This is a genomic window from Rhizobium sp. R635 (assembly GCF_002211285.1).
GTDB lineage: Bacteria > Pseudomonadota > Alphaproteobacteria > Rhizobiales > Rhizobiaceae > Rhizobium.
Window position 1 is genome coordinate 55,571 of sequence record NZ_LOKX01000001.1, and the last position, 56,233, is coordinate 111,803.

Annotated in this window: 50 protein-coding genes and 2 tRNA genes (2 of these 52 cut by a window edge); 36 read left to right on the forward strand and 16 right to left on the reverse strand. The window is 61.3% G+C overall.

Going from position 1 to position 56,233, the window contains the following annotated elements; genetic code table 11:
• Window positions 1-1,263 carry the 3' portion of an FAD-dependent oxidoreductase gene (locus ATY78_RS00260; protein WP_088680361.1) on the forward strand. Its footprint begins 951 nt before the window's first position, so 1,263 of the gene's 2,214 nt are visible here — the last part of the coding sequence; the start codon falls outside the window, past its left edge; its stop codon occupies window positions 1,261-1,263.
• Window positions 1,264-1,475: 212 nt separating this feature from the next.
• On the opposite strand, the gene ATY78_RS00265 is transcribed toward ATY78_RS00260, so the two are convergent.
• Window positions 1,476-1,976 carry a MarR family winged helix-turn-helix transcriptional regulator gene (locus ATY78_RS00265; RefSeq protein ID WP_088680362.1) on the reverse strand — a complete coding sequence of 167 codons (501 nt, stop codon included), beginning with the start codon at window positions 1,974-1,976 and terminating at the stop codon, window positions 1,476-1,478.
• A 58-nt stretch (window positions 1,977-2,034) separates the two neighbouring features.
• Here ATY78_RS00265 and ATY78_RS00270 point away from each other — a divergent pair, with 58 nt between their 5' ends.
• On the forward strand, window positions 2,035-2,439 hold the full coding sequence (locus tag ATY78_RS00270; protein ID WP_088680363.1) for a GFA family protein: 405 nt from the start codon (window positions 2,035-2,037) through the stop codon (window positions 2,437-2,439).
• A 257-nt stretch (window positions 2,440-2,696) separates the two neighbouring features.
• Here ATY78_RS00270 and ATY78_RS00275 read toward each other — a convergent pair whose 3' ends face one another.
• On the reverse strand, window positions 2,697-3,899 hold the full coding sequence (locus ATY78_RS00275; RefSeq protein WP_088680364.1) for an MFS transporter: 1,203 nt from the start codon (window positions 3,897-3,899) through the stop codon (window positions 2,697-2,699).
• A gap of 136 nt (window positions 3,900-4,035) precedes the next feature.
• Here ATY78_RS00275 and ATY78_RS00280 point away from each other — a divergent pair, with 136 nt between their 5' ends.
• Window positions 4,036-4,593 (forward strand): TetR/AcrR family transcriptional regulator, encoded by a 558-nt coding sequence (locus tag ATY78_RS00280; protein ID WP_088680365.1) that lies wholly within the window; start codon window positions 4,036-4,038, stop codon window positions 4,591-4,593.
• A gap of 9 nt (window positions 4,594-4,602) precedes the next feature.
• Here ATY78_RS00280 and ATY78_RS00285 read toward each other — a convergent pair whose 3' ends face one another.
• Window positions 4,603-8,106 (reverse strand): hybrid sensor histidine kinase/response regulator, encoded by a 3,504-nt coding sequence (locus tag ATY78_RS00285; RefSeq protein WP_088680366.1) that lies wholly within the window; start codon window positions 8,104-8,106, stop codon window positions 4,603-4,605.
• Window positions 8,107-8,325: 219 nt separating this feature from the next.
• On the opposite strand from ATY78_RS00285, the gene mscL reads away from it, so the two are divergent.
• The 6 genes from mscL to ATY78_RS00315 all read left to right on the forward strand — a co-directional run bounded on the left by mscL (window position 8,326) and on the right by ATY78_RS00315 (window position 15,688).
• On the forward strand, window positions 8,326-8,763 hold the full coding sequence (mscL, locus tag ATY78_RS00290; RefSeq protein ID WP_088680367.1) for a large conductance mechanosensitive channel protein MscL: 438 nt from the start codon (window positions 8,326-8,328) through the stop codon (window positions 8,761-8,763).
• A gap of 122 nt (window positions 8,764-8,885) precedes the next feature.
• Entirely contained in the window at window positions 8,886-10,052 is a 1,167-nt protein-coding gene (locus tag ATY78_RS00295; RefSeq protein WP_088680368.1) for a pyridoxal phosphate-dependent aminotransferase, read from the forward strand.
• A gap of 196 nt (window positions 10,053-10,248) precedes the next feature.
• Complete coding sequence (galE, locus tag ATY78_RS00300; protein WP_088680808.1) at window positions 10,249-11,283, forward strand: UDP-glucose 4-epimerase GalE; 1,035 nt, start codon at window positions 10,249-10,251, stop codon at window positions 11,281-11,283.
• 61 nt (window positions 11,284-11,344) lie between these two features.
• Entirely contained in the window at window positions 11,345-13,306 is a 1,962-nt protein-coding gene (locus ATY78_RS00305; protein ID WP_088680369.1) for an EAL domain-containing protein, read from the forward strand.
• 128 nt (window positions 13,307-13,434) lie between these two features.
• Complete coding sequence (locus tag ATY78_RS00310) at window positions 13,435-14,487, forward strand: enoyl-CoA hydratase/isomerase family protein (RefSeq protein ID WP_088680370.1); 1,053 nt, start codon at window positions 13,435-13,437, stop codon at window positions 14,485-14,487.
• Between the two features lie 244 nt (window positions 14,488-14,731).
• Window positions 14,732-15,688 (forward strand): MBL fold metallo-hydrolase, encoded by a 957-nt coding sequence (locus ATY78_RS00315; protein WP_088680371.1) that lies wholly within the window; start codon window positions 14,732-14,734, stop codon window positions 15,686-15,688.
• 61 nt (window positions 15,689-15,749) lie between these two features.
• Here the strand turns inward: ATY78_RS00315 and ATY78_RS00320 are convergent, their stop codons facing one another.
• Window positions 15,750-17,810 carry an ATP-dependent helicase gene (locus ATY78_RS00320; RefSeq protein ID WP_088680372.1) on the reverse strand — a complete coding sequence of 687 codons (2,061 nt, stop codon included), beginning with the start codon at window positions 17,808-17,810 and terminating at the stop codon, window positions 15,750-15,752.
• A gap of 97 nt (window positions 17,811-17,907) precedes the next feature.
• Window positions 17,908-18,189, reverse strand: coding sequence for a hypothetical protein (locus tag ATY78_RS00325; RefSeq protein WP_088680809.1), 282 nt, complete (start codon window positions 18,187-18,189; stop codon window positions 17,908-17,910).
• 162 nt (window positions 18,190-18,351) lie between these two features.
• On the opposite strand from ATY78_RS00325, the gene ATY78_RS00330 reads away from it, so the two are divergent.
• A complete protein-coding gene (locus tag ATY78_RS00330) occupies window positions 18,352-18,618 on the forward strand; it encodes a hypothetical protein (protein WP_088680810.1) in 267 nt (88 codons plus the stop codon).
• 225 nt (window positions 18,619-18,843) lie between these two features.
• Here the strand turns inward: ATY78_RS00330 and ATY78_RS00335 are convergent, their stop codons facing one another.
• Window positions 18,844-19,086, reverse strand: coding sequence for a DUF982 domain-containing protein (locus tag ATY78_RS00335; RefSeq protein ID WP_088680373.1), 243 nt, complete (start codon window positions 19,084-19,086; stop codon window positions 18,844-18,846).
• A gap of 310 nt (window positions 19,087-19,396) precedes the next feature.
• Between ATY78_RS00335 and ATY78_RS00340 the strand changes: the two genes are divergently transcribed.
• A complete protein-coding gene (locus tag ATY78_RS00340) occupies window positions 19,397-20,296 on the forward strand; it encodes a hypothetical protein (RefSeq protein ID WP_088680374.1) in 900 nt (299 codons plus the stop codon).
• A 147-nt stretch (window positions 20,297-20,443) separates the two neighbouring features.
• Here ATY78_RS00340 and ATY78_RS00345 read toward each other — a convergent pair.
• Window positions 20,444-20,518: transfer RNA gene (locus ATY78_RS00345), tRNA-Thr, on the reverse strand.
• A gap of 154 nt (window positions 20,519-20,672) precedes the next feature.
• Between ATY78_RS00345 and ATY78_RS00350 the strand changes: the two genes are divergently transcribed.
• From ATY78_RS00350 to ATY78_RS00395, 10 genes are all read left to right on the forward strand, one after another.
• A complete protein-coding gene (locus tag ATY78_RS00350; RefSeq protein ID WP_088680375.1) occupies window positions 20,673-20,867 on the forward strand; it encodes a hypothetical protein in 195 nt (64 codons plus the stop codon).
• Between the two features lie 106 nt (window positions 20,868-20,973).
• The gene (murA, locus tag ATY78_RS00355) at window positions 20,974-22,266 is read left to right on the forward strand and encodes a UDP-N-acetylglucosamine 1-carboxyvinyltransferase (protein WP_088680376.1); all 1,293 of its coding nucleotides are present in this window, start codon (window positions 20,974-20,976) and stop codon (window positions 22,264-22,266) included.
• 204 nt (window positions 22,267-22,470) lie between these two features.
• A complete protein-coding gene (locus ATY78_RS00360; RefSeq protein ID WP_088680377.1) occupies window positions 22,471-22,902 on the forward strand; it encodes a DUF2948 family protein in 432 nt (143 codons plus the stop codon).
• 57 nt (window positions 22,903-22,959) lie between these two features.
• Complete coding sequence (hisD, locus tag ATY78_RS00365) at window positions 22,960-24,258, forward strand: histidinol dehydrogenase (RefSeq protein WP_088680378.1); 1,299 nt, start codon at window positions 22,960-22,962, stop codon at window positions 24,256-24,258.
• Between the two features lie 4 nt (window positions 24,259-24,262).
• On the forward strand, window positions 24,263-24,736 hold the full coding sequence (locus tag ATY78_RS00370; protein ID WP_088680379.1) for a UPF0262 family protein: 474 nt from the start codon (window positions 24,263-24,265) through the stop codon (window positions 24,734-24,736).
• Window positions 24,733-25,218 (forward strand): low molecular weight phosphatase family protein, encoded by a 486-nt coding sequence (locus ATY78_RS00375; protein ID WP_190237359.1) that lies wholly within the window; start codon window positions 24,733-24,735, stop codon window positions 25,216-25,218. The genes ATY78_RS00370 and ATY78_RS00375 overlap by 4 nt, the downstream gene beginning before the upstream one ends.
• A 123-nt stretch (window positions 25,219-25,341) precedes the next feature.
• Window positions 25,342-25,560, forward strand: coding sequence for a translation initiation factor IF-1 (infA, locus tag ATY78_RS00380; protein WP_003545338.1), 219 nt, complete (start codon window positions 25,342-25,344; stop codon window positions 25,558-25,560).
• Between the two features lie 55 nt (window positions 25,561-25,615).
• Window positions 25,616-26,236 (forward strand): Maf-like protein, encoded by a 621-nt coding sequence (locus ATY78_RS00385; RefSeq protein ID WP_064693731.1) that lies wholly within the window; start codon window positions 25,616-25,618, stop codon window positions 26,234-26,236.
• 32 nt (window positions 26,237-26,268) lie between these two features.
• A complete protein-coding gene (gene yacG, locus ATY78_RS00390) occupies window positions 26,269-26,481 on the forward strand; it encodes a DNA gyrase inhibitor YacG (RefSeq protein ID WP_088680381.1) in 213 nt (70 codons plus the stop codon).
• Window positions 26,482-26,660: 179 nt separating this feature from the next.
• A tRNA-Phe gene (locus ATY78_RS00395) sits at window positions 26,661-26,736 on the forward strand.
• Between the two features lie 40 nt (window positions 26,737-26,776).
• On the opposite strand, the gene ATY78_RS00400 is transcribed toward ATY78_RS00395, so the two are convergent.
• On the reverse strand, window positions 26,777-27,820 hold the full coding sequence (locus tag ATY78_RS00400; protein WP_088680382.1) for a saccharopine dehydrogenase NADP-binding domain-containing protein: 1,044 nt from the start codon (window positions 27,818-27,820) through the stop codon (window positions 26,777-26,779).
• Between the two features lie 104 nt (window positions 27,821-27,924).
• Here ATY78_RS00400 and ATY78_RS00405 point away from each other — a divergent pair, with 104 nt between their 5' ends.
• The 3 genes from ATY78_RS00405 (at window position 27,925) to ATY78_RS00415 (ending at window position 32,137) form a co-directional block, all read left to right on the forward strand.
• The gene (locus tag ATY78_RS00405; protein ID WP_088680811.1) at window positions 27,925-28,521 is read left to right on the forward strand and encodes a TetR/AcrR family transcriptional regulator; all 597 of its coding nucleotides are present in this window, start codon (window positions 27,925-27,927) and stop codon (window positions 28,519-28,521) included.
• A gap of 144 nt (window positions 28,522-28,665) precedes the next feature.
• Window positions 28,666-29,688: a class I SAM-dependent methyltransferase gene (locus ATY78_RS00410; protein ID WP_088680383.1), complete on the forward strand. Its 1,023-nt coding sequence runs from the start codon at window positions 28,666-28,668 to the stop codon at window positions 29,686-29,688.
• 331 nt (window positions 29,689-30,019) lie between these two features.
• Window positions 30,020-32,137: a carboxy terminal-processing peptidase gene (locus ATY78_RS00415; RefSeq protein WP_088680384.1), complete on the forward strand. Its 2,118-nt coding sequence runs from the start codon at window positions 30,020-30,022 to the stop codon at window positions 32,135-32,137.
• A 150-nt stretch (window positions 32,138-32,287) separates the two neighbouring features.
• Here ATY78_RS00415 and ATY78_RS00420 read toward each other — a convergent pair whose 3' ends face one another.
• The 4 genes from ATY78_RS00420 to ATY78_RS00435 all read right to left on the reverse strand — a co-directional run bounded on the left by ATY78_RS00420 (window position 32,288) and on the right by ATY78_RS00435 (window position 35,154).
• Window positions 32,288-32,632: a hypothetical protein gene (locus tag ATY78_RS00420; RefSeq protein WP_245313453.1), complete on the reverse strand. Its 345-nt coding sequence runs from the start codon at window positions 32,630-32,632 to the stop codon at window positions 32,288-32,290.
• A 43-nt stretch (window positions 32,633-32,675) separates the two neighbouring features.
• Window positions 32,676-33,308, reverse strand: a complete 633-nt coding sequence (locus tag ATY78_RS00425; RefSeq protein ID WP_088680385.1) for a helix-turn-helix domain-containing protein — start codon at window positions 33,306-33,308, stop codon at window positions 32,676-32,678.
• A gap of 78 nt (window positions 33,309-33,386) precedes the next feature.
• Window positions 33,387-34,058, reverse strand: coding sequence for a response regulator (locus tag ATY78_RS00430; protein WP_088680386.1), 672 nt, complete (start codon window positions 34,056-34,058; stop codon window positions 33,387-33,389).
• Window positions 34,024-35,154 (reverse strand): ATP-binding protein, encoded by a 1,131-nt coding sequence (locus ATY78_RS00435; protein ID WP_245313454.1) that lies wholly within the window; start codon window positions 35,152-35,154, stop codon window positions 34,024-34,026. Before ATY78_RS00435 ends, ATY78_RS00430 begins: the two co-directional genes overlap by 35 nt.
• Window positions 35,155-35,509: 355 nt before the next feature.
• Between ATY78_RS00435 and ATY78_RS00440 the strand changes: the two genes are divergently transcribed.
• From ATY78_RS00440 to arcC, 5 genes are all read left to right on the forward strand, one after another.
• On the forward strand, window positions 35,510-35,860 hold the full coding sequence (locus tag ATY78_RS00440) for a hypothetical protein (protein ID WP_088680387.1): 351 nt from the start codon (window positions 35,510-35,512) through the stop codon (window positions 35,858-35,860).
• A 48-nt stretch (window positions 35,861-35,908) separates the two neighbouring features.
• Window positions 35,909-36,241 carry a hypothetical protein gene (locus ATY78_RS29035; RefSeq protein WP_348626675.1) on the forward strand — a complete coding sequence of 111 codons (333 nt, stop codon included), beginning with the start codon at window positions 35,909-35,911 and terminating at the stop codon, window positions 36,239-36,241.
• Between the two features lie 147 nt (window positions 36,242-36,388).
• A complete protein-coding gene (gene arcA, locus ATY78_RS00450) occupies window positions 36,389-37,618 on the forward strand; it encodes an arginine deiminase (protein ID WP_088680388.1) in 1,230 nt (409 codons plus the stop codon).
• 37 nt (window positions 37,619-37,655) lie between these two features.
• Window positions 37,656-38,660: an ornithine carbamoyltransferase gene (locus ATY78_RS00455; RefSeq protein WP_088680389.1), complete on the forward strand. Its 1,005-nt coding sequence runs from the start codon at window positions 37,656-37,658 to the stop codon at window positions 38,658-38,660.
• Window position 38,661: 1 nt separating this feature from the next.
• On the forward strand, window positions 38,662-39,597 hold the full coding sequence (arcC, locus tag ATY78_RS00460) for a carbamate kinase (protein WP_088680390.1): 936 nt from the start codon (window positions 38,662-38,664) through the stop codon (window positions 39,595-39,597).
• A gap of 14 nt (window positions 39,598-39,611) precedes the next feature.
• Here the strand turns inward: arcC and ATY78_RS00465 are convergent, their stop codons facing one another.
• Window positions 39,612-40,967, reverse strand: coding sequence for an amino acid permease (locus tag ATY78_RS00465; protein WP_088680391.1), 1,356 nt, complete (start codon window positions 40,965-40,967; stop codon window positions 39,612-39,614).
• 194 nt (window positions 40,968-41,161) lie between these two features.
• Here ATY78_RS00465 and ATY78_RS00470 point away from each other — a divergent pair, with 194 nt between their 5' ends.
• The 6 genes from ATY78_RS00470 to ATY78_RS00495 all read left to right on the forward strand — a co-directional run bounded on the left by ATY78_RS00470 (window position 41,162) and on the right by ATY78_RS00495 (window position 50,665).
• Complete coding sequence (locus ATY78_RS00470) at window positions 41,162-42,088, forward strand: cation transporter (protein ID WP_088680392.1); 927 nt, start codon at window positions 41,162-41,164, stop codon at window positions 42,086-42,088.
• 160 nt (window positions 42,089-42,248) lie between these two features.
• A complete protein-coding gene (locus ATY78_RS00475) occupies window positions 42,249-44,510 on the forward strand; it encodes an arginine/lysine/ornithine decarboxylase (protein ID WP_088680393.1) in 2,262 nt (753 codons plus the stop codon).
• Entirely contained in the window at window positions 44,507-46,870 is a 2,364-nt protein-coding gene (gene speC, locus ATY78_RS00480) for an ornithine decarboxylase (RefSeq protein WP_088680394.1), read from the forward strand. Before ATY78_RS00475 ends, speC begins: the two co-directional genes overlap by 4 nt.
• 126 nt (window positions 46,871-46,996) lie before the next feature.
• The gene (potE, locus tag ATY78_RS00485; RefSeq protein ID WP_088680395.1) at window positions 46,997-48,355 is read left to right on the forward strand and encodes a putrescine-ornithine antiporter; all 1,359 of its coding nucleotides are present in this window, start codon (window positions 46,997-46,999) and stop codon (window positions 48,353-48,355) included.
• A 17-nt stretch (window positions 48,356-48,372) separates the two neighbouring features.
• Complete coding sequence (locus ATY78_RS00490) at window positions 48,373-49,299, forward strand: amino acid ABC transporter substrate-binding protein (RefSeq protein WP_088680396.1); 927 nt, start codon at window positions 48,373-48,375, stop codon at window positions 49,297-49,299.
• A 220-nt stretch (window positions 49,300-49,519) separates the two neighbouring features.
• Window positions 49,520-50,665 carry a right-handed parallel beta-helix repeat-containing protein gene (locus ATY78_RS00495; protein ID WP_088680815.1) on the forward strand — a complete coding sequence of 382 codons (1,146 nt, stop codon included), beginning with the start codon at window positions 49,520-49,522 and terminating at the stop codon, window positions 50,663-50,665.
• 63 nt (window positions 50,666-50,728) lie between these two features.
• On the opposite strand, the gene ATY78_RS00500 is transcribed toward ATY78_RS00495, so the two are convergent.
• Entirely contained in the window at window positions 50,729-52,063 is a 1,335-nt protein-coding gene (locus ATY78_RS00500) for an O-antigen ligase family protein (protein ID WP_088680397.1), read from the reverse strand.
• A 518-nt stretch (window positions 52,064-52,581) separates the two neighbouring features.
• On the opposite strand from ATY78_RS00500, the gene ATY78_RS00505 reads away from it, so the two are divergent.
• Window positions 52,582-53,385: a Ku protein gene (locus ATY78_RS00505; protein ID WP_088680398.1), complete on the forward strand. Its 804-nt coding sequence runs from the start codon at window positions 52,582-52,584 to the stop codon at window positions 53,383-53,385.
• Window positions 53,386-53,390: 5 nt separating this feature from the next.
• Here the strand turns inward: ATY78_RS00505 and ligD are convergent, their stop codons facing one another.
• Both ligD and ATY78_RS00515 read right to left on the reverse strand, forming a co-directional pair.
• Window positions 53,391-55,901, reverse strand: a complete 2,511-nt coding sequence (gene ligD / locus ATY78_RS00510; RefSeq protein ID WP_088680399.1) for a DNA ligase D — start codon at window positions 55,899-55,901, stop codon at window positions 53,391-53,393.
• A gap of 1 nt (window position 55,902) precedes the next feature.
• Window positions 55,903-56,233, reverse strand: partial view of a Ku protein gene (locus tag ATY78_RS00515; protein WP_088680400.1) — the end only. It continues 509 nt past the right edge of the window; the window shows 331 of its 840 coding nt (coding positions 510-840); its start codon lies off the right edge, out of view — the gene reads right to left on this strand; its stop codon occupies window positions 55,903-55,905.

Here is a 56,233-nt window from a genome sequence, read left to right on the forward strand (position 1 = left end):
CGCCCAGCCGGCATTCCCAAGACTGAACTAAAGCATGTCGGCGTCGTCGGCGCCGGTTTCATGGGCGCCTCGATCGCCTATGTCACGGCCGCCGCCGGTCTGGCGGTGACGCTGATCGACCGCGATATGGAGGCTGCCGCCAAGGGCAAGGCCGTCTGCGAAGGTCTCGTCAAGGATTCTGTCGGTAAGGGACGTCTGACGCAGGACGAGGCAGCCGCCCTTCTCTCCCGCATCACGCCTTCGGCCGAATATGCCGATCTCGCCACTGCCGATCTCGTCATCGAGGCGGTGTTCGAGGATCGCGAGGTGAAGAAGGCTGTCATCGAGGCGGTCGAAGCGGTGCTGCCCGAAGGCGCGATCTTCGCCTCCAACACCTCGACCCTGCCGATCACGGGCCTCGCGAAGAATTCGAAGCGCCCCGCCGATTTCATCGGCATCCACTTCTTCTCGCCCGTCGAGAAGATGATGCTGACCGAGGTCATCCTCGGAGCGGAAACCGGCGACAGGGCGCTGGCCGTCGCGCTCGATTATGTCGCGACGATCAAGAAGACGCCGATCGTCGTCAACGACACCCGCGGCTTCTTCGTCAACCGCTGCGTGCTGCGCTACATGTCGGAAAGCTACGACATGCTGATCGAGGGCGTGCCGCCCGTCATGATCGAGAATGCCGCCAAGATGGCGGGCATGCCTGTGGGGCCTTTGGCTTTGAACGACGAGGTGGCGATCGACCTCTCGCTCAAGATCCTCAAGGCGACGGTCGCCGATCTCGGCGAGAAGGCCGTCGATCCCAGGCACATGGACCTCATCTCCCGCATGGTCGAAAAGGAAGGCCGCTTCGGCCGCAAGAATTCCAAGGGCTTCTACGATTACCCGCCGAAGCCTGCGAAGAAATCCCTCTGGCCTGACCTGAAGACCCTCTACCCGCAGAAGAAGGCCGATGAGGTCGACGTCGGCGTCCTCAAGCAGCGCTTCCTCGTCACCATCGCGCTGGAAGCCGCCCGCACCGTCGAGGAAGGCATCGTCACCGATCCGCGCGAAGCCGACGTCGGCTCGATCCTCGGCTTCGGCTTTGCGCCCTACACCGGCGGGGCGCTGAGCTATATCGACGGGATGGGCGTGAAGGTTTTCGTAGATCTGGCGGAAAAGTTAGCGGAAGCTTACGGAGAGCATTTCAGGCCGACGCCGCTGTTGAAGGATATGGCTGCCAAGGGCGAGACGTTCTATGGGCGGTTCGATCCCTATACGGAGGCGAAGGCGGCGTAAGCTGCTTTTGCGGTCTTGATCTGAAGGTGGCCTGTTTTAGAAACGGGCTATCTCTAGCGTCGTGCCGTATGGCACCCCCCTCTGTCCTGCCGGCCCCGGGTCGAGCCACGGGTCTCGACCCGGGGCCGGCAGGACAGAGGGGGGTACCTCACGGCACAGCGGTCAAGAGATCACTTCCCGCGGCGAGCACAATCGGAAACATCGCCAGCAATTCAGCCGCGAGCCTCCTCTCCGGCCTCCAACATCCCCATCACCCGCGCCATCACCGCCTGCGCAGCATCAAGTTCCGCCGCCGTAAACGCAGCACCCAGCTCGTTCGCCCATCCCGCCTGCGCCATCTCGATCACCCCAAGCCGCTCCGCCCCTTCCGCCGTCAGCAGCACCAGCTTGGCGCGCTGGTGCTGCGGGTTGTTGGCATAGGCGATCAGTCCTTCGCCCTCCAGCACGTCGGCGAGCCGCTGCACGCCCTGGCGGGCGAGACCGAGGGCGCGGGCGATCTGGGCTACCGACATGTCGCCGCGCCTTGCCGCAGCCAGCACCTGCCAGCGCGCGCTCGTTTGGCCAGCCGGCTTTGCCAGCCGGTCGCCGGCGGCCGTCAGGTGGCCGGCGAGGCGAAGTGCGGTGATCGCGAAGGCGGAAAAGGCGTCACCTTCCATTGTCCGCTCCGGTCGATTTCGTTTGACAACATGTTGTCTATTTTGTATCTCATCCATAGTGACAATATATTGTCATATCCAGGCACACGACGCAACGTCGAAGGAGGAGAGCGCCATGAAGAGGACCTATCGGGGAAGCTGCCATTGCGGCAATGTTCGCTACGAAGTGGACATCGATCTCGAAGAAGGCACCGGCCGCTGCAATTGTTCGATCTGCGCCAAGCGGCGTTATTGGGGCGCCAACGTCAAGCCCGCGGATTTTCGGCTGATGTGCGACGAGGCTGTGATGGCCGATTATCAGTTCAACACCAGAAGCGGTCATCATCGCTTCTGCCGCACCTGCGGCGTACCCGCCTATGGTGACGGTTATGTCGAGGCGATCGGCGGCGCTTATGTCTCGATCAACATCGGCTGCCTCGACGACATCACGCCCGAGGAACTGGCGGCGCTGCCGGTGCGCTACTACGACGGCAGGCATGATGCCTGGTGGAACGAGCCTGAGGTGGTGAGTTATCTCTGAAGCAATTCCACCAAATTACTTAGCGGTTTGTGTCCGGATTGCCAGACGGAAACGCATCATTGTCGGATCGTCCTCCTGCCGCTCGTCCTCCATCCATAACGCAGAAGGAGAGCGGCCGTGAAAGATGAAGCGAATGCCAGGCAAGAGGATGAGGCGACCATCGCCATGCTGATGATGCGGGCCAAGGCGCTGTGCCCTTCGCCATGGATGGCAGCGGCCGCGCACCGCTCGATCTCCAGCCCTGAACTCCTTGGATGTCAGGCAGCATTCTCCGCCGCCTTGCGCCGGCCGGTGCGGATGCTGATCAGGCCGATACCCAGCAACAGCAGGATCGCCGTCGCATAAATATCCGTCGTCACCTGGTAACCGGCGGATTTCGCTAGGAACCCGGCAAGGATCGCCGGCAGGCTGAAGGCGAGGTAGCTCTGCACGTAGAAGGCCGACAGCAGCCCGGCCCGTTCGTCCGCCTTGGCGAGCGGCATGATGGTGCCGATCGAGCCGAGGAAATTGGTGCCGAAACCGGCGCCGGTAAAGATCGTGCCGATCAGCAGCAGCGGCACATTGGCAAGATGCTCGCCGGCAACGACCGTCAGGATGCCGAGCGTTTTCGCCGAGGCGCCGAAGGCGAGATTGGCCGAGGCCGACTTGCCGCGCCTGGCATAGACGGTGATCGCCCCGCTCACCATCAGGGCTGTCACGACGGCCCCGCCCGTCAGCGGCGCGGTGCTGCCGGTCGTGCCGGCGACCAATGAGGGGACCAGCGAAAGATAGAAGCCGGCGAGCGTCCAGTTGGCGATGTTGATCGGTGTTATCAGCGAGAGCGGCCGTTTCGCCTGCGGCGGAACGGAAACCCGCGGCACCAGCGAGCCGAGCGCACCCGGCCGGGTGCCGCCGGTCTCGCGCGTCAGCCAGATCGCCGCCGCCTGCAGCGCGAAGGCGGCGAGTAGCAGCGCGTAGACGAGATGCATCGGGAAGGGGCCGTATTGGATCAGCGCGCTGGTGCCGACCGCGCCCACCGCCATGCCGCAGAGCGGCGCGATCGAATTGACGATCTGCCCCTTCGCCCGGTCGACATCGACGAGCGCTGCGCCAAGCGATGCTCCGGCGATCCCGGTTGCAACACCCTGCACGATCCGCGCCGCGATCAGCCAGCCGGGACCGCTCGCCACCACGAAGAGGCCCATGGCGACGATTTCGAGCACGAGGGCGGTAAAGATCACCGGCTTGCGGCCGAGGTGATCCGAGATCGAGCCGGCGATCAGCAGCGCCGCCAGCAACGCGAAGGCATAGACGGCGAAGATGACGGTGATCAGTACAGGCGAGACGGAGAAGTTCTCCTGATAGATCCGGTAGAGCGGCGTCGGCGCCGCCGAGGCGCCGAAGAAGGTAGCAAGCGTCAGCGCATGGAAACCGATCGAGGGGCGCGGCGCATTCTCTGTGGATTTGGCTGCGGCGAACATATATAAGCCCCTTAAAGCTAAGCCGTTGCGTTAGCTCCATGTAGGGCGGGTGGATCGTAAAGGCAAATTATTTGCGTTTATGCTCCTGTCAAAGATTTTGAATCATCGAAGTCAGGACGAAGGTCGGATTGCAGGCATGGCAGTGAAAGAAAATCTCCGTCCGGGCGGACGAAGCGCCCGGGTTCAGGCGTCGGTGCACAAGGCGGCGCGCGATCTCCTGGCCGAGATGAGCCGCGCCGAGGTGACGATCCCATTGATTGCCGCCAAGGCGGGGGTAACGCCGTCGACCATTTATCGCCGCTGGGGTGACCTGCAGGAGCTTCTGGCCGACGTCGCCGTCGAGCGGTTGCGGCCGGACATGCAGCCGATCGATGCGGGCAGCGGCAAGGCCGACCTCGAAGCCTGGGCGGAGCAATATGCCGAGGAAATGTCCTCGGGGCCGGGCCGTGAGATGATCCGCGACGTGCTGGCGGCGCAGACGGGCGAAAATGCCTGCAAATGCTGCGAATATACGCGTCAGCAGATCGTCGTCATCGCCGAGAGAGCGAATGTTCGCCGCGAGACCTTCCCTGATATCGATCTCGTCATGGATCAGGTGGTAGCACCGATCATGTACCGGATCCTGTTCGGCGACGTGCCCGATTCCGCGCGCGTGCGCGATCTCGTCTCGCGCGTCATCAGCGCGACCGGCTGAGCTCGGCGTCTATTCCGCAGCGGCTCGTTTGAGGCCGGAAATCTGGGTAATAAAGGCGCGCAGAGCCGCCGGCCGCACCGGCTTGTGTTGAACGGCGATGCCGTGTCGCTCCGCCTCGCTGCGTACCTCCGGCGTGCGGTCGGCCGTAACCAGCAAAGCGGGAATATCGGCGCCGAATTGCTGGCGCAGATGCAGGATCGCGGCAATGCCGGTGCCGTCGCCGAGATGATAATCGGCGATGACGAGATCCGGCGGGCCGCTACGGCCGTCGACGGCCATCGCTTCGGCAAGGCAATCCAGCGCTTCCACCTCACAGCCCCAGCCGTTGATCAAAAGCCGCATGCCTTCGAGGATCTTCGGCTCGTTATCGATGCAGAGGATGCGCAGCCCCTTGAGCGGCTGTCCCGGCCGATCGGCAGGGGCGATTGCCGCGGCAGTCTCGGCCGGACGCGAGATGTCGAGAGGCATGGTGATGCGAAATTCAGTGCCCTTGCCATGGGTCGATTGCAGGTCGACCGGATGGTTGAGAACGCGGGCGATGCGGTCGACGATCGAAAGCCCGAGTCCGAGGCCGGAGGCGGTCTTGGCGCCTTCGTCCAGCCGCGCGAATTCCTTGAATACCGTGCGGAATTTCGATGGCGGAATGCCGATGCCGGAATCCATCACCTGGATGATCACCTGGTTGCCGCGCCGCCGCGCGCCGACCAGCACCTTGCCGGTGATCGTGTATTTGATGGCGTTGGAAACGAGGTTCTGCACCAGCCGGCGCAGAAGGTTCGGGTCGGAGCGGACGCGCAGCGAGGTCGGCATGACCACCAGCTTCAGCCGCTTTTCCCGCGCGATCGGCGCAAAATCGGTCTCGATGCGCTCCAGGAGGTCGGAGAGTGCGACGGAGGCGAGCCGCGGCCGCATGGCGCCGGTATCGAGCCTGGAAATATCGAGCACCGCGCCGAGAATGGTCTCGACCGATTCCAGCGCGGAATCGATGTTGCGCACGATTGGGCTGTTGTCGGATTGCGCCATGCGCTCGACCAGCGCTGAGGAATAGAGCCGGGCGGCGTTGAGCGGCTGCAGGATGTCGTGGCCGGCGGCGGCGAAAAAGCGTGTCTTGCCGATGTTCGCCTCGTCTGCGGCCGCGCGCGCCTCGGCCAGTTCGCGGTTGACGCGGGTAAGCTCCGCCGTACGTTCGGCGACGCGCTGCTCCAGCGTCTCATTCGCCTGTTTGAGCGCCTGGTCGGCGTTTACGCGCTGGGTGATATCGGTGAAGGTTGCGACGATGCCCTTGTCCGGCATGGCGTTGGAGCGCACTTCGATGATCCGCTCGCCGCCGCCGAGCACCAGCGAGAAGGGCTTGTCGAGCGTCAGGAAATGCCGCACCGTCTGGCTGAGGTCGCCGGGCGCGATGTCGCCGCGCTGGATGAGCGTCGTGACGATATCCGACAGCGGGAATCCAACCTGGCCGGCGCTCTCCGGCAGATCCAGCAATTGCCGGAAACGCCGGTTCCAGATCGTCAGCCGGTTGGAGCTGTCGAAGACCGCAATGCCCTGGTCCATCTGCGAGAGCGCGGTCTGCAGCATGTCCTGGTTATATTGCAGCGCCTCGCTTGCCTGGTCGAGCAGCCAGGCGGTGTCGGAAGAAGCATCCTCGATCTTCTGCAGGATCAGGGACAACACGAGGCGGGCCGAGGAGGAGCCGATGGCGCTGCCGAGCAGCTGTTCGCTGAAATGAATGAGCGCCATGTCGGCCGGCTGCTCGTCCTCCAGCTTGCGCCCGGAGCTCTGCTCGTAGGTCGTGAACGAGCGCTGCATCCGCTCTTCGCCGAGATAGCGTGAGATCGCCGCCTTGAGGTCGCCGACGCTGATGCGGGTCTTCCAGCCGCGCGTAGCGAATTGCGAGCGTGAATGCCGCTTGACGAAGATGCCGGCCTGGATGCGCTCCAGCGGCTTGGCATTGCGCGTGAGCGAACCGACGACGAAGAAGGCGGTATTGACGAGCAGGCTCATCACGGTCGCATTGACCAGCGGATCGGCGTCGGGCGCGGTGAACAGCGTCGAGCCGGGAAAGATGAAGCCGAGCACGGCGCTCGCCACATGCGAATAATCCGGTCCGCCGAGCGAGGGCAGAAACAGCAGGTAGATCCAGGTGACGAAGCCGGAGGTCAGCCCGAGGATCGCGCCGCGCGCATTCGCCCGCCGCCAGATCAGCCCGCCGAACAGCGCGGGCGCGATCTGCGCGATCGCGGCAAAGGAGAGAAGGCCGATAGAGGCAAGGCCCGCGGTGCTGTCGGTCGAGCGGTAATAGGCATAGCCGAACAGCAGCACGGCGAAGATGGCGCTGCGGCGGATGTTGAGCAGGCTCTTGGCGAAATCGTCGCGCTGGCCGGCGCGGCCGGCGAGTTTGCGCCTGAGGAAAATCGGCATGATGATGTCGTTCGACACCATGATCGACAGCGCCACGGAATCGACGATCACCATCGCGGTGGCAGCCGAGAAGCCGCCGATGAAGATGATCAGCGACACCACCGGCATCTCGCCGGCCAGCGGCAGCGACAGCATGTAGAAATCGGCATTGCCGGCGCCGCCGAAGGTCAGGAGTCCGCCGATCGCCACCGGCAGCACGAAGAGATTGATGGCGACGAGATAGGTGGGAAACAGGAAGCCAGCGAGCTTCAGCTGTTTCGGCGTCCGGTTTTCCACGACGGTTACGTGGAACTGCCGAGGCAGCATGATGATTGCGAAGGCCGACAGGACGATCAGCGTGATCCAGCGGCTGATCGGCGTATGGTAAGCGAGCGCCGACATGACCAGATCGTTTTCGACGGTCTTCTGCCAGAGATCCGTGGGGCCGTCGAAGAGAAACCAGATGACGCAGATGCCGGCCGTCAGGAAGGCGACGAGCTTGACCACGGATTCCATCGACACGGCGAGGATGAGGCCGTCCTGATGTTCCGTCGCGTCCGTATGCCGCGTGCCGAACATGATGGCGAAGCAGGCGAGCACCAGGGTGGCTGCGAGCGGCAGGTCGAGGAAATAGAGATTGCCGCTGCCGATGCCGTAATCGGAGGGGTTGACCATGGCGCCGACGGTGCTCGAGATCGCCTTCAGCTGCAGCGCGATATAGGGAATGGTGCCGATCAGCGAGATCAGCGCGACGATCGTCGCGACCGTCGGGTTCTTGCCGTAGCGCGCGGCGACGAAATCGGCGACCGAGGTGAGCTTCTCCGCTTTGGCGAGCTCGATGATGCGGCGAAGCAGCGGCATGCCGAATGTAAAGACGAGGATGGGGCCGATATAGATGCCGGCGAATTCCAGGCCGCGCTGCGCGGCAAGCCCGACGCTGCCGAAATAGGTCCAGGAGGTGCAGTAGATCGCGAGGCTCAGCGCATAGACGACGGGCCATCCGCCTTCCAGCGCACCTGGGCCGCGGTTCTTGCGGTCGCCATAGCTTGCCACGGCGAAAAGCAGGAGCAGATAGCCGAAGGCAGACGCGAATATGACCCAGCCTGGAAGCATTGACCCTCCGCCGGCGGAAAAGCCGCCGGGACCTCCCGCAACGCTCTCAGCTTAAGTCATTTCAGGCGCGTTGAGAATTCCCGGCCGTCTAGGCCTTAAGTCAAAGACCTCCGCGGCTTCGCCGGACAATTGCGATTTCCGATTGATTAATTGCAATGAAGATGTAGCTAATAAAACCGGTTGCATGTCTTTGAAATGCATCGAAGGGAGACGGATCGGATGCTCAACGAGTTCAAGGCCTTTATCGCCCGCGGCAATGTCATGGATCTTGCAGTCGGCGTCATCATCGGCGGCGCCTTTGGCGGCATCGTCAAATCGCTGGTCGACGACATCATCATGCCTGTTGTCGGCGCCATCTTCGGCGGCTTCGATTTTTCGAATTACTTCCTGCCGCTGTCTTCGGCCGTCAACGCGCCGACGCTCGCCGCCGCCCGCGCCCAGGGCGCCGTTTTCGCCTACGGCAATTTCATCACCGTCCTCATTAATTTCCTGATCCTCGCCTGGATCATCTTCCTGATGGTCAAGGGCGTGAACACGCTGCGCGAACAGGTCGAGCGCAAGGAAAAGACCGCACCGGAAGAGGTTCCGCCGCCGCCGGCAGATGTGGCGCTGCTGATGGAAATCCGCGACCTTCTCGCCAAGCGCCCAACGGTCTGATCCAGTCCTGAGTCCGCCCGCTTCGGCCGGGCTCATTCATCACGAAAATCGATATGCCATCACTCGTTATCATGGGATTTGCGGATGCAAATCCTCTATGAAGGCGGAAACCGGAGATATGCATGTCGATTGTAAGCAGCCTCAGCCCGCGCGCCATGGCGGCGCCCGAAAGCGGGATCGTCGAAGTCGTCAACTATGCCCGTGGCCGTGAAGGCCTGTTGCCGCTCTGGGTGGGGGAAGGCGATCTGCCGACGCCTGATTTCATCAGCAGGGCGGCGATGGATGCGCTGGCCGCCGGTGAGACCTTCTACACCTGGCAGCGCGGCATTCCGGCGCTTCGCCGGGCGCTTTCGGATTATTACCACAGGCATTTCGCCGTCCGCCTGCCGGTCGAGCATTTCTATGTCACCGGTTCCGGCATGCAGGCGATCCAGATCGCCGTGCAGACGCTGACCTCGCCGGGCGACGAATTCGTCTATCTCACTCCCGCATGGCCGAATATCGCCGCCGCGCTCGAGATATCGGGCGCGCGCTCCGTGGGCGTCGAACTGCAGTTCGAAGGCGGCAAATGGGCGGTCGATCTCAACCGCATCGAAGCCGCGATCACTGAAAAGACCAGGGGCCTTTTCATCAACACGCCGTCGAACCCGACTGGCTGGACCGCGACCAGAGAGGATCTCGAAGTCATCCTGGCGCTCGCCCGCAAACATGATCTCTGGATCATGGCGGATGAAATCTACGCGCTTTATTACTTTGCCGGCGGCCGTGCACCCTCCTTTCTCGACGTGATGGAGCCTGACGACAAGATCATCTTCGTCAATTCCTTCTCGAAGAACTGGTCGATGACCGGCTGGCGCGTCGGCTGGATCGTCGCGCCGCCTGCGATGGGGCAGGTGCTCGAAAACCTCATCCAGTATTCGACGTCGGGTGTGGCGCAATTCATGCAGAAGGGCGCCGTCGCAGCCCTCGATCACGGCGATGATTTCGTGCGCGCCAATATCGCCAAGGCGGCGCGCTCCCGCGATATTCTCTGCGATGCGCTTGTTGCCACCAACCGCGTCGAGACGCTGAAGCCCGACGGTGCGCTTTATGCCTTCCTGAAGATCGACGGCGTCACCGACAGCCGCAAGGCAGCGATCGACATTGTCGACAAGACCGGTGTCGGCCTTGCTCCCGGGACGGCCTTTGGCGCCGGCGGCGAGCTCTTCCTGCGCGCCTGTTTCCTGCGCGATCCTGCCCAGGTGGCAATCGCGGCCGAGCGTCTCTGCGACTATATCGCCAAACTCTAAGATTGCGCGCTCCGGGCGATTTCGTGCCGAAATCGCCCGATCGATAAAACTGTAGCAAAGCCTGAAATCGGGCTCTAACCACGACTCCAAACATACCCGTTCAAAGCCGCCCGAACGGCGCTCCGATAAGAAGATTGGAAAGAAAAACCGGCGCCTGATGCCCCCTGCCTATAAAACGAAAGCAGGGATGCGGGACATGGCGGTTTTGGTGACGGGCGGGGCCGGATATATCGGCAGTCACATGGTTTGGTCGTTGCTCGACGCGGGCGAGGATGTGGTCGTGCTCGACTGCCTCTCCACCGGCTTCCGCTGGGCGGTGGCGCCGGCCGCGCGTTTCTATCTCGGCGACGTTGCCGATCCCGACATCCTGAAGAAGATCTTCATCGAAAACGACATCGAGGCGATCATCCATTTCGCCGGCTCCGCCGTCGTGCCGGTCTCGGTCGCCGACCCGCTCTCCTATTACGACAACAACTCCGGCAAGACCCGCGCGCTTCTGAGCTCCGCGATCAAGGCCGGCATCCGCAATTTCGTCTTCTCCTCGACGGCCGCCGTCTACGGTCAGCAGAAGACGGACCTGCCGGTCAAGGAGACCGCCCCCCTCTACCCGGAAAATCCATACGGCCAGTCCAAGCTGATGACCGAGCTGATGCTGCGCGATGCCGCCGCCGCCTATGACTTCAATTATGTCGCCCTTCGCTATTTCAATGTTGCCGGCGCCGACCCGCACCACCGTACCGGCCAGTCGACCTCGGGCGCCACGCACCTCATCAAGGTCGCCTGCGAAGCGGCACTCGGCAAGCGTGACGGCGTCCATGTCTACGGCATCGACTATCCCACCCATGACGGCACCGGCGTGCGCGACTATATCCACGTTACCGATCTTGCCGACGCGCATCTGAAAGCGCTGCAACACCTGCGCAGGGAGAAAGGTCCGCTCGTTGCCAATTGCGGTTATGGCAGCGGCTATTCCGTGCTCGACGTGCTGAACATGGTCACTCGCCTGCACGGCCACTCCTTCAAGATCCACATGGCACCGCGCCGGGCCGGGGATTCGGCAAGCGTCGTCGCGGATGCTTCGCTCGCCAGGCAGGTGCTCGACTGGAGGCCGCACTACGATTCGCTTGAGACCATCGTCCAGAGCTCGCTCGATTGGGAACTGTTCCTGTCGAACAAGAACGTCGACGACCTCCAGAGCATTCACCGGGCACTTGCGGCCGCTTCGTTCTGAGCGACAGGATTAAGGAAACAGCAAGCTTTCTCTGGCTGGCTCTGCCGACGGAAAAGGGAACATGAAGAACTTCCTGGCTGCGCTGCAGCTGCAGAAAGACAATCCGACCTTGCTGACGGCGCAGTTCCAGGCCTTGGCGTCGCAGATTCCCATTCTTTATGTCCTCCTGATCATCAACGCTCTCGCAGTGGCGATCACCCATCTCGAATCCGCCCCGCTCTGGCTTTCGCTCTATATGCCGGTCGGCCTCAGCATCGTCTGCGTCTTCCGTCTCTGCTGGTGGGAGATCAGGGGCAAGAAAGACATATCCGCCGAGCGCGCCTACCGGCTGATGAAGGTCACCATATCGGGCGCCGGCATCCTGACCGTCGCTTTCGGCGGCTGGGCCGTCGCGCTCTACCAGTATGGCGATGCCTCCCAGCAGGGCCAGATCGCCTATTTCCTCGTGGTGACGGGCATTTCCTGCATCTTTTGCCTGATGCATCTGCCGATGGCGGCGACGATAACCACGGTCATCACCTTCTCGGCCATGATTGCCACCTTCATGTTTTCGGGCAATCCCGTTTTCGTGGCGACCGCCGTCAGCGGTCTCTTCCTGACCCTGCCCTTCCTCAGGGTGATCAACAGCTATTTCCAGAATTTCGTCGGTCTGGTGCAGTTGACCGAGGAGCTGAAGCAGAAACAGGCGGAAGCCGAGGAGCTGAACCTCGTCAACAGCCGCAATGCGCTGCAGGACCAACTGACCGGGCTTGCCAATCGCCGCAGCTTCTTTCTCTCGCTGGAAATGCGGTTGCAGAAGAACCCGGCCACGCCACCGGTCATCGGCATTATCGATCTCGACGGCTTCAAACCCGTCAACGACATCTTCGGCCATGCCGCGGGCGATCTCGTGCTCAAGGAGACGGCCCGCCGTTTCACCGCGCTGGTCGGCGAAGAGGGCATCGTTTCCCGCCTCGGCGGCGATGAGTTCGGCATCATCTTCCCCTGCTCGATGACGCGACAGGCGATCGCCGATCTCGGCCAGGCGCTTTGCGCATCCGTCCGCGATCCCTACGAGATCCCCGACGGGTCAGTGCGCGTCTTCGGCTCCTGCGGCATCGTCTATCCCGATGCCGGGACATACACTGCCGAGGATCTGTACGAGAAGGCGGATTTCGCCCTCTATCAGGTCAAGAGCAAGCGCAGCAGCGGCGTCGAATTCTTCTCGGCCGACCACGAAAAGATTCTGACCCAGCGCTACCTGATCGAACTCGAGCTGCAGGCGGGCGACTTTGCCCGGGAATTGAAACTCGATTATCAGCCGATCGTCGACTTGAAGAGCGGCCGCGTCGTCGGTTACGAGGCGCTCGCCCGCTGGGACAGCGCCCGTTTCGGCCGCATCAGCCCGGAAGCCTTCATTCCCGCGGCCGAGCGCACCGCCGTCATCGGAAGGATGACGCGCGTCCTCTTTGCCCAGGCGCTCGAAGCGCTGGCGATCATGCCGAGACATCTCAAGCTATCCTTCAACCTCTCGGCGCGCGACATCTGCGACCACGAGACGTCGATGGCTCTGCTTGCCATGATCACCCGCTCCGGCATCGACCCGAAGCGCATCGAATTCGAGATTACCGAAACGGCGCTGCTTTCCGATTTCGATGCTGCCGACCGGGTGATTTCAATGCTGCGCGCCGCTGGCATCGCGATCGCGCTCGACGATTTCGGCACTGGCTTTTCGAGCCTCAGCCATATCCATCGTCTCGCCTTCGACAAGCTGAAGATCGACAAGAGCTTCGTGATGAATTTCGATCGCGACGCCCGCTGCATGAACATCACCCGCTCGGTCGCCAATCTCTGCCAGAATCTCGGCATCGCCTCCGTCGCCGAAGGCGTCGAAAGCGAAACGATCGCTGAGGGGTTGAAGGCGATGGGTGTTCGGCTGGCGCAGGGCTATTATTTCTCGCGGCCGCTGCCGCTGGAACTTGCCATCGAATACGCCGCCAGATGCGACGGCGCCGCTTCTGCCCGCAATTCGCTTTCCGCCTGACAATCGGTCGCCGCCGGCCGCAAATCGACTGGAGCGATGTTTCATCCTCGTCTATTCCTAGTCTCGAGCCTTTCCTGGTCAGAGTGCTTCAATCTGACCAGAAAAGGCTCCAACAGGGGAGGCGAGGAATGCAGGACGGCGAAGTCATCATCGAGCGGCGGGGCACCGCCGGCATCATTCGGCTCAACCGGCCGCGCGCGCTGAACAGCCTGACGCTGCCGATGATCCGGACGATCACCGAAGCCCTCGAGGCTTTTGCCGGTGACGCCGGGGTGGCGAGCGTCGTGGTGACTGGTGAGGGCGAGCGCGGCTTCTGCGCCGGCGGCGATATCCGCGCCCTGCATGAGAGCGCCCGTGCGGGCGATGATCTGGCGGCAAGCTTCTGGCGCGAGGAATTCCGCCTCAATCACATGATCGCCCACTATCCCAAGCCCTATGTCGCGCTGATGGACGGCATCACCATGGGCGGTGGCGTCGGCCTGTCGTCGCACGGCCGCCACCGCATCGTCACTGAGCACACGCGCCTTGCCATGCCCGAGACCGGCATCGGCTACCTCCCCGATATCGGCGCCACCTGGCTGCTGCCCCGCGCCCCCGGCGAGATCGGAACATGGCTCGGCCTGACCGGGCTCGATATCGGCGCGGCCGACGCGATCCACGCTGGGCTTGCCGACCTCCAGATTGCCTCGTCACGGCTTGGAGAAGTGATCGATGCCCTGTCGGCCTTGCCTCTCGGCAGCGCGCCAGGCGATGTCGACGCCGTCTTGCGGAGGTTTTCCGAGCCTCCGGCAGAAGGCCGGCTGCAGCGCAACGCGGCGACGATCGATCGCGCCTTCCGTTTCGACACGGTCGAGGAGATCTTCTCGGCGCTTTCCGGGGAGAGGGATGAATTCGCCGGCGAGACCCGGCGTGTGCTGCTGACGCGCTCGCCGACCAGCCTGAAGCTCGCTCTCCACCTGCTGAGAGCCGGCCGGCGCAGCGCTTCGCTTGCCGAATGTCTCGGCCGCGAACTCGGCGCCTGCCTGCATATGCTGGATAATCCTGATTTCTTCGAGGGCATCCGCGCCGCCGTGATCGACAAGGACCGCAATCCAAAATGGTCGCCGGCGTCAGTCGAAGCCGTGGAGGCGGCAACGGTCGAGCGCTTCCTGAAACCGGCCGAGCCGCCGCTTTCTCTTTGATGCCATAACCCTTCTCCATCGACGCATGCAGGGACTGCCCGGCGGGCGAGGGCGCCTGCGTCCTCATGTCAGCCGCTTCGCCACCAAATCTCTGCTGCGCCCTGCCGAAACCATAGGCTGCCCTGTCCTAAAGCCTAGCCTTTCCTCTCCCTTGATCCGATCGACCGCCAAACACGCTCCGACATAGTGTCGGCGAGGTGACCCGTAACCGACACCTCTCGATCACGCAAAACAGGAGCGCATCATGTCACAGGCAGAAGCAAGACCTCGTACGACTGGTCAGCAGGAGACAAACAGCACCCGACAGCCCGGCAGGCCGCAGCCCGACGAATTGGTTCCGTCGCGCTACGCGGTGCGGATCGGCGATATCGAGGTTCTGATCGTCAGCGACGGAGTGCTGCCGCTCCCGACCGCGATGCTGGGGCACAATGTCGACGCGGCCGACCGGGCGGTGTGGCTCGACGACATGTTCCTGCCGCAGGACGCTTTGGACTGGGCGCTGAACGTCGTCCTCGTGCGCAGCGGCGGGCAGACCATCCTCATCGATGCCGGACTGGGGTTGGACCCGGACTTGAACCTGCCGCGGGCCGGGCAGCTGATCAGGCGGCTGGAGGCCGCCGGCATCGATCTTGGTTCGGTGACCGACGTGGTGCTGACCCACCTGCACATGGACCACATTGGCGGGTTGCTGGTCGATGGGGTGAAGGACCGGCTGCGTCCGGACCTCAGGATTCATGTGGCAGCGGCCGAGGCGAAATTCTGGGAAGCGCCCGATTTCAGCCACGTCTCGATGCCGCCCGGCTTCCCGGATGCGCTTCGGGCGACCGCAAAGCGGTTCCTGAGCGAGTACGGCCCCCATCTCAGGCTGTTCGATGAGCGGTCCGAGGTGGCGCCAGGGGTGGTTGCCCAACGCACCGGCGGCCACACTCCCGGGCATAGCGTGGTTCGCCTGGCATCCGGCGGCGACAAGCTGACCTTCGCCGGCGACGCCATTTTTGCGGTCGGGTTCGAGCACCCCGACTGGTACAATGGTTTCGAACACTATCCCGAGGAAGCGGCTCGCGTTCGCCTCGATCTTTTGCGGGAGCTGGCGGCGACCGGTGAACAGCTGGTGGCCACTCACCTGCCGTTCCCCTCCGTCGGCCGGGTGGCGGTCGACGGCGAAGTCTTCCGTTGGGTGCCGGTCTTCTGGGACTATTGAGCGCCTGCCAGCTCAGGCCGAACCAAAGCGCGCTGCATGGATTGGAGCCATGCGGCGCGCTTTATCGCCACATCCCACGCATGCGGGCGCCGACATCGATGCGCACCTGCCGCGCCTGCGCCTGAGCGGCGGATTCCGATTTCACCTGCGGCCAGCTGCAGGCCTCGAAGAACTGAAGCAGCGTCGCCGGGATGAAGCGGCTGCGCGAGGCATAGACGTGCCGGTCGCCCTGGGCGTTCTGCCCGTAGGTGAAGAAACGTTGCGGCACCACGAGATCGAGCCCATCTCTCGCCCTCGTCATCGCGACGTAGAGCAGGCGGCGTTCCTCCTCGATTTCGGCAGTGGTGCCGACGGCGAGATCGTTCGGAATGCAGCCGTCGACGACATTCAGCATGAAGACCCTGGTCCATTCCTGGCCCTTGGCCGAATGGATTGTGGAAAGGATGAGATAGTCCTCATCGAGCAGCGGCACGCCCGCCTGATCGCTCGTCGCATCCGGCGGATCGAGCGTGAGTTCGGTAAGGAAACGCTCACGCGAGGCATAACCGCCGGCGATCTGCTCGAGCTGCAACAAATCGGCCTGCCGCGTTGCAGCATCCTCGTGAAGGCGTTCCAGATGCGGCGCGTACCATTGCCGCGCCAGCTCGATTTCCGCCGGCCAGCCGGCCTTGCCGGATTTCATCTCCTGCAGCATCGAAACGAAGGCGGTCCAATCCTCGCCGGAACGCGGCGGTGCCGGCATGGCGGCAAGAGCCGACAGCGGGCTTGCATCCTCGGCCATCAGGTCGAGCGCCTTCTGCGCCGTCGACGGCCCGACGCCCGGCAGGATCTGCATCAGCCGGAAGCCCGCCACCCGGTCGCGCGGGTTCTGCGCGAAACGAAGGGCGGCCAGCATGTCCTTGACATGCGCGCTGTCGAGAAATTTCAACCCGCCGAACTTGACGAAGGGAATGTTGCGCCGGGTCAATTCGACCTCCAGCGGCCCGCTGTGGTGAGAAGCCCGGAACAACACGGCCTGCTGCTTCAGCTTGAGGCCTTCCTCGCGATTGTCGAGCACCTTGTCGGCGACATAGCGCGCCTGCTCGGCTTCATCCCGCACGGTGACGAGGCGTGGCCGCTCGGATGATTGCCGCTCGGTCCAGAGGTTCTTGGTGAAGCGCTCCGAGGCGAGATCGATGACGGCGTTGGCCGCCGCCAGGATCGGCTGCGTCGAGCGGTAGTTGCGGTCGAGCGTGACGATATTGGCCGCCGGGCTGAAGGCGGCGGGAAAATCGAGGATATTGCGCACCGTCGCGGCACGGAAGGAATAGATCGACTGCGCGTCGTCGCCGACGACGGTCAAGCCCCGGCCCTCCGGTTTCAGCGCCAGCAGGATCGAGGCCTGCAGCCGGTTGGTATCCTGATATTCGTCGACGAGCACATGGTCGAAACGGCTGCCGATGTCCTCGGCGATTACGCTCTCGCCGACCATCTGCGCCCAGTAGAGCAGCAGGTCGTCGTAATCGAGCACGTTCTGAGCCTGCTTCGCCTCGACATATCTAGCGAAAAGCTCGCGCAGCTGTTTCTCCCAGGCCGCGCACCAGGGAAAGGCATCGCGCAGCACGAGGTCGAGCGCGGTTTCCGAATTCACCGCCCTGGAATAAATGGCAAGGCAGGTGCCTTTGGCCGGAAAGCGGTTTTCCGTCTTCGAGAAGCCGAGGTCGTGCCGGATGAGGTTCATCAGGTCGGCGCTGTCTTCGCGATCGTGGATGGTGAAATCGGCATCTAGGCCAATCTGTTGCGCATAATCGCGCAGCAGCCGCGCGCCGATCCCGTGAAAGGTGCCGGACCAGGATAACGCATCCGCCATGACGCCGGCATTCGAACCCAGCACGTCGCGGCAGATGCGCTCGACGCGCCGCGCCATCTCGGCCGCCGCCCGGCGCGAGAAGGTCATCAGCAGGATACGGCGGGGGTCGGCGCCCTTGACGATCAGATGGGCGACCCGATGCGCCAGCGTATTCGTCTTGCCGGAGCCTGCGCCGGCGATGACCAGCAGCGGCCCGGCAATATGGATGCCGTCGGTGAGCGTGCCGTGTTCCACGGCCATGCGCTGCTGGGGATTGAGCTTTTCGAGGTACATCCAGCCGTCCGGTCGGGCTCCCGCAGAATCACTGGGGAAAGATTAGATGTTCCTTGAATGTTCGCGATTGCCGCCTCTGTCAAGCGGCGCGACGACCTCAATCGGGGAAATCCGGGCCGATCACGCGCCGCACCAGTTTCAGGCTGCGATCCGGCTGGAGGATATAGGTTTCTTCCACCCGCTGGCCCGTCCCGTTGTAGAATTGGTGATGGACGGCGCTGCCGACCGGCGACTTGGTGAGCTTCGTCCGCGGCTGGCCGCCATAGGTGATGCTGCCGGGAATGGGGTCGAGCGGCGGCGTATCGGCCGAGGAGCAGCCGGCCAGCAATGCTCCGGCAAACAATGCCCCAGAGAAGCGGGCGGGCAGAAGCGCTTTCATCGTCGTCATCCCTCTTCGATTGCTACAAATATGGAAACTGCCGCGGCTCCCGCCAAGGGCCGCAGCATTGCTGTCTGCGGCTATATCGCTCGCGCGCCGGAGAAGGGAACCAAAACGCCGCCTGAGGTGTTGACATGCCGGATCGAAACGCTGGAGACCATCATGCAGTTGCTTCTTCGCCTCTGGGCAACGACCCTGATATTGGGTTGCGGCGTCTTTGCAGGCTCCGCCTACGCCTCGCTGGAAACGGCCGGCACGGACTATTCGGCTCTGCCGAAGGACCAGATCGCCCTCAACGACTATACCGGCACGGCCGCCTGTGAGCCGGTAGAGCCTCACTATCTTCCCTCTTTCATCCGCACGGCGGACGGTACGATCATCGGTGTCGGTTATGTCGAGGTGGAAAGTGAAGGCGGCTCGGCCTGCTGAGCATATGGGCCTGCTCGGACGAGGCTCGCCTGCGTTCCCGCAGAGGTAACGAGCCTCTGACCATCATCATGATGGCTGGACGTCTTCTATTGAAGCCATTGCACCGGACGCAACGCCTCTTGCGCCAAAACCCGGCACAAATTCGATGCAGGGTTAAGTGAAAATCAACGCATCGTATCGTTCCGGCACGCTTTATCGGCAAGGAGCCGAAATTTCATCAAGCCACTAATGCAGCTTCAGCTTCGCCTCTTCGGCCGCCGCCAGGAATTCGGCTCTCGCCTCTTCCACGCTCTTGCGCCCGTCGAGCGCTGCCCGGCAGGTGCTGCGGGCCTTGATGTAACGAAGCCCGCGCGAACTCGGCCAGAGATCCGCCAGGCATTTCAGCGCATCGAACGGCCCGTTGACCGTGCGCTGGTCAGCGCCTTCGAAACCGACCGTGACCGGACTGTTCCATCGTTCAGTTGCCATCGATGCTCCTCCAGGGTTTTCGACAGAAACAGTGTGCAACATCTCCTTATTCCTCCGGGAGACGCCGCCATAACGGGCATTCTAGCGTGATTTTTGTTAGCAACAATGGTGAATCGTTCGTTGCTGATGAGGCGAAATGTCAGCTTGCGCACACATGCACGCCAAGAGGAATTTTATCAATCGCAAATAAATTGTATGGCGCCGGGCATCAATTGTATCCAACGATGTTTCAACTTTCCCGCATGGGAGTCTACTAATATTTAGTCTTCGCGAGTACAATCCTTTGCCTACTAACGATGGAAGCGGACAAATGGGGCAATTTCGATTGTTGGTCGCCGGCATTGCGCTGTTTCTATTGGCTATCGCCGCTATGGTTCTCGGGAAAGATTTAGGGCTTTCTATCGGATGGATAGCGCTCGCTGGAGCATTGCTCTTCGCAGCTCCAGAGTTGAAGTCAGTTAAGCTCGATATGAAAGGGTTCGAGTTGCGACCGAACTATCATAGGCCGATTCCGATCAAAACGCCTTCTTCGAGAACCGAAAGTAAGTCTAAAAGCTTGCCTTCACGTCAAGGTGGCTTGGATCATTCGATCAGCGGCGCGCCAACGAATCCGAAATTACGAACAGATGAAATTCGGTTGAGCTTTAGACCGTCTACGATTCTGGACGTTGGTCAGATGCCTCTTTTCCTTCTTTTTGGTACTGTAGCGGGGATTATAAGCGCGACGATTTATCTTCTGGATACAACCTCGCCATATTATATAATTTTAAGCCCAATTGTGTTCTCCATCTGTTTTTCAATGGCGTTCGCAGTGGCGGGCCAGCTATTTTCGTGGAGAAGTGTTCTCTTTTTTCTTGTGGGCCTGGACGCACACTTGATGGCAGCCTTGACATTCTCTCCGCTTGTTTGGGTTGAACCTTCTTACTATTGGGCAAAGTTAATATTTTTTCTCTGTCCACTAGCATTTGGTGCTACGCTGGTGGCCGGTAGCGGTATCATTGAGCGCCGTCTCCGAAACTGGAAGCCAATCTTGGCAGTTGGCATTTTTAGCTTTCTTGTTTTCCGACTTTTCAACTACATCGCCAACGCTGCTTTTGATTTTGATGAGAAAGGCCATTTTACTGTTGTCGTCGGGTTTTTGCTCATTTACGGGCTCGTCGCAGCGGCCGTCGGCTATTTCCTTAAGCGCACTACTGTGGCGGGACCGTAGCCGCTGCGGTCAAAAAAGGGACTTCTAGCTGGACTTCGAGGGCACTGGCCCGATAAATGCGCGGCCGGTTCTGCGTTTTCGTGCTGGGTTGCGCAGGGAATAAGAGCGTGTGCCCTGCCATATCGTACTGATTTCTTTGGGAAAAACTGGTGCTGCCGAGTGGGATTGAACCACCGACCTCACCCTTACCAAGGGTGTGCTCTACCACTGAGCTACGGCAGCAGGACCAGGACCCGTGGAGCCGGGCGGCTCAATTGCGGGAACGGGGCGGCTATTGCCACAGCTTGACGACAAGCGCAAGCCGCAAATTCCAACTTCGCGTGGATTGAGAGGCAAGGGACTTTTGGATCGGCGCGAATTCGGCTAATCCTGGTGCATGAACGAAAAGACCGAAACCGGCCAGAAGAGCCGCAAAGAGGCCCTCGAGGCGCAGGCGAAACTGCGCCGCGAGCGCGCCGCCGAAAAGCTTCGGGAAAATCTGGGGCGGCGCAAACAGCAGGTGCGCGCCCGCCGTTCCGGCCAGGCCGACGAGACAAATGGGCTGCCCGCCGCAAAAATGGACGAATCGTAATGTTCCGTCCGTCGCGAATTGAAGCGTCTCAAGAAATCCCCTAAACACTCCACTCCTTCTTTCAAGGCAGAACTTTCAGAAAGGCGGGCGCGGCCCGTAAGCGCACATGGATCGTATCAGAATTGTCGGCGGTAATGAGCTGAATGGCATCATCCCGATTTCCGGCGCCAAGAATGCCGCACTGCCGCTGATGATCGCCTCGCTTCTGACCAGCGATACGCTGACGCTCGAAAACGTGCCGCATCTGGCCGATGTCGAGCTGCTGATGCGCATCCTTGGCAATCATGGCGTCGACGTCGCCGTCAACGGCCGCCGCGAGCGCCAGGAGGATTCCTACGCCCGCACGATCCATTTCACCTGCCGCACTATCGTCGATACCACGGCTTCCTATGAACTGGTCTCGAAGATGCGCGCCTCCTTCTGGGTCATCGGGCCGCTGCTCGCGCGCGAAGGCCATTGCCGCGTGTCGCTGCCGGGCGGCTGCGCCATCGGCACGCGTCCGGTCGATCTCTTCATCGAAGGCCTGACGGCGCTCGGCGCGAGCATGGAGATCGAAGCCGGTTATATCAACGCCAAGGCGCCCGCCGGCGGCCTGATCGGCGCGCGCTACACCTTCCCGAAGGTTTCCGTCGGCGCCACCCATGTGATGATGATGGCCGCGACGCTTGCCCGCGGCACGACCGTCATCGGCAACGCCGCCCGCGAGCCCGAGGTCGTCGACCTCGCCAACTGCCTGAATGCCATGGGCGCCAAGATATCGGGCGCGGGGACTGCGACCATCACCATCGAAGGCGTCACCTCGCTCTCCGGCGCCCGCCACCGCGTCCTGCCGGACCGCATCGAGACCGGCACCTACGCGATGGCCGTCGCCATGGCCGGCGGCGACGTCGTGCTCGAAAATACCGATGTGGCGCTGCTCGAAACGGCGCTGGAAACGCTCCGCCGCGCCGGCGCGGACATCTCCGCGACCAATAACGGCATGCGCATCAAGCGCAACGGCGCCGGCATCAAGCCGGTCGATATCGTCACCGATCCCTTCCCGGGCTTCCCCACGGATCTGCAGGCGCAGTTCATGGCGCTGATGACCCGCTCCTCGGGCATTTCGCATGTCACCGAGACCATCTTCGAAAACCGTTTCATGCACGTGCAGGAGCTTGCCCGCCTCGGCGCCAGGATCTCGCTCTCCGGCCAGACGGCGAAGATCGAGGGTGTCCAGCGCCTGCGCGGCGCCCCTGTCATGGCGACCGATCTGCGCGCCTCCGTTTCGCTCGTCATCGCCGGCCTTGCCGCCGAGGGCGAAACCACCGTCTCGCGCGTCTACCACCTCGACCGCGGTTTCGAGCGGCTCGAGGAGAAGCTGACCCGCTGCGGCGCCGTCGTCGAGCGCATCAGCGAGTAAGCGGCCTTCATCCCGGTTGCGTAATTGATCGCAGCATCTTATTTCCCTTGTCTGACGCATCGCCATTTCGGCGGTGCCAGAACAGGATGTTTCCAGGCCGGGTGGGCCTGGAATCCGAATCCTGTTCTAAATGATTGGTAAGAGCATGATGTTGTCCGAAAACCGCTCACACTTTTCGGCATCATGCTCCGGGGATGAGGCCGAATGACCGACCTGAAGCTTGTTGCGCTCGATGACGAGGACCTCGCGATCATTTCCGCGCATGTGCAGGACAGTGTCTTCAAGGTCGGCGATATCGACTGGTCGCCGCGTGACGCGCAGTTCGCCCTTGCCGCCAATCGTTTCGTCTGGGAAGGTGCCGAGCGCAAGCGCAAGGGTTTCGAGCGCCGCCGGGCTGCCTTGGTCTTCAAGCGCGTGCTTGCCGTCCGTTCGCTCGGCATCGATCGCGGCAAGCGCGACGAGGTGCTTTCGCTGCTTGCGCTGCGCTTCGAAAAGAAGGGCGAGGGGCCTGACGGTACGATCGAGCTGTCGCTGTCGGGCACGGCCTCGATCGCGCTCGATGTCGAATGCATCGAGGTCCAGATGGCCGATATCGGCGGCGCCTGGGCGGCGACGTCGAAGCCTCGCCATCCCTGAAATACTGGCGCCTGACGTTTGAACATCGCGATTTCGAGTTGAGAAGGAATATCGGTCTTGGCAATCTGGCTGGATCACGCATCGGAAGGTTTCGAGCAGCATTTTGCCGCCTTTCTGACGACGAAGCGCGAAGTTTCCGAAGACGTGAATACCGTCGTGCGCGCCATCATCGATGATGTCAGGGCGCGGGGCGATGTGGCGCTCGCCGAATATTCTCTGAAATTCGACGGCATCGACTTCGCAAAAGTCCCGATGCGCGTCACGCCGGAAGAGTTCGACGCGGCGATCGATGCGGTGCCTGCCGAAGTGCTGGGCGCGCTGAAGCTTGCGGCGCTTCGCATCGAATCCCACCATCGCCGGCAATTGCCGAAGGACGATATCTACGAGGACGACATGGGCGTCGGCCTCGGCTCGCGCTGGACGGCGATCGAGGCCGTCGGCCTCTATGTTCCCGGCGGCACCGCGAGTTATCCGAGCTCGGTGCTGATGAATGCGGTGCCGGCCAAGGTCGCCGGCGTCGAGCGCATCGTCATTGCCGTTCCCGCCACCGGCGGCGCCGTCAACCCGGCGGTTCTGGCTGCCGCCAAACTCGTGGGTGTGACCGAGATCTATCGTGTCGGTGGCGCCCAGGCGATCGCGGCTCTTGCCTATGGCACCGAGACGATCACACCGGTCGCCAAGATCACCGGCCCCGGCAATGCCTATGTCGCCGCCGCCAAGCGCCACGTCTTCGGCACCGTCGGCATCGACATGATCGCCGGCCCCTCCGAAGTGCTCGTCATCGCCGACAAGGACAACAATCCCGATTGGATCGCCGCCGACCTCCTGGCCCAGGCCGAGCACGATGTCAGCGCCCAGGCGATCCTCATCACCGACGATGCCGAATTCGGCAAGGCGGTGGAACAGGCGGTCGAACGCCAGTTGAAGACGCTCAATCGCGCCGAGACGGCCGCGACGAGCTGGCGCGATTTCGGCGCGGTCATCCTCGTTTCCGATTTGAAACAGGCCGTCCCGCTGGCAAACCGCATTGCCGCCGAACATCTGGAGCTTGCGGTCGCCGATCCGGACCGGCTGCTCGACGGCATCCGCAATGCCGGCGCGATCTTCATCGGCGCTCATACGCCCGAAGTGATCGGCGATTATGTCGGCGGTTCGAACCATGTGCTGCCGACGGCGCGCTCGGCGCGCTTCTCGTCGGGCCTGTCAGTGCTCGATTTCGTCAAGCGCACCTCGATCCTGCGCCTCGGCCCGCAGCAACTGCGGGACCTCGGCCCGGCGGCGATCGCGCTGGCCGTCTCCGAAGGCCTCGATGCCCATGCGCGGTCGGTTGCGATCCGCCTCAACCTCGAAAGGTGAGGGCATGGCGAAGGGCGATTTCCGGCTTTGCGACGTCGTCCTGGACGATACGATCGGCCGTTCGACGCCGGATGTCGAGCATGAACGCGCCGTCGCCATCTTCGACCTGATCGAGGAGAACAGCTTTGCGCCGCTCGGCCATGCCGGCGGACCCTACCGGCTGAACATCTCGCTGGCCGATTCGAAGCTGGTTTTCGCCATCACCACCGAAGAGGGCGGCGCGGTCGCCACCCATATCCTGTCGCTGACGCCCTTCCGGCGCATCGTCAAGGACTACTTCATGATCTGCGAGAGCTATTACGAAGCGATCCGTTCGGCCACGCCGAGCCGCATCGAGGCGATCGACATGGGCCGGCGCGGCATCCACAATGAAGGTTCGCAGACGCTGAAGGACAGGCTGGCCGGCAAGATCGAGGTCGATTTCGACACCGCCCGGCGGCTTTTCACGCTGGTCTGCGTGCTCTACTGGCGCGGATGACGACAATGGAGCTCGCCGCCGACATTGAGGACGGAAAACGGCCGGGCGCCATCCTCTTCATGTGCGGGATGAACGCCATCCGCTCCCCGATGGCCGAGGTGATCGCCCGTAGCATTCTGCCGGCCAACACCTATATACGTTCCGCCGGTGTTCGCGCCGGCGAGCGCGATCCCTTCGTGGATGTCGTGCTCGATGAGATCGGGCTTTCCCTCGGGCGCCGCCAGCCGCAGACGCTGGAAGAGCTCGAGGACGATTATTTCGATCTGATCATCACGCTTTCGCCGCAGGCCCATCACGCGGCGCTCGAGCTGACGCGGTCGAATGCGATCGACGTCGTCTACTGGCCGACCATGGATCCGACGGTCGTCACGGGAACGCGCGAGCAGATTCTGGAGAGTTACCGCGAGGTCCGCAATCATCTGATCGGCCTCATCGAAAGCCGGCTGCTCAAAAGGAAAGGCATTGCCGCTCAATCGGCATGAAAACAAATGAAGGAAAGCCCGATCAACAAGGTTCACAAACCTCTGTTGATTGTGTAGTTTCCGCCCAAATTTTAAAGGCGCGCGTTGCGCTGCCTATTCAACCCACAGGAAGAAAACCACTATATGCCTAAAGAAGAAGTCCTCGAATTCCCGGGTATCGTTACCGAACTTCTGCCGAACGCGACGTTCCGCGTGAAGCTTGAAAACGAGCACGAGATCATCGCCCACACCGCCGGCCGCATGCGCAAGAACCGCATCCGCGTCCTCGCCGGCGACAAGGTGCTTGTGGAAATGACGCCCTACGATCTGACCAAGGGCCGCATCACCTACCGTTTCAAATAGGCTTGCCCAAGGTCCCGCAGGGGTTTTTCTCCCGTCTGCCGATGGTCGAGGTTCCATGGCGCTGAAATACAAGCTCATTCTGGCCTCAGGCTCGCCCCGTCGCGTCGATCTGCTCAATCAGGCCGGCATCGAGCCCTCGCGCCTGATGCCGATGGATATCGACGAGACGCCGAAGAAGTCGGAGCATCCGCGCTCGCTTGCGCGCCGGCTTTCGGCCGAGAAGGCCGAAGCGGCACTTGCCGCCATCAAGGGCGATATCACCTGGAAGGGCAGCTATATCCTGTCTGCAGATACGGTGGTCGCCGTCGGCCGGCGCATTCTCGGCAAGGCCGAGTTCGCCGACGAGGCCTTGAGTTCGCTGCATCTCCTGTCGGGACGCAACCATCTCGTCTATACCGGCGTTTGCCTGGTGACGCCCGATCGCAAGATCCGCCAGAAGATCGTCGAGACCAAGGTGCGCTTCAAGCGGCTTTCCGGCTTCGAGATCGAGAATTACCTCGCCTCGGGCCAGTGGCGCGGCAAGGCGGGCGCCTACGGCATCCAGGGCCTCGCCGGCACTTTCGTGCAGAAGATGGTGGGCTCCTACACCAATGTCGTCGGCCTGCCGCTTTATGAAACCATTCTGCTTCTGACCGGCGAAGGCTTCGACGTGCATAGCCGGTGGCCCGAAGGCTGAGCCCGACGGCCGATTCCATAGGACGGACCGATATGCCTGAAGACAAGAAAGCAGCCGCCAAGGTCGAACCGCTGCGCAAGACGCGCCCATGCCCCGAATGCGGCAAACCCTCCAGCCGCGAACATTACCCCTTCTGCTCCAACCGCTGCCGCGAGGTCGATCTCTCCCGCTGGCTGACCGGCTCCTATGCCATCCCGGTGGCCGACGACGAGACGAAGGCCGATTATCCGGACGAGGAAAACTAGATATTCCGCCGGCGAAGCTCTTATTTTTCCACATGAATCCGCAAAACCGGCAAGACCGTCAAAAAAGAGTCATTTGACGCTTGCCATGGCCGAACAAGATGCTATAACCCCGCTCGCTTCCGGGGCGAACCAAGGCCCCACGGTTCTTTTTCTGAAAGACACCATAAAGAAGCAGGTTAGCCCAGGTAGCTCAGTTGGTAGAGCAGCGGATTGAAAATCCGCGTGTCACTGGTTCGATTCCGGTCCTGGGCACCAGTCTCCTGACTTTCCTGGAATCCAGCGTATCCAGTTACATTTAGATTTCTGCGCTCTCGACCGACAGGTGCGGGGCGAGTGCTCGCAGGAAGCTCGCGGCATTGAAAATCGCAGCCGGCGGCTTTGCACCGGTATCACGGATGTCGCTTGACAGAATACGCTGGACCGCTTCGCAGATGATGGGCGCCGTGACGGCGTAGATGTCCTGGCCCTGTGCCACGATCCGGCGGCGCATGTCGCCTTGCGTGACGATTACCTCCACGGCGAAGCGCTGCGCCGAACGGCCGGTTTCATCGACGGCCTGCGGCGTGGGTGTTGACGGATCGCGAACATCCCGCAGGGCTGTCGTGCTGAGAAAGGTGTGGAGCTCCCTGGTCCGGACATGGCGGGCGATCAGCGGCACTTCCGAAAAGGGAAGCTCGACGAATGTCTGCCGGCCGAACGGAGCCGGCAAGATGAATGCCCTCTCGGCCGGCGGCTGATGCACCGGCTCCAACTGGCCGCCACTGACGGCGAGGCGCCGAGCGGTGTTCTTTTCGCCGGTCACGCGCGTGCCTTTTGTGGGAAGCCAGCTATCGAGCGCAACGCGGATTTCGATGGTGTCGGCACGATCCCACTCATCCATGGCAGCGGCGACCAGCAGGTCGGCCAGTCCGCCGTAAAATCCCATCGCCGGGATGACGGCCACGCCCGCTTTTCCGGCCGCAGCCTCGTGACGGTCCAACGTCGCCTGTACGCTCGGCTGCTCGGCCGTCACGTCGAGATAATGAATGCCCGCCCGCAACGCGGCACGCACCACCGCGTCGGCCGTGTCCATGAACGGCCCGGCGCAGTTGATGACCGCCGCCGCCCCGGCGAGCGCCCCGTCCAGAGCCGCGTCATCCTCCACCGCAGCTTCACGGCATTCGACGCCGCGTTCCGGAAAGCCCGCTTCCGCCAGCCGCTTGGCACTCCGTCCAATCGCGATAGGCTTGAGCCCGCGCCGCAAGAGTTCGGCAACGACAAAACGTCCGGTATGGCCGTTTGCGCCCAGGACCGCTACGGCCCGAGATGTCGTGGTGTCAACTGCTTCATCAATGGTCATTGCTCTTTCCTCCGATACAGACCTGTCTGTAGCTAATAAAACATACAGGTCTGTAGCGTGTCAATCGGCTTTCTGTTATGGTGGCGGAATTCGGAGATATCGATATGCCAAAAAATACAGCCAACGCCCCTGCCACCGGCACCAACGAGGTCCGCGACAGGATTCTCGAAACGGCATCGGAACTCTTCTATCGGCGCGGTGTGCGTGCCGTCGGCGTCGATCTCGTGGTGGAAAAATCCGGTGTCGCCAAGACCAGCCTCTACCGCCATTTCGGCACCAAGGACGATCTGATCGCGGCGTTCCTCAAGCGTGAGGACCTGGATTTCTGGAGTACCTGGGACCGGGTGACGGAGCAGTATCCGGACGATGCATTGGCCGAACTCGACGCTCATTTCGAGTGGATCGGCGAAAGGGTCGGGCGGGAAAACTACCGTGGCTGCCCGCAAATCAACACTGCGGCCGAGTTCCCCGAAGCCGATCATCCCGCGCGCAAGGTCGCAGAGACCCACATGTGTGAGATGAGGCGGCGCCTGAGGATCATAGCCGAGAGGCTGGCGGTTGCCGCACCTGACCGGCTCGCCGGCCAACTCGCGGTGCTGATCAATGGCGCATTTGTCAGCATGCAGCTTTTTGAACCCGGCGAGGCAACCGGTTTGCTCCGCGATGCCGCCCATGCGATGATCGCCGCCAGCAGCAGCTAGTTAGATTTGTTTGCCTAGCAGGACAGCTCCACCATCACGCATCCGATAGGGTTAGCGCGGTAAGTATTGTAGATCATGCGAATATACGCATAATTTTGCGGCTGGCGCTGCCGGGCAAGATCGGCGAGCGCTCTGGAGAGTCCCATGGAAACATTCGTCGAGGACGCCCATGCTGGCGTCGTGTCGCCTGAACTCGTGGTCGATGCGCTTTTTGCATGCCGAAAGACGGCGGCGATGAGGGCGGCCATCGAGCTCGATCTCTTTACGCATGTCGGCGAGGGCAAAACGGCAGCATTGTTGGCGTCGGCGACGGGTGCCTCGGAGCGTGGGGTGCGCATCCTGTGCGACTACCTCGTGGTGCATGGTTTCCTGACAAAGGAGAGCGGACAGTACCGAATGACGCCCTCGACCAGGATGTTCCTCGATCGCAATTCGCCGGCCTATATGGGCTCTGCCGTCGAGTTCGTCGCCGCGCCTGAAATGTTGGATAATTTTCTGCGTGATCCGGCCGCCGTCGTGCGGAACGGCGGCTCGGCCGGGCTTGCGAACATGTCGGCAGACAACCCAGTCTGGTTGAAGTTTGCGCGCGGCATGGGCTCCTTTACCGGTCTCAGCGCCAGGATATTGGCTGGCGAAATCTCCGGTTGGTCGAAGCCTCTCAAAAAGGTTTTGGACATCGCTTCAGGCCCCGGTGTTTTCGGGATCGAAATTGCGAAGGCCTTTCCATCGGCGGAGATCGTCGCCGTCGACTGGGCCGCCGTGCTGGAGCTGTCGCGGCAGAATGCGGAAAAAGCCGGCGTGGCTGACCGGTACCGGACGATCGCCGGCAGCGCCTTCGATGTGGAGTGGGGCACGGGCTACGATCTCGTCCTGCTTCCGAATTTTCTGCATCACTTCGATTTGCCGACCTGTGCCCAGCTGTTGCGAAAGGTCATCGCAAGTCTTGCAGAGGGTGGTCGGATCGTCGCGGTCGATTTCGTGCCGAACGAAGATGGCGTGTCACCGCCTTTTCCCGCGGCGTTCTCCTGGGAGATGCTCGCCAGCACCCCCGCGGGCCAGGCTTATACGCAAAGTGAGCTGACTGAGATGGCAAAACAGGCCGGCCTTGCCGGTGTCACGATCAAACCGATGCCGCCAACTCCGGCAAGCCTCATTCTTTTTGAATAGCCGGTCGACCGTCGCCTGACGCGCATCCTGGTGGTTATTCTGGGAGCGCCTGTCCTGTTCCGCCTGATGCGCCGCGCGCGGCCGTCCGATTGATCGTCCAGCAGCCGAAACAATCACCGCACTTGCTTGACGCGGCGCTGTCTGATCTCATGAGGCTGCATGGTCGCAGGTTTGTGATCCATCGAGGCTGGCGATCTACAGATTTTCAACATTGCCGCCAATGAGAAGGGAAAGAATTGGCATAGATGATCCATCTGCTTGCCAAAAAACCATAATTGTCTCACCTAGTCTTCCATCGACAAATCGGCACTATCAATTGGATCGACACTGAATGCGCATAGCCTACGTTTTTCTCGGTGCATTTCTTGCAATTGCACAGACTGCCTATGCTGAGGTTGCGGCACCGCCTGTTTTGGCGCCGCTGAAGCGACAGGCGCAAGCCGCTGAGTTGAGCGCACAATTTCTCTCGCGATATAGCTACAAGCCCGTTCCGCTCGACGACGCCCTGTCGGGCAGGATCATGGATCAGTTCATCAAATCGCTCGATCCGGACCGCATGCTCTTCCTGCAGGCCGATATCGACAAGTTCATGTCCGACCGCAGCGAGATCGACGATGCCGTCGAGCGGCAGGACTTGAAGATCCCGTTTGCAATCTTCAACGCCTATGACCGGCGTGTCGTCGACCGCATGAACTACGCACGCGGCCTGCTCAAGCAGGGCTTCGATTTCAGTGTGCAGGAAGACTATTCCGTGCTGCGCGATAAGGCGCCGTGGCCGCAGTCGGAAGCCGAGAGCAACGAGCTTTGGCGCAAGCGCGTCAAAAGCGACTGGTTGCGGCTGAAGCTCGGCGGCAGAGACGACGCGGCCATTCGCGAAACGCTCGACAAACGTTACGAAAACACCCTCGAGCGTGCTTACAAGTTCAAAAGCGACGACGTTTTCCAGTCGTTCATGGACGCCTATGCAACGTCGATCGATCCGCACACCGACTATTTCGGCGCGGCCGCTTCGGCCGATTTCAACGTTTCGATGAAGCTTTCGCTCTTCGGCATCGGCGCGGTGCTGCAGGAGCGCGACGACTACACGACGATCCGCGAACTCGTGCCCGGCGGGCCGGCGCAGCTGTCCGGCAAGCTTGCGGTCGGAGACCGCATTACCGGCGTTGGCCAAGGCAAGGATGGGCCGATCAAGGAGGTGGTGGGCACACGCCTCGATGAAGTCGTGCAGATGATCCGCGGGAAAAAGGGCTCCGTCGTGCGTCTGGACATCCTGCCGGCCGATGCCGGAGCAGATGCCACCCATCGCGTCGTCAACCTGGTGCGCGATAAGATCAGCCTCGACAAGCAGGCTGCCAGAAAGACCGTACTTTCGGTGAAGGCGGGCGACGCGACACGCAAAATCGGCGTGATCACCCTGCCGGTCTTCTATGAGGATTTTGAAGCCAAGGGCAACGGAGACAAGGACTACAAGAGTGCAAGCCGCGATGTCGCCAAGCTTCTCGGCGAACTGAAGGACGAAAAGGTCGACAGCGTTCTCATCGACCTTCGCAACAATGGCGGCGGTTCGCTGGACGAGGCGATCGATTTGACCGGTCTCTTCATCGGCAATGGCCCGGTCGTTCAGCAACGTGGCAGCGGCGGCAAGATCGAGGTCAAGAGCGCCGATTTTGCAGCGCCCGTCTGGACAGGCCCGATGGCTGTCCTGATCAATCGCGGGTCGGCTTCGGCTTCGGAGATTTTCGCCGCGGCAATCCAGGATTACGGTCGCGGAGTGATCGTCGGCGAACCCAGTTTCGGCAAGGGTACGGTCCAAACCGTCGTCGATCTTGACCAGATGGTTCACAACAGCAAAGCCGAATACGGCGAGCTGAAAGTAACGATTGCCCAGTTTTTCCGGGTCAACGGCGGGACGACGCAGCTGCATGGCGTCACGCCCGATATCAGCCTGCCGGGACTTTCCGATCCAACGAGCTTTGGCGAGACCAGCTACGACAATGCCCTGCCTTGGGCGCAGATCAAGCCCGCGAAATATGCACCGGCCGATACCGTCGCGAAGCTGCTGCCGGCATTGCAAAGCCGCCATGATGCCAGGGTTGCAAAGGATCCGGATTTCCAGCGCCTGCTGGAAGACATCGCCGACCTGAAGGCGCAGCGCGAGAAAGGGACCATCTCCCTGAACGAAGCCGAACGTCGCAAGGAGGCGACTGCTCGCGAGAACCGGTTCAAGGCTCGAGCGCAGGCAAGCGAGGGCGAAGATCCCGGTGAAGATGATGGCCTGGAGGCAGGCGAGCGCAGCCTGAGTGCCGATATTGCCCTCGAGAATGCCCGCAAGAAGGCAAAGGACGTGCTGCTGGACGAAGCCGCCGCCATTCTCGCCGACGAGACGGACATGCAGCAAAGCGGTCTTGAGGCAGCCACGAAACAATCGGGAAACACGGTCGGAAAATAGTCATACCGACGGGAGCGATCGTATGGGCAGCTTTGTCATCATATCCTTCGCGGCGGCCTGAAGAGGCTCCGGCTCGAGCCGGGGCCTCAGATCCTGTCAGCGACTTCATTTCGTCTTGGCGACCTTTGACAGCTATCAGCGCTATTACACCTAGCGTTTCAGATCGTAGGCTTGATGGGATGCGCGAAGTTCCGCCAAGGTCTTGCCGACGCAGGTGCCTCCGCCTTCATCGCCGATTGCCTTCGCCTTGCCGTCGAGAGTGATCGTGCCGGCGATCCGTTCGGATGCCTGATAGGTTGCCGTGCCATCCTGTGAGATGCGCGACAAGTAGAAGGTGTGGTAGGTTTCATTGTGCTTGCACTGGATGACCAGGGGAAATTGCTTGAACGGATCGTCCTGCGCCTGAACGACGTGTGAAAAGGTTACCAGTGACAGCAGGCCTGCAATGCATGTTGTGACCGCTGCATTCGATCTTTGACGGGACAGATATCTCATTGTTCAACCCCTCTTTGCACGATCGCTTTTCAATCCGTGGCCGCTAAATGGTGAGCGCGATGAGTGCATCGCGGTCCAGAAGGCGAACGACGCGCTGCAGCTTGCCGTTCAGGCAAAGGACGCCTTTTTCGCGGAGTTTCGTGAAGCAGCGGGCAACGGTCTCGACGGTCAGTCCGAGATAGTCGGCGACATCGCTGCGCGACATCATCATGTCGAATTCCGGATCGTCCGGATGACGGTCGGCCATTTCGCAAACGAAGGCCGCGACCCGCTTCAGCGCGCTTTGCTCGGTGATGACGAGCTGCTTGTGCTGCGCCTTGGCGAGGTTCGTCAGCGCGATGTGAAGAAGGTCGACAGGAACGACCGCGTTCTGGTTGGTCCGAAAAGGCCTGATGGACGCCTCGCAGACGGCTTCCGCAAAGTCGGTCCGGACATTGCCGGTCTCAAGGCCGAACCATTCGCCCTTGCCGCAAAATGACAGGATGTATCGCTGTCCGTTGGCCATCAGACGATAAATCCGCACTGCCCCCGTTTCGACCTGATAGATCGCAAATGCATGTTCGCCTTCGCTGTAGATCGTCTCATTGGCCTTGAGCGTGATCGACTGATCCCTGGGTGTCCCGTAGCGGCGGCCGGGAACCGCCGTGTGCTTTACGATCGCGTGGTGTTGAAGCATATGCGTCGCCCCCCAATCCGCCTCGCAACATAACCAATCGCTGCCTGCCCCGGTATTCGAGAAACCCCTTAAGTATCGCTACGGAAGCCGAGCAGGCATCGAACTGCCGGCGGGTAGGGCCTTGGCGGTTTCAACCGGCTGCACTGCCGTATCGAGGGTGATCGCCATCCGCATGAGTTCCGCCAGATTGCGTGCGCCCATCTTCGCCATCACATTGGCGCGGTGAACTTCGACCGTGCGCGCGCTGATGCCCAGCTGATAGGCGATCATCTTGTTCTGCAAGCCATCCAGTACGCCGGCCAGAACCTGGTGTTCGCGCTCCGTCAGCTGGCGAAGCCGTGCTGCAACGCTTTCGGAATCGGCGATGGTCCCGCCTGGGCGCCGCTGCCCCACCGCCGCATTGATCGCCGCGATCAGCGCCTCTTCTCTGACGGGCTTTTCGAGGAAATCGGATGCGCCTGCCTTCATTGCCTGAACGGCGGCGGCAACATCGCCCTGGCCGGTAATGACGATCGCCGGAACGTTCAGTCTGAAACGGCGCAGGCGCTGGAGCAATTCGATGCCGTCGACCTCGGGCATGCGCAGGTCCGTCACCAGGCAGCTTCGTCCCGAAAGCGGCAACAGGTCCAGGAAGGCTTTGGCGCAGCTATGGGCGCGAACGGCGAAACCTGCCGACACCAACAGAAACGTCAAAGATCGCCTGGGCGACTCCTCGTCATCGACGAGATGGATCGTAAGGTCGTTCGCCATTGGTCGTGGTCTCCACCAGCGGAAGCGAAAACGAAAGGATCGAACCGCTTTCCATTCCATTGCGCGCGCTTATGCGCCCCCCATGCGCCTCGATGATGCGCTTGGACAGTGCCAGGCCCATGCCGAGGCCGTGCGGTTTGCTGGTCACGAAGGGGCGAAACAGCGCCTCTTCGATGTCGACCGCAATTCCGCAGCCATTGTCGGATACGTCGACGATGAGACGGGAGAGATCGTCGGTTCGGGTGCAGATGGTGATATGCGGCTGCGCGACGCCGTCGGTAGCCTCTACGGCGTTGCGAACGAGGTTCGTCAGCACCTGCACGATCTGGACGCGGTCGGCAAGCACGACGTCCCGCTCCGCTTCGAGCTGGAAATCGGCACAAAGGCCTTTTCGCTGCGATCCGGCGAGCGCGAAGGCCGTCGCCTCATGGATCAGCGCGTGCATCGCCTCTATTTTTCTCTCATCGGCGCCGCGTTTGGCGAATTCCTTGATGTTCTGGACGATCTGTCCAGCCCATAAGGCATGGTGGGTAATTTCCGACAAGGCTTCACTGAGTTCTTCGCCGTGGCGGTGACGATCCTTCATCAAGAGCCGCCCGCAGCCTTGCGAGTACGCGGCGATCGACGACAGCGGCTGGGAAAGTTCGTGAGCGAGCGTCGACGTCATTTCCCCGAGCGCAACTATTCTCGCGAGGCGGGCAAGCTCACGCTGAAGCTCTTGCACATGCTGCAAGGTCTCGCGTTCGGTACGGAAGTCCTCGAAGATCACCACAGAGAAGTCTCCTTCGTCGTCCTTCTCTCTGATGATCGTCAGGGCGGTCGGAAACTGAACGCCGCTCCTGGTGATCGCCGCACCGGCCCGCACCGCTCCCCGGTCCGCCCAGCGTCCCCTCAACTGAACATTCGGCGTCGGATGCCAGACGAAGTCGATACCCTGGCCGAGCAATTCGTCTTCCTGATAACCGAACAATGCCACCGCAGCCCTGTTGCAGGCGGAAATCCGGTGGCGGTCGGTGATGAAGAACACGGCGTCCGGAAGGTGTTGGTAGAATTGCCGGATCCAGCCCATCCGCGGTCCGACATCCCCCTCGCGCATCCGAGTTTCCGTGAACGAGGTTCGTCCCACGACGTCTGAGGCAACGCGATCACATTCGGCAACATGCGGCGCCTCCATCTTGATGGACACGATGGTTTCCTCCGCCCTTTGAGACAAAATCAGCCCCTCGACGGGCTTTGCCTCTCACAAGACCTGAGATTATCACCTTTGGAAGTTGGGTCCGTGTAGTATCGCGTAGTCTCTATTGGTATCCCCTTCCCAATCGGCAGGTTGGAAGGCCCGGCTTTCCAGGGTTTTGGCTCGACTCCCCCATTGATCCGGCTCAATGCCGCAGCCTCATTCTTCCGCTACTCTGCAAGGCAATGGGCATACGGCCATTTGAGGGAGCAGGAAGATGAAGAAGATTGCCCTTGCCATTCTTATCGCGACCGCGGCATCGGTTGCGGCGCCTGTCGACGCCCAGCAGACCCGCAAGGAATACCGGCGCATGAACTGGGCCGAAAACCTGCCGGAGCACATCAAAAACTATCACGACAAACGGTTTTCGATCGTCAGTTTTCGAACCGCGGTTGAGGTCGGCGCAATGCCGAGGCCGGGCAGCGACGAACATGTGAAGGAAATCCGGACGGCTATCCGTTCCAACACGTGGCTCGTTCAGCAATTGAAGGCCAAGAAGCTGACGCCCAACCAAATCGAATGGGTGACGCGCGCCCGTAACGGCAACCTGACCTTCTATATTGAATGAGCTGTTGCTGGACCCACAGGATCTCACTTCTATCGGAAGGGCGGGACAATGATGTCGTTGCGCCGCCGTACGCAAAGCGCCGGCTGGAAAAGCGATGCCGGGCGAGCGATCGGCCTGCCTGAGAACAGCTCCGCACCCGGTCGACGCTCGCGCATCGTCGGGGAGGGTTCGGTGATGTGGCGGTTGATCGTCGAAGCTCCGTTCGAAGAGGATATCGAACTCGCCGTCATCGACGGCGAAGGCGTCCATGCGCTGGTTTTTCCCTGCCAGCGCTTGGCCGGCGGATGGGCCAATGCCCTGACGGGTGAGATGCTGGACGTTCACCCCACCCACTGGCGGGCATGGCGGATACGGCGAAACAACGGGTCGGATCTCCACTGAGCCAGGCATGTTCCGGGTGCCGGGCGGTAAATGCTGCGCCGCACCTTGTCTGCAATCAATGACATGAGCGGAGCGCCCACAATAATCTGACGTTGTTCAAGGAGCCGGCGGCGCGACCGCTATCGCTATGGCTGGAAGGAGGACCGCATGCGTGGTTTCGGTGTTCATTCTGAGGTCGGAAAACTGAGAACCGTCATGGTCTGCGGACCATCCCTGGCTCATCAGCGCCTGACGCCTGCAAACTGCCATGATCTGCTTTTTGACGATGTCCTCTGGGTGCACGAGGCCCAGAAGGATCATTATGATTTCGTCCTGAAGATGCAGGAGAGAGGGGTCGAGGTTCTCGAACTCCACGACCTGCTCGGCGAGACGCTTTCCAACCAGCAGGCGCGCGATTTCATCCTGGATCGGCGCATCACTCCGAACGTGCTCGGCTCGCAGGTCGCCGAGGCGATGCGGCCATGGCTCGACGAAATGCCGGCGACACAGCTCGCCGCCTTCATGATCGGCGGCATCGCGATCTCCGACCTGCCCGACGTCAGGGCGAAGGCCCTGATGCTGAGCGCCTTGCCGGAAAGCGATTTCGTCATCCCGCCGATCCCGAACACGCTGTTCCAGCGCGACCCTTCCTGCTGGATTTATAACGGCGTGACCTGCAATCCGATGTTCTGGCCGGCAAGACGCGCCGAGACGCTGATCCAGCGCGCCATCTACAAGTTTCATCCGATCTTCCAGGGCGGCAATTTCCAGATCTGGTGGGGTGATTCAGACGATCAGTTCGCCAACGCCTCGATGGAAGGCGGCGACGTCATGCCGATCGGCAACGGCACGGTGCTGATCGGTATGGGCGAGCGCACCACCTATCAGGCCGTCGGCCAGGTGGCGCAGGCCCTGTTCAGAAGCAAGGCGGCAAAGCGGGTGATCGGCTGCCTGATGCCGAAGAGCCGCGCGGCCATGCACCTCGATACCGTCTTCAGCTTCTGCGACCGTGACGTCGTCACGCTGTTTGCCGAAGTGGTCGATCAGATCCGCTGCTACAGCATGCATCCGAAGGATGACGACGGCACGTTTGAGATCCATCCCGAAAACCGGCCGATGCTCGATGTCGTCGCCGAAGCGCTCGGTCTGCCGAAGCTGCGCACGGTCGAGACCGGCGGCAATTCCTATCAGGCCGAACGCGAACAATGGGACGACGGCAATAATGTCGTGGCGCTCGAGCCGGGCGTCGTCGTCGCCTACGACCGCAACACCTACACCAATACGCTGCTGCGCAAGGCGGGCGTCGAGGTCATCACCATTCGCGGCTCCGAACTCGGACGCGGCCGTGGTGGCGGGCATTGCATGACATGCCCCATCTGGCGCGACCCTGCTTACTGACGTTTCCACCCACGAACCGGACCGACGGAGCAAGACCATGAGTTTCAATCTGCGCAATCGCTCGCTTCTGACCGTGCAGGACTATACGCCGCGGGAATTCCGCTATCTCCTCGATCTCGCCCGGGACCTGAAGCGGGCCAAATATGCCCGCACAGAGCAGGAGCACCTGAAAGGCAAAGAAATCTGCCTGATCTTCGAGAAAACCTCGACGCGGACGAGATGCGCCTTCGAGGTCGCCTGCTCGGACCAGGGCGCCAACGTCACCTATCTCGATCCGTCGGGATCGCAGATCGGCCACAAGGAATCCTTCAAGGATACGGCGCGGGTGCTGGGACGCATGTATGATGCGATCGAATATCGCGGTTCGGCGCAGCACGGCGTCGAAACACTGGCGCGTTATGCCGGGGTGCCCGTCTATAACGGCCTGACGGATGAATATCATCCGACCCAGATGATCGCCGACGTCATGACCATGCGCGAGCACAGCGACAAGCCGATCGCCCAGATCAAATATGCCTATGTCGGCGACACCCGTTCGAACATGGGGCATTCGCTGCTGATCGTCGGCTGCCTGCTCGGCATGGATGTGCGCATCTGCGGCCCGAGATCGCTGTGGCCTTCGGAAGAATATATGAAGATCGCCAAGGATTTGCAGCAGGCCTCGGGCGCGCGGCTCTTGGTCAGCGAAGATCCGAGAGAGGCGGTCAAGGACGTCGACTTCATCCACACTGACGTCTGGGTCTCGATGGGTGAGCCGAAGGATGTCTGGCGCGAGCGCATCAAGCTGCTTACGCCCTATCAGGTCAACCAGGATCTGATGAAGGCGACCGGCAATCCGCAGACCAAGTTCATGCATTGCCTGCCGGCATTCCACGATACCGAAACCACGCTCGGTAAGCAGATCGCCGAAGATTACGGCATGGCGAACGGCCTCGAAGTGACCAACGACGTCTTCGAGTCCGAGGCCAACGTCGCCTTCGAGCAGGCGGAAAATCGCCTGCACACGATCAAGGCCCTACTGGTCGCGACCTTGGGAGATTGATATGCGTGTGGTCATAGCGCTTGGCGGCAATGCGCTTCTCCGGCGCGGGGAAGCGATGACTGCCGATACCCAGAGGCGGAATGCGCGCACTGCCGCCAAGGCGATCGCGCCCCTGGCGGCCGAACATGAGATCGTCGTCACCCACGGCAACGGTCCGCAAGTCGGCCTGCTTGCGCTCCAGGGAGCCGCCTATAAACCCGAGGAGGCCTATCCGCTCGATGTTCTCGGCGCCGAGACCGAAGGCATGATCGGCTATATGCTGGAGCAGGAGCTCGGCAATCTCCTGCCCTTCGAGCAGCCCTTGGCGACGCTTCTCACCATGGTGGAAGTCGATGCCGAAGATCCCGGCTTCGAAAATCCCACCAAATTCGTCGGCCCGGTCTACGACCAGGCCGAGGCGGACCGGATTCGCACGGAAAAGGGCTGGGTGTTCAAGCAGGACGGCGAAAAGTGGCGGCGCGTCGTCGCCTCGCCGGCGCCGAAGCGCATCTTCGAGATTCGGCCCGTCCGCTGGCTGCTGGAACAGCGCACCATCGTCATTTGCGCCGGCGGCGGCGGTATCCCGACCATGTACGAGAAGGGCGCCGACCGGAAGCTGATCGGCGTCGAAGCCGTGATCGACAAGGACCTGTGCTCGGAACTGCTGGCGCGAGAACTCCTTGCGGATCTCCTCATCATGGCGACGGATGCCGAGGCTGTCTGCATCGATTGGGGCAAGCCGTCTCAAAAGGCGATCCACCGTGCTCGTCCCGACGATCTCGACCAGTTTTCCTTCCCGGCCGGCTCGATGGGGCCGAAGGTGGACGCTGCCTGCCATTTTGCACGGGCAAACGGCAAGACGGCCGCAATCGGTTCCCTTGCCGATATTGCCGGGATGGTGCGCGGCGAACGCGGGACGATCATCGATGAACGTTTTGACGGCTTGAGCTGGCACTGATTTCCAAGGCAAATCTATCCTGAGACGGCCGGGTGCGTTGCTGCGCCCGCAGCCGTTTCTTTGTCAGTCGTCTCAGCCGCGTTTCGCCTTTGCCAGACATAGACGGGGATGCCGAGCATCAACAGGACGAGGCCGTAGAGCACCGGCTCGGCGCCGGAGCCGTAAAGGGTAAAGATTGCAAAGACGAAAGCGATCAGCTCGATTGCGCTGACCCGTGGCATTCGGCCATGCGTTGCGCCGGCAACGAGAGTTCCGGCAAGCGCACAGAAGGCGTAGGGAACGACGGCGGCCATCGTGCTCAGTCCCACCATCAGCCGATAGACGGCGGCAAAGCCTTCGGAGCCGAGAGCCTGGACGAGCACGAGGAGCGTTGCGAAGAAGGCTGAGATGATCATGCCCCAAGCCGGTACGCCACGCGCGGAAAGCCGTGCAAAAAGCGGCGGAAACAGCCCGTCGCGGGCCGCTGCCATCGGAACCTGCCCCATCAGCAGGGTCCAGCCGTTGAGCGCGCCGATAGAGGAAACCAGGACGGCAATCGAGATCGCCAGTTCACCGGGTCGCCCCCACATGATCCCTGCAGCCTGGGAGAACGGCGCGACCGAGTGAATGAGCTGTTCACGCGGCACGAGGCCCATGACGACAATGGTGCCGAGCACGTAAAGAGCTGCGGCAATCGAGATCCCAAGGACCGTCGAGCGCGGAATGGTCCGCTCCGCATTCTCGACATCGCCCGCGGGCACAGTCGCCGATTCCAGCCCCAGATAGGCAAACATGGTGAGCGGCGCCAGCGTTGCAAACGACTGCAGCAGCGGTTGGCCGCTCGGGTTGAAATCGGAGAAATGCGACGTGTCGATATAGAGCAGGCCGATGATGGCAACGGCGCCGAAGGGAAGCAGCTTGGCATAGGTCGTGACCTGGGCGAAGACGCCCGCCGCGTGAACGCCGCGAAGATTGACGAGCACGATCGCCCAGATGACGCCGAGCGTCAGCACGGTCGCGGCGAAGCGATTGCCGAGGGCGGGGAAGAGATCGACCATCACGCCGGCAAAGGCAATCGCGATGACGGGCAGGGATGTCCAGATGGAAATCCAGTAGCCCCAGGCGATGAGGAAGCCGGCGAAATCGCCATAGGCGAGCCTCGTATAGGCATAGGGGCCGCCCACGGCGGGCACGAGGCTCGCCAGGCGCGCGAAGGTCAGGCCGAGACAGATCGCGCCGGCGCCCATGACGATCCAGACGATGATCGCAAGATTGCCATAGGGCGCGACCGCGGCCGGCGAAAGATAAAAGCCCGATCCCACCATATTTCCGACCACGATGGCGGTGCAGGCGGCAAGTCCGAGGCTCTTGCCATTGGGCGACGTTGTCATGAGCTTCCCCCAAGAGACGGCTGCCCGGAGCCGATGTCTCTGCGGACCGCCTTCAAACAGCGATTGTCGTTGCAAAAACGGGCGGCCGCAATCCGGATCAATGCGTAGTCCGCCGGGCTGGTCTAGCCTTCGTCATCGGGATAAATCTGCCAAAGCGCGTCGCATGACGGGCTGGAGCGGAGACGGGGTCGACGATGCTGGGCGAGCAGGGGTTTCTCAGAATTTCAATCGCGGCGACCGTCGTGGTCGCAACGCTCGGCGTCGTCTTCGGCATTCTTTCCGGCTCCTTCTCGATCGCCTTCGACGGCGTTTATTCGCTGGCCGATGCGGCGATGACCGGACTTGCGCTCTGGGTTTCCAGCCTGATCATACAATCGACGCAGAGCGACGCCCGATCCGGACGGATTCGAAATCGGTTTACGATGGGCTTCTGGCATCTGGAGCCGATCGTGCTCATGCTCAATGGCTGCCTGCTGATGACGGTCGGCGTCTATGCGCTGATCAGCGCGATCATCAGCATCCTGAACGGCGGTCACGAACTGCAATTCGGCATGGCGGTCGCCTATTCCGCGGCGACCTTGATTGTCTGCGCGATCATGGCCTTCCTCGGCATCAGGCTGAATGCGCGTATCAAATCCGATTTCGTCTCACTCGACATCAAGGCCTGGATCATGTCGGGCGGTATCGCGCTTGCGCTGCTCATCGCATTCCTGATCGGCATGGCCGTGCAGGCAACGCCCGCTGCCTGGCTTGCAAGCTATATGGACCCGGCGGTGCTGGCGCTGGTCTGCCTGGTGATGATTCCGCTTCCGATCGGCACCGTCTGGAAGGCGTTCACCGAGATCCTGCTGATTGCCCCGGTCGACCTTCAGGCGCATGTCGACCGCGTCGCCTCGGAAACGGTTCGCCGTCTCGGCTTCCTCTCGCACCGCGCCTATGTCGCCCAGGTCGGCCGGGCCATGCAGATCGAACTCTACTTCATCGTCCCCGAAGGGCTTCCGGCAAAGACCGTGGAGGAATGGGACGCGCTCCGCGATGAGATAGGGAACGCGATCGGTGACGAAAGCGCCAATCGCTGGCTGACGATCGCCTTCACCGCCGATCGGGAATGGGCGGAATAGCCAAGCCGGATACCAGCGCTCAACCGATATCGAAATGCTTCGCATCACGTTGATTGCAATCAACGACGCTGCACGACCCGTCATGTACGATCCTTCAACCTGAGATGAACGCGGGCTGCATGCCGGCCGCAGCCTTTGACCTCGGTTTCTGGAGGAACGCATGGAATTCCAGATGGCATTTCCGATAGCCGTTATCGACGAGGATTTTGATGGCAAGAGCGCTGCCGGACGCGGCATGCGCGATCTCGCCGCAGCCATCGAGAAGGAAGGGTTCCGGATCGTCTCCGGGGTTTCCTATGAGGATGCGCGCCGTCTCGTGCACGTTTTCAATACCGAGTCCTGCTGGCTGGTCTCCGTCGACGGCGCCGAGGACAAGGCCACGCGCTGGCAGGTGCTGGGAGAAGTGCTCGCCGCAAAGCGGCAGAGAAACGACCGCCTGCCGATCTTCCTCTTCGGCGACGATACAACCGCGGAAGACGTTCCGGCCACGGTGCTGCGCCACGCCAACGCCTTCTTCCGGCTGTTCGAGGATTCAGCGGAATTCATGGCGCGCGCCATCGCGCAGGCTGCCCGCAACTATCTCGACCGGCTGCCGCCGCCGATGTTCAAGGCGCTGATGGATTACACGCTCGAAGGCGCCTATTCATGGCATACGCCCGGTCATGGCGGTGGTGTCGCCTTCCGCAAGAGCCCCGTCGGCCAGCTCTTCTACACGTTCTTCGGCGAAAATACGTTGCGCTCCGATATCTCCGTATCGGTCGGCAGCGTCGGTTCGCTTCTCGATCATGTCGGACCGATCGCCGAGGGCGAGCGCAATGCGGCGCGCATCTTCGGCACGGACGAGACCCTCTTCGTCGTCGGCGGCACGTCGACCGCCAACAAGATCGTCTGGCACGGCATGGTCGGGCGCGGCGATCTCGTGCTGTGTGACCGCAACTGCCACAAATCCATCCTGCACTCCCTCATCATGACGGGCGCCACGCCGATCTATCTGACGCCCTCGCGCAACGGGCTCGGCATCATCGGTCCGATCTCCAAGGATCAGTTCACGCCTGAAGCCATCGCCGGCAAGATCGCCGCCAGCCCCTTTGCCGGGCAGACCAGCGGCAAGGTCCGGCTGATGGTCATCACCAACTCGACCTATGACGGGCTCTGCTACAATGTCGATGCGATCAAGGCATCGCTCGGCGACGCGGTCGAGGTGCTGCATTTCGACGAGGCCTGGTACGCCTATGCCAATTTCCACGAATTCTACGACGGCTTCCACGGGATTTCATCGAACCAGCCCGCGCGGTCGCAAAACGCCATCACCTTCGCCACCCACTCGACACACAAGCTGCTGGCCGCCCTGTCGCAGGCATCGATGATCCATATCCAGCATGCTGAGAACAAGCGTCTCGACATCACCCGCTTCAACGAAGCCTTCATGATGCACACTTCGACCTCGCCGCAATATGGCATCATCGCCTCCTGCGACGTCGCGGCCGCGATGATGGAGCAGCCGGCCGGGCGCGCGCTGGTGCAGGAGACGATCGACGAGGCGATCAGCTTCCGCCGCGCGATGAACGCCGTGAGAAAGCAAACGGAAGGCAGCTGGTGGTTCGACGTCTGGGAGCCGACGGTTGCCGAGCAGACGCCGAGCGATACCCATGCCGACTGGGTTCTGAAGCCTGATGATGCCTGGCATGGTTTTACCGGCCTTGCCGAAAACCACGTCATGGTCGACCCGATCAAGGTCACCATCCTGTCGCCGGGTCTCTCGGCAAGCGGGGTGATGGACGAGCATGGAATACCGGCCGCCGTCATCACCAAGTTCCTGTCGTCGCGGCGCATCGAGATCGAAAAGACCGGCCTCTATTCCTTCCTCGTTCTCTTCTCGATGGGCATTACCCGCGGCAAATGGAGCACGCTCGTCACCGAACTGCTCAATTTCAAGGATCTCTATGACGCCAATGCGCCATTGACCCGCGCGCTGCCCGCAGTCGCCGCTTCCCATCCGGAAGCCTATGCCGGCATGGGTCTGAAGGATCTCTGCGAGCAGATCCACGCGATCTATCGCAAGGACGACGTGCCGAAGGCGCAGCGTGAGATGTACACGGTCCTGCCCGAAATGGCGCTGCGTCCAGCCGATGCCTATGACCGGCTGGTCAAAGGCCAAATCGAGAGCGTCGAGATCGACAAGCTCATGGACCGCATCCTTGCCGTGATGATCGTTCCCTATCCGCCGGGAATTCCGCTGATCATGCCGGGCGAGCGGATCACCCAGTCGACGAAGTCGATCCAGGACTACCTGCTCTACGCTCGTGACTTCGACAGTAAATTCCCCGGTTTCGAAACCGATATTCACGGCCTTCGCTTCGCGCCCGGCGACGGCGGACGCCGTTACCTCGTCGATTGCATTGCAGGGGAGGGGCAGAAATGATCCCGCGTGATGTGAAGGCCCCGACGGTCGCCATACCCTTCCACAAGATGCTGAAGATCGTCGCGATCATCGACCGCGACAATTCTCAGGCTCAGGCGCTGGTGTCACAGATCACCGCTCAGGGTTTCCAAGTGGAACTGCGCGACGATTATTCCGCCGATGTCTCCGAGGATGCCGACGTCGGCGCCTATATCGGCTCGGTCGAGGGCGGCAAGCTGCCGGCGGCGCGCAGCTTCCTTCGCTCGGTGAGGGAGATCGGCTTCCGCACGCCGATCTGGGCCATGGCCGATACGCTGACGATTGCCGATATGGATGTCGTCGAGATGGCCGGCGAGGTGGATGGTTTCGTCTATCTCGGCCAGCAGACGCCCACCTTCTATGCCAAGCAGATCGTGTCCAGCGCGGTCAATTACGGCAAATCGCTGCTGCCGCCCTTCTTCGGCGGCATGATGGCCTATGACGGCGAGGCAAACATCGCCTTCGATTGCCCAGGGCATCAGGGCGGCCAGTTCTATCGGAAATCGCCGGCCGGCCAGCTCTTCTTCAAATATTTCGGCGAGAGCATTTTCCGTAACGACCTCTGCAATGCCGATGTCGATCTCGGCGACCTCCTGATCCATGAAGGCCCCGCCGTCGAGGCCCAGAAGCAGGCGGCCCGCATCTTCGGCGCGGACCGCACCTATTTCATCCTCAACGGAACGAGCACCTCCAACAAGGTGGTCGCCAATGCGGTGCTGCACAGCGGCGATCTCGTGCTCTTCGATCGCAACAATCACAAATCCCTGCATCAGGGCGCTCTCGTGCAGGCCGGCGCCATCCCGATCTATCTGCCGACCGCCCGCAATTCCTTCGGCATGATCGGGGCTGTCGATTGGGCGGCCTGGGACGAGGCCTGGCTGCGGCAAAAAATAGAGGAGCATCCGCTCGTCGCCGACAAGAGCCGCGCGAAGGCCGAAAGGCCGTTCCGGCTGGCCTGCATCCAACTCGCAACCTATGACGGCACGATCTACAATGTCGCCCAAGTGATGGAGAAGATCGGCCATCTCTGCGACTACGTGCTCTGGGACGAGGCCTGGATCGGTTACAACGCCTTCCATCCGCTCTTCGACGGCCATAGCCCGATGCGCCTCAAAGACCTCAGGGCTGACATGCCCGGGCTGTTTTCCACCCAGTCGGTCCACAAGCAGGGCGCCGGTTTTTCCCAGGCATCGCAGATCCACAAACGGGACGAACATATCAAGGGCCAGCGCAGGTTCGTCGAACACAAGCGCTTCAATGAATCGCTGCTGATGAATGTCTCGACCTCTCCTTTCTATCCGCTTTTCGCCTCGCTCGACGTCAATGCCAAGGTGCATGAGGGCAAGGCCGGCGAGATGCTCTGGGACCGCTGCATCGAACTCGGGATCGAGGTTCGCAAGAAGCTGCGCGGTTTCGTGGGACATTACGAAACCAAAGCCGCAAGCGCCGAGGAACAGTGGTTCTTCGATCCCTTCGTGCCGGACAGGGTGACGGTTTCAGGCTCCAAGCACACCGGCGATCTCGCCGACATCAGATGGGAGGATGTTCCGACCGAAGTGCTGAAACGCGAGCAGCAATGCTGGCGGTTCGATCCGGAGGCGAACTGGCATGGTTATGCCGGCTATGCGCCGGGCTATACGATGGTCGATCCCAACAAACTTGCGATCCTGACCCCCGGCATCGACCGAAAGACCGGCGAATATCGCGAATTCGGCGTTCCGGCCACTGTCGTCGCCAACTATCTGCGCGAACAGCGCGTGGTGGCGGAAAAATGCGACTTGAACAGCCTGCTCTTCCTGCTGACCCCGGCTGAGGACGAGAGCAAGCTGAACACGCTCGTCGCCAAGCTCGTCAAGTTCAAGAACCTGTGGGATCGCGACGCGCCGCTTCAGGAGGTGCTGCCGACCGTCTTTGCAGCCAATCGCGAGCGCTATGCCGGTTATACCGTCCGCCAGGTCTGCCATGAGATGCATTCCTTCTACCGCGAGGCGGGCGTCAAGGAGTTGCAGCGCCTGTGCTTCCGCTCCGAGAGCTTCCCGGAGCCGGCGATCGCGCCGAAGCAGGCCTATGAGGCACTGGTCGCCAACAATGTCGATTACGTGCCGCTGACGGAAGCCGCCGGCCGCATCTCGGCAACGCTGGCGCTGATCTATCCGCCCGGCATCGGCGTGATCGTACCGGGAGAACGCTGGGACGAAAGGGCGCGGCCGATGCGGGACTATTTCCTCGCCTTCGAAGAATCCTTCAACCGGTTCCCCGGCTTCAACTACGAGGTCCAGGGCGTATTCCAGGAGCGGATCGATGGGCGGATCAAATTCCACACCTATGTCGTGCGCGAGTAGGGGCTGGAACATGCCGCGCAAAAGTGCGCAGCGGTTTTGCGATAACGGCATGTGCAAAAACAAGGAGTTAAGGCGTCGGCCAAGCGAATCTGAAAGATCGCGGCGCGCTTTAGGGAGGATTTCGTCATGACCGACAACACGATGCATCTTGCGGCCGAGACCACGACCAAGAAAAAGATGAACCTGGTGCAGCTCACCTTCATCGTCGCCGTCAACATGATGGGGTCAGGCATCATCATGCTGCCCGCCAACATGGCGCAGGTCGGCGCGATCTCGCTCCTCTCCTGGCTCGTGACCGCCATCGGCTCGATGGCGATCGCCTATGGCTTCGCCCAGGCGGGGCTGTTCAACCAGCGCCCCGGAGGCATGTCCGCTTATGCGGAAGATGCCTATGGGAAGGACGGCTATTTCATGGTGTTCTTCCTGTATTTCCTGTCGCTTGCCGTCGGCAACGTGGCGATCGGCATCTCGGCCGTCGGTTATCTCGCCGGGTTCTTTCCGGTGCTGACATCGACGCCGATCATGACCTGCCTGGCGCTGATCGTGCTCCTGTGGCTGACGACGGCCGCCAATTTCGGCGGGCCGCGCATCACTGGCCGCATCGGCTCGGTCACGGTCTGGGGCGTCATCCTTCCCGTCGGGCTGCTGTCGATCATCGGCTGGCTGTGGTTCAGCTCCAGCACCTTCGGCGCAGCCTGGAACCCGCAGGGGCTGACGCTGGCGCAAGGCATGGGATCGAGCATTTCGCTCACACTCTGGGCCTTCCTCGGCATGGAGTCCGCCGCGCAGAATTCCGACGCCGTGGAGAACCCGAAGCGCGACGTGCCGCTCGCCTGCATGTTCGGCACGCTCGGCGCCGCCGTCATCTATATCCTGTCGACGACGGTCATTCAGGGCATCGTGCCGAATGCGGATCTCGCCACCTCCACGGGGCCGTTCGCACTCGCCTATGCCACCATGTTCAATCCGACGATCGGTTCGATCATCATGGCGCTTGCCGTGCTTGCCTGCCTGGGCTCGCTGCTCGGCTGGCAGTTCACGATCGCCCAGACGGCGAAGACCGCTGCGGACGAGCGGATGTTCCCGTCCATATTTTCCCGGGTGAACGAGATGGGAGCACCGGTCAGCGGCATGATCATTCTCGGCATCGTCCAAACCTGCCTTGCCCTGATGACCATATCGCCAACGCTCAGCGAACAGTTCTCGGCGCTCGTCAATCTCGCTGTCGTCACCAACGTGCTGCCCTACATCATCGCGCTTTCAGCCCTGTTCGTCATGATGAAGGCCGCTCGCGTACCACAGGCGAAATACCGGCTGAACGCCACCATCGCCCTGGTCGGCATGGCCTACAGCGTCTTCGCCATCTACGCCTCCGGCAAGGATGCGGTGCTGGGCGGCATGATCGTCACCGGCATCGGTTTCATTATTTACGGCCTGATCGCCCCGCGTTTCGCCGATGGCGCGAACCGGGCGCCGACTGCCTAACAGAGGGAGGACCAAACATGTCACGAAGAAATGGTCGCTGGGCGATTGTCGCCCTCTCTGTCCTCGCCGCGACGGCCTCGTCGGCTCTCGGCACATCAGCGCAGGCGCAGACGCTCGACCGTGTCAGGTCAAGCAGCGCGCTGAAGCTTGGCTACGATCCGGATGCAAGGCCCTTTTCCTTCAATGCCGAGCAGGGTCGGCCCGATGGTTACGCCGTCGCCCTCTGCAACAAGATCGCCGATAGTCTGAGAGCCCAGCTGAACCTGCCGAAACTCGATGTGGAATGGGTTTCCCTGTCAGGCGACGCCAAGACACAGGCCATCGAGAGCGGCGCGGCGGATCTCGTCTGCGGGGCGGAGCCGGTGACGCTGACGCGCCGGCAGCAGGTCTCGTTCTCCATCCCGATCTTCCCGAGCGGCACCGGCGCGCTGCTCAGCGCCAGCGCGCCGTTGGCGTTGCGCGAAGTCCTGCAATATGGCGAACCGTCGAGCCGTCCCGTCTGGCGTGGCTCCCCGGCCCGTACGATCCTCGAACACAAGACATTCTCGTCGATCGCCGGCACGACGAGCGAAGGCTGGCTGTCCGACAGGATCAAGACTTTCCAGCTCGCGGCGACCGCGACACCGGTCAATGACTATCAGCAGGGGATCGAAAGCGTGCTCGACGGCAGTTCGGCGGTGCTCTTCGGCGATATGCCGCTGCTGATGGACGCTGCTGCCCGCAGCGACAACTCCGGCAACCTGATCGTCCTGCAGCGTTATTTCACCTACGAACCGCTCGGCCTCGAACTGGCGCGCGGCGACGAGGACTTTCGCCTGGCCGTCGATCGTGCCCTGAGCCAGGCTTACGCATCCCAGGATTTCCGGACGTTTTTCACGACATGGTTCGGACCGCCCGACGAAGCGACCGTGACATTCTTCCAGCAGACGACTTTGCCGGAATAGGCGCGTTCGGCGCGTGACATTGACGCAGGCGCCGTTTCATCAACGGCGACAGCCGCCGAAGCTCGTTCAGCGAGATCGGTAAGGTTGTCGTGTCGTTTCTTCCCTTTTCAAGATACAAGTAGCCCCGCTTGGGAATGGCGCACCGAGAGGAAGCCGTCAAACTCCTGCCATACGCGCTTCATTAACTCCTGGAGCGATGATCCTGTCGATTGGAGATCTGATGCCCGCCATCTCTCGAAAGAAAGTTCACGGCGCCCATACGCAAGGGCAAGTCATCGATGGCGCCGAGGATATCGGCGTCGCCTATCAGGTGTTTTCCGACACGGTGATAGAGGATGTCGTTGTCAAGAATTCTCCTCGCGGCTTCAAATTTCACAACGGCACGAACCTCGTCATCAGGCGCTGTGAAACCGAGAATGTGAAGGGCGATGGCATCTATCTCACGAAGACGGTGAACGTGCTGCTGGAAAACAACCGGTTCGGAGCGGCGCCGGGAGAGGGAGCCGACTGCTGCCAGTTCGCCTACCAAAACAGCGATACCAATATCAGCTCCGATGTCGTCATCCGGGGCAATCTCTTCCTTCAGTCGCCGGTCAGCGCATCGAACAAGGGCGCGCTGGTCTGTGACAAAACTCGAAAATATCGCGTTGAATACAACTTCATCGGCGGGAAAAACTTCTCCTTTTCATCGATTGGCGATGATGCCGTCGTGCGCAGCAACATCATGCGCGACGGCCGGATGAACGACTATTCCTTCGGCTACGGCATTGGCGACAAGGCGGACCATGCCGGGCATCATGTTTATGACAACTGGATCGAGAACAACAATCGCGGCGTTGCCCTGAGCGGTTTTTCGGATCAGGAACAGGCATTCCGCAAAGACATCGATATCCATGACAACGTGATCAGCGGATGTGACATCGCCTTCTTCGCCAACCGCGCGTGGTCCGGGAGCTTCCGGCGCAACATATTCCTGCGGTGCGGGCAGGATATCGTCCTGAAGGGAAACGGCAAAGCGACCGCCGGGCAGGTCGACGACAATTATGCCAATGACGGCAGCTTTCTCAATGTCACGCCGCCACCGCTTCGCCTCGGCCCCGACGGAAAAGCATCCGTCGCATCCGGAGAATGGACATCCGAGCCGGATGAGATCCGCATCCAGTGGCGCAACAAGGGGATCGATATCCCGGGCGCCAACCGGCCTTCCATCGCCACCGAGCCCGGCATGGAACTCTCATGCGTCCTGCTGGCCCGCAAGGACCAGAATTGGATGCTGGCGATAGCCGAGACCGCCTACGACGACTTCAAGCCGCGCGCATGGCAGGAGCACATGCTGCCATGGCAGAAGCGATATCTTTCGATCTAAGCGGCGATTGTCCGGCCTCGCTGAAGGCCGGTGAAGCATTTTGCTGTCGATCGCGCGTTGCCTTCAAGGTCGGCGCAGTGTTGGGTTTGTCCGTAACCTGGGACGCAGTTCCGAGAGCGCGATGACCATGTGCGGCCAGAGAATGAAAGGCGCAAGCATCATACCTGCCTCGGTCATGGCCCCAAGCATGATGAGGATGATGATGACAATCTCCTTTCGCCTGGCGCCGGATTCGGCAGGATCGGGATCGACGATTGTCATTTTCCTGAATAGGCGGGTCAGCAAGAACAACGTCCATGCTGTGACGCCGGGAATGCCGATGTTAAGCGCTAGCTCAAGATACGTGTTGTGGGTCGAACGTGCATCGAATGTAACCTTGACATATTGCTCCATGACCTCGGGCTGTCGAAACATCGCAAACCCATAACCTGTCACAGGCCGATCCCATATCAATGGCAGTAGCTGTTCCCAGATATTGGTACGCCCTGAGAAGGTAATGTCTTTGCCGAATGCTTCTGCAACGGCTGAGGCTACTCCCAGATAAACAAAGCTGGCGCCGAAGCCGACGATCACGAACAACAGGAAAACGACGAAGGAACGGAAAAGGCGGTTCGGATAGACGTGAATGACACGGACCGCATACAGCATCACGCTGCCGAACATCGTCAGGACGACAGCTGTCGAGGACTTTGTTGCCACGATCAATGCGAGAAGGCAGAGCATCGCAGCCCAGCGGATGAGGGTACTGTAACGAAGCCGCCCGAGCTTTTCCGTCGACAGCAGGCAGACAAAGCTGACCGAGCAAAACTGTCCCAACGTGTTCTTATGATAAAAAGCACCTTTGACCATGCCCGCATAGCTGCCACGCATGATGGCGAATTGGGGAAAAGCTGCTGTGTAGAGAACGTTGATAAATGCCGCCGCTATGGCGAAACGCCCGAGTATTTTGAATGCTTCGACATTCCCGTAGCGTGCGCGGTATAGAAGAGGTGGGATGGCTAGAACAATGACCGCAGCCAATCCCTTCAGAGATGCGCCTCTGTCGATTGAGAAAACAATCGATGTCAGGCAGGAAATGCCAACAACCACGATGAGCGGCGAAATCCTTGAGAAAACCCTCAGGAACTGCCGCTGCTCCAGCAGAAAGTATAAGCCCGACAAAGGGATAAGGCTGTAGAGCAGCAGCTTCATCGGGAGTGGGTCGACCGATGCCCCGTCTTCGAAATTTGCTGGAAGGCCGTACCACATGCTCGTGGCCCGCCAAAGAGCAGCATAAAATGCTATCGTCAGAACAAGCTTTGCCAGGACATCGCGTCTGACGCGCCATCGGGGTACAGACCGCCGATGGTAGCCTGGTGGATAGTAGTTTCTTGCCGAAGCTGCATCTTCTATCGTCATTGAAGGCTCTTATAAATCAATCTGGGAGAAACCCGGCTGCGCGTCATCGAACGAATGGGAGCTTCGATCGAGCGGCGCCGAGAATTGATTTTTGCATCCATCGGATTCTGCTTGCTGGGAGTGAATTCATTTGGCCGTTTCGATAACCGTATCACTGGCTTGCAAACTGCCCGCTCCGGCGGGCGATACAGCCATGGTGAATTTTTCTAAATGACTTCAACAGCTTATTGTTTCAAGTGGGATGTCTCATCGCCACGCCGGGCGACTTTAAGCGATCTTACTCCCTGAATCCAGCCGCTAAAGACATTCCATGATGTCGCGCTGGGCGCTCGTTCGTCCATCCGGCACGGAAAACTGTGCCTTAATGGGTTTTCAATCTATCTTGCTGTCTCGGCTGACGTTCCAAGCGGCTGGAACCACAATGTCACAATTTGTCCAGAATCCCCAATTCTCGGAACCAAAGCCCCTTTCCCGCCGTTCAATGCCATGTCCAACGGCGTTTGCAGGTGGGAACACTCATGGCGCGTCAGACCTTCTGGAAAGGCTATCTCAAACTCTCGCTCGTCACTGCCGCCGTCTCGCTGACGCCGGCGACGACGGAGAGCAACAAGGTCCGTTTCCATGTCCTCAGTCGCCAGACGAAGAACCGCGTCGAAAGCCGCTATGTCGACAGCGTTACCCACAAGCCGGTGGCCGAGAGAGACCAGGTGAAGGGCTATCCGCGTGGCGAGGACGATTATGTTTTGCTTGAGGACGAGGAGATCGAGGAGGTCGGGCTCGAAAGCACCCGCACCATCGATATCGACAGTTTCGTGCCGCGCGGCTCGATCGATTGGATCTGGTACGACAAGCCGCATTTTCTCGCGCCGGAGGATAAGGTCGGTGTGGAAGCCTTCTGCGTCATCCGCGAGGCGATGAAGGCGAACGACGTCGTCGGCATCGCCCGGCTGGTTCTCTATCGCCGCGAGCGCGCCGTGCTCCTGGAGCCTCAAGGCAAAGGCATCATTCTCTGGACCTTGCGCTATGGCGAGGAGGTGCGCGAGCCGGTGGCCGAACTCGACAGTAAGACGGAGATTGACGGCAAGCTGCTGGTCCTGATGAAGCAGCTGGTGAAGGAAGGAACGAAGGATTGGAGCCCGGCCATGGTGCAGGACCCGGTCCAGAAACGCCTGAAGTCGATGATCCGCGGCAAGCAGAAGAGCCTGAAGAAATCAGTGCCCGCCAAAAAGCCGGCGCCGGTGAAATCGACCGGCAATGTCATCAACATCATGGATGCGCTGAAAAAGAGCCTGGCTGCGGAAGGCGGTCGCAAGCCGCGTTAGAACTGCTATCGCTTCTTCTTTTCCAATGGTTTGGCGGCCGCGAAAAATCCATCCCACGGGTCTTTCGGCAATGCGTCGAGCCGCGTCGGCGTGTTGTCCACGGTGAAGTAGGCCGGCCCTATGTCGGCGCTGAGTTCATCCCATTTGAGCGGCATCGAGACCGCGGCTCCCGGCCTTGCCCGCGTCGAATAGGGAGCGACCGCCGTGTTGCCGCGGCCGTTGCGGAGATAGTCGATGAAGATCCTCCCCTTGCGCTTGGCCTTGGTCGCCGTGGCGAGATAGCGGTCGGGGTCGTCGGATGACATGCTGTCGGCAAGCCATTTGGCAAAGGCCTTGACCTCCACCCAACCCGCCTTCGGCGCAAGCGGCGTCACCACATGCAGGCCTTTGCCGCCCGACGTCTTGACGAAAGCGGCGAGGCCTTCGGCCTCCAGCCGTTCCTTCAGCCCGTAAGCGGCCGTGATGACATCTTCCCATTCCACGTCATCGCCGGGATCGAGGTCCATGGTGATCATGTCGGGCTTTTCCCAATTGTCGGTCGTTGCACCCCAGGGGTGGATTTCCAGCACGGCCGATTGCACCAGCGCCACCACGCCGTCGAAATCGGTGATGCGCAGCAGCTTCTCTCCCTGCTTGTCCTTCGGGTCGATGATCTCGCCGATATGCGGGTTCATGCCCTTCCAGGCATGCTTTTGGAAAAACCGCTGACGGCCGTCGATGCCGTCGGGCAGGCGCAACAGCGCCAGCGGCCGATTGACGACATAGGGCGCCATGAAGCGCCAGACCTGGGCGTAATAGTTTGCCAGCCCTTCCTTGGTCACACCCTCGTCCGGCCAATAGATGCGATCGGGATGGGTGAGGGCCACCGCCGATTTCGGCAGGTCCCGCCGTGTCGTCGTTTCCGTCTCGCGCGTCACGCCCTTCGCCGGCTTGTCCTCGCGCAGGCCGCGAAAGGCGGCATGGCGAAGATTGCCGTCGGCCGACCAGGCGCGGAATTCCACCTCGCCGACCAGCTGCGGCTTCACGTAGATCAGCCCGCGCCGCTCCTCGGCCGTGAGCTTGTCGTCAAAGGAGTTGTTGTTTTGCTGAAGCCGCGACAGCCTCTCATGGAGCATCTGCGCCGTTGCCACCGTATATCCGGTTCCGACGCGGCCGACATGCTTGAGCTCGCCACCTTCATAATAGCCCATGGCCAGCGAGCCGATCGCGTTCTTCATCGATGTCGAGGGCACATAGCCGCCGATGACGAATTCCTGCCGATGCGAGCATTTCGATTTGATCCACTCGCCCTTTCGCCCGGAAGTGTATTTACTGTCGCGCTGCTTGGAGATCACGCCTTCGAGGCTGAGCCGGCAGGCATGGTCGAGCACCAATCCGCCGCTTTCGTTGAAATGCGCGCTATAGCGCAGCTTGCCGTTATCGCCTGGCAGAACGGTTTCGAGCAGATGCTTGCGGTCGATGAGTGCGGCGTTCAGAAGGCTGTGGCCGTCGAGATAGAGAAGATCGAAGGCATAAAAGACGAAGCGATCGTAGCGGCCCTCGCTCAGATCGTGCTGCAGCGCCGAGAAATCCGAAGCGCCGGTATCGCGTTCCACGACGATCTCGCCGTCGATCACCGCCGACTGCACCGGCAGGGAGGCAAGGGCAACCAGCACGTCCCTGCCGAATTTTGCCGTCCAGTCGAGTCCGCTGCGGGTCAGCATTTTGACATCGCCGTCGTCGATCCTAGCCTGCAGTCGATAGCCATCGAACTTGATCTCGTGGATCCAGCGGTCGCCGGCCGGCGGTTTCGGCTTCAGCCTGGCAAGCGCCGGCTCGATGAAATCGGGCATCGCCCCTTTGCGCGCACCTTTCGGCCAGTCCTGTTTCCGGAGTGCCGGGGCTTTTACTTTCCGCGCCGGTCTTTTGGTCGGAGCCGCCTTGCCGTCCTTCGCGTTGGAATTCCAGGTCGCATCGGGATTTTCCGCCACCTCTTCGATCTGCCGACCGGTTTTGGCTGATTCCGGCCTCTCGTCGAGAATATCGCCGTCATGGCGTGCCTCGGCGTCATCCCCCTTGATCAGCAGCCAGTTTTCGCGTTTTTCGCCGGGACGGCCGTGCATGCGCACGAGATGCCAACGGCCTTTCAGCTTCTCGCCGTCGAGTTCGAATTCCATATGGCCCTTGCAGTAGGCCTTGTGAACGTCCCCATGCGGCGTCCAGGTGCCGCGATCCCAGACGATGACGGTGCCGCCGCCATATTGTCCCTTGGGGATGATGCCCTCGAAATCGCCATAGGATAATGGGTGATCCTCGACATGTACGGCAAGCCGCTTGTCCTCGGGATTGAGGCTCGGCCCCTTCGTCACAGCCCAGCTCTTCAGCACGCCGTCCATTTCCAGCCGGAAATCATAGTGCAGCCGGGTCGCATCGTGCTTCTGAATGACGAAGCTGTTGCCGCTGCTGTGGCCCTTTCGTCCGCGCGGCTCGGGCGTGATCTTGAAATTGCGCTTCGCCTGATAGGTTTCGAGAGCCATCTCAGCTTGCCTTCTTCCTGCCGCTGTCGCTGCGCCCTGGCGCCTTCTTCCTTGCAGGCGGCTTGCCGCTCATCTTCGCGCTTTGTCGCAGTGCCTCCATGAGGTCGACGACCTTGCGTTCCGGTGGCGCTTTTTTCTTCGGCGGTGCGCGGCCCTCGATCTTGGCTTTGACAAGCTCGACGAGAGCGGCCTCGTAACGGTCCTCGTATTTGCTCGGATCGAAGCTGCCGTGCTTGGTCTCGATGATATGGCCCGCGAGTTCGAGCATTTCCTTATCGAACTTGATGTCGGGGATATCCTTGAAGACGCTGTCGGCCGAACGAACTTCGTAA

Excerpts from the sequence above, each read along its gene's own strand:
- potE (WP_088680395.1), top strand. The coding sequence starts at position 46,997 with ATGACCGACAACACGATGCATCTTGCGGCCGAGACCACGACCAAGAAA.
- ATY78_RS00275 (WP_088680364.1), bottom strand. The coding sequence starts at position 3,899 with ATGTTCGCCGCAGCCAAATCCACAGAGAATGCGCCGCGCCCCTCGATC.
- yacG (WP_088680381.1), top strand. The coding sequence starts at position 26,269 with ATGCCTGAAGACAAGAAAGCAGCCGCCAAGGTCGAACCGCTGCGCAAG.
- ATY78_RS00280 (WP_088680365.1), top strand. The coding sequence starts at position 4,036 with ATGGCAGTGAAAGAAAATCTCCGTCCGGGCGGACGAAGCGCCCGGGTT.
- ATY78_RS00375 (WP_190237359.1), top strand. The coding sequence starts at position 24,733 with ATGACGACAATGGAGCTCGCCGCCGACATTGAGGACGGAAAACGGCCG.
- ATY78_RS00400 (WP_088680382.1), bottom strand. The coding sequence starts at position 27,820 with ATGACCATTGATGAAGCAGTTGACACCACGACATCTCGGGCCGTAGCG.
- ATY78_RS00415 (WP_088680384.1), top strand. The coding sequence starts at position 30,020 with ATGCGCATAGCCTACGTTTTTCTCGGTGCATTTCTTGCAATTGCACAG.
- ATY78_RS00340 (WP_088680374.1), top strand. The coding sequence starts at position 19,397 with ATGGGGCAATTTCGATTGTTGGTCGCCGGCATTGCGCTGTTTCTATTG.
- arcA (WP_088680388.1), top strand. The coding sequence starts at position 36,389 with ATGCGTGGTTTCGGTGTTCATTCTGAGGTCGGAAAACTGAGAACCGTC.
- ATY78_RS00420 (WP_245313453.1), bottom strand. The coding sequence starts at position 32,632 with ATGAGATATCTGTCCCGTCAAAGATCGAATGCAGCGGTCACAACATGC.
- ATY78_RS00500 (WP_088680397.1), bottom strand. The coding sequence starts at position 52,063 with ATGACGATAGAAGATGCAGCTTCGGCAAGAAACTACTATCCACCAGGC.
- ATY78_RS00440 (WP_088680387.1), top strand. The coding sequence starts at position 35,510 with ATGAAGAAGATTGCCCTTGCCATTCTTATCGCGACCGCGGCATCGGTT.
- ATY78_RS00270 (WP_088680363.1), top strand. The coding sequence starts at position 2,035 with ATGAAGAGGACCTATCGGGGAAGCTGCCATTGCGGCAATGTTCGCTAC.
- ligD (WP_088680399.1), bottom strand. The coding sequence starts at position 55,901 with ATGGCTCTCGAAACCTATCAGGCGAAGCGCAATTTCAAGATCACGCCC.
- ATY78_RS00335 (WP_088680373.1), bottom strand. The coding sequence starts at position 19,086 with ATGGCAACTGAACGATGGAACAGTCCGGTCACGGTCGGTTTCGAAGGC.
- ATY78_RS00385 (WP_064693731.1), top strand. The coding sequence starts at position 25,616 with ATGGCGCTGAAATACAAGCTCATTCTGGCCTCAGGCTCGCCCCGTCGC.
- mscL (WP_088680367.1), top strand. The coding sequence starts at position 8,326 with ATGCTCAACGAGTTCAAGGCCTTTATCGCCCGCGGCAATGTCATGGAT.
- ATY78_RS00330 (WP_088680810.1), top strand. The coding sequence starts at position 18,352 with ATGCAGTTGCTTCTTCGCCTCTGGGCAACGACCCTGATATTGGGTTGC.
- ATY78_RS00425 (WP_088680385.1), bottom strand. The coding sequence starts at position 33,308 with ATGCTTCAACACCACGCGATCGTAAAGCACACGGCGGTTCCCGGCCGC.
- ATY78_RS00490 (WP_088680396.1), top strand. The coding sequence starts at position 48,373 with ATGTCACGAAGAAATGGTCGCTGGGCGATTGTCGCCCTCTCTGTCCTC.
- ATY78_RS00315 (WP_088680371.1), top strand. The coding sequence starts at position 14,732 with ATGTCACAGGCAGAAGCAAGACCTCGTACGACTGGTCAGCAGGAGACA.
- ATY78_RS00465 (WP_088680391.1), bottom strand. The coding sequence starts at position 40,967 with ATGACAACGTCGCCCAATGGCAAGAGCCTCGGACTTGCCGCCTGCACC.
- ATY78_RS00430 (WP_088680386.1), bottom strand. The coding sequence starts at position 34,058 with ATGGCGAACGACCTTACGATCCATCTCGTCGATGACGAGGAGTCGCCC.
- murA (WP_088680376.1), top strand. The coding sequence starts at position 20,974 with ATGGATCGTATCAGAATTGTCGGCGGTAATGAGCTGAATGGCATCATC.
- ATY78_RS00495 (WP_088680815.1), top strand. The coding sequence starts at position 49,520 with ATGCCCGCCATCTCTCGAAAGAAAGTTCACGGCGCCCATACGCAAGGG.
- ATY78_RS00435 (WP_245313454.1), bottom strand. The coding sequence starts at position 35,154 with ATGCGCGAGGGGGATGTCGGACCGCGGATGGGCTGGATCCGGCAATTC.
- ATY78_RS00470 (WP_088680392.1), top strand. The coding sequence starts at position 41,162 with ATGCTGGGCGAGCAGGGGTTTCTCAGAATTTCAATCGCGGCGACCGTC.
- ATY78_RS00410 (WP_088680383.1), top strand. The coding sequence starts at position 28,666 with ATGGAAACATTCGTCGAGGACGCCCATGCTGGCGTCGTGTCGCCTGAA.
- ATY78_RS00455 (WP_088680389.1), top strand. The coding sequence starts at position 37,656 with ATGAGTTTCAATCTGCGCAATCGCTCGCTTCTGACCGTGCAGGACTAT.
- ATY78_RS00505 (WP_088680398.1), top strand. The coding sequence starts at position 52,582 with ATGGCGCGTCAGACCTTCTGGAAAGGCTATCTCAAACTCTCGCTCGTC.
- ATY78_RS29035 (WP_348626675.1), top strand. The coding sequence starts at position 35,909 with ATGATGTCGTTGCGCCGCCGTACGCAAAGCGCCGGCTGGAAAAGCGAT.
- galE (WP_088680808.1), top strand. The coding sequence starts at position 10,249 with ATGGCGGTTTTGGTGACGGGCGGGGCCGGATATATCGGCAGTCACATG.
- ATY78_RS00265 (WP_088680362.1), bottom strand. The coding sequence starts at position 1,976 with ATGGATGAGATACAAAATAGACAACATGTTGTCAAACGAAATCGACCG.
- ATY78_RS00360 (WP_088680377.1), top strand. The coding sequence starts at position 22,471 with ATGACCGACCTGAAGCTTGTTGCGCTCGATGACGAGGACCTCGCGATC.
- ATY78_RS00325 (WP_088680809.1), bottom strand. The coding sequence starts at position 18,189 with ATGAAAGCGCTTCTGCCCGCCCGCTTCTCTGGGGCATTGTTTGCCGGA.
- ATY78_RS00405 (WP_088680811.1), top strand. The coding sequence starts at position 27,925 with ATGCCAAAAAATACAGCCAACGCCCCTGCCACCGGCACCAACGAGGTC.
- arcC (WP_088680390.1), top strand. The coding sequence starts at position 38,662 with ATGCGTGTGGTCATAGCGCTTGGCGGCAATGCGCTTCTCCGGCGCGGG.
- ATY78_RS00350 (WP_088680375.1), top strand. The coding sequence starts at position 20,673 with ATGAACGAAAAGACCGAAACCGGCCAGAAGAGCCGCAAAGAGGCCCTC.
- ATY78_RS00305 (WP_088680369.1), top strand. The coding sequence starts at position 11,345 with ATGAAGAACTTCCTGGCTGCGCTGCAGCTGCAGAAAGACAATCCGACC.
- ATY78_RS00295 (WP_088680368.1), top strand. The coding sequence starts at position 8,886 with ATGTCGATTGTAAGCAGCCTCAGCCCGCGCGCCATGGCGGCGCCCGAA.
- ATY78_RS00285 (WP_088680366.1), bottom strand. The coding sequence starts at position 8,106 with ATGCTTCCAGGCTGGGTCATATTCGCGTCTGCCTTCGGCTATCTGCTC.
- speC (WP_088680394.1), top strand. The coding sequence starts at position 44,507 with ATGATCCCGCGTGATGTGAAGGCCCCGACGGTCGCCATACCCTTCCAC.
- ATY78_RS00475 (WP_088680393.1), top strand. The coding sequence starts at position 42,249 with ATGGAATTCCAGATGGCATTTCCGATAGCCGTTATCGACGAGGATTTT.
- ATY78_RS00320 (WP_088680372.1), bottom strand. The coding sequence starts at position 17,810 with ATGTACCTCGAAAAGCTCAATCCCCAGCAGCGCATGGCCGTGGAACAC.
- ATY78_RS00370 (WP_088680379.1), top strand. The coding sequence starts at position 24,263 with ATGGCGAAGGGCGATTTCCGGCTTTGCGACGTCGTCCTGGACGATACG.
- ATY78_RS00310 (WP_088680370.1), top strand. The coding sequence starts at position 13,435 with ATGCAGGACGGCGAAGTCATCATCGAGCGGCGGGGCACCGCCGGCATC.
- infA (WP_003545338.1), top strand. The coding sequence starts at position 25,342 with ATGCCTAAAGAAGAAGTCCTCGAATTCCCGGGTATCGTTACCGAACTT.